This window comes from Streptomyces sp. NPDC002793, from assembly GCF_040295485.1.
Lineage (GTDB): Bacteria > Actinomycetota > Actinomycetes > Streptomycetales > Streptomycetaceae > Streptomyces.
In genome coordinates, this window is record NZ_JBEOVL010000038.1 from 1 (window position 1) to 57,671 (window position 57,671).

Genomic DNA, 57,671 nt, shown 5'->3' on the forward strand with positions numbered 1-57,671 from the left:
CGCGAGCTACAGACCATCCTCGCGACATGGGCCGGCGCCTGCCCCACCTGTCACCGCGACATACCCGCGCCAACATCGACCTGACCAAGCCCTACCGGGACCTCGACGCCGCGCTCGCGAGCGGTGGGACGCGGACGCTGGAGCTGCGGAATCTCGCGACCACATGGGTGGGCGGCAAGAGCGTCGACTGGCGCGTGGCCACGCGCGGGCCGCGCACCCCCCGGAGGGTCTCCCTCCCCGCCTACCCCTTCGAGCGGGTGCGCTGCTGGGTCGCCCAGGAGGAAGGCGCGCCGTCCGTGATCGCGCCGCTCGCACTGCGCGAGAAGCTCCACCCGTTCCTCGGCAGGAACGAGTCGGACGTCAACGGACTTCGGTACGGGCTCGACGTGCACCTGGACGATCTCCTGGACTACGGCTGCACCTCCGGGGAGCGGCAGGACAGGACACGCGGCATCGTTCCCACCTTCGCCGTCGACCTGGCGATCGCGGCGGCGAAGGTCTCCGGATTCTCGGGCGGGTCGGTCGTGCGCGGCCTCCGCCTCCTGGCCCCGGTCACCTGGACGACCGCCGCACGCCTGGTGACGGTCCTCCACACCGACGGAGGGCGGACGGCGGCAGGGGTCGTGTCCACGGAGGACTCCTCGGGGAAGCGCACGGCCGTGGCCGCGTTCGACGTACGAGCGGACGAGGACGGCCGGACGCCGCCGTCCGGCCACCCACGGGCGAAGCCGTTCGTGGGCCTGCTTCCAGGGGCGCTCGCACCGGACCGGGCGGACCCGCTCTCCCCGGCCGGCTTCCTCGCGGAACTCGCCGGGGGAGGCGTGGGATACGCGCCCGGACTCACCGGTGTCGAGGGCGCGTACCGCCTGCGGGACGGGCGACTGGTGATCGAGGTCGGCACCCCCGAGCTCCAGCGTGACCATGTGAAGCCGCACGTCACGCTCGCTCCCCACGTACTCGCCGCCGTCGCGCAGGGCCTCCTCTTCGAGGCGAAGCGGCAGGGCGTCCCGCAGTGGGAACGGACGGCCCCGCACCGGATCGACGAGGTCAGGCTCTTCACGGAGGGGAGCGACACCTGTGTGCCCGTGGCCTACGCCGTCTTCGACGTGACGGCCGACGGAGCGGGGATCGGGGGGTCGGTCGGACTGCTCGGCCCCGACGGAGAGGTGGTCGGCGTGCTCGCCGACCTGTGGTGCGGTGACGACGAAGGACCGCGGGAGGACCTGGACGTGAGCGCACGCGAAGTGGACGGTGCCGGAGGCAGCGGTGGGATGGCGCCCGGCGAGAACGGCGAGAACGGCGAAGCGCTCCTCTCCTTCGCGGTGGACGAGCTGCGGGGCCTGGCGTCCGGCATCCTCAAGTTCGAGCGTGACGAACTCGACCCGGGCACCGGCTTCGACGCCTTCGGATTCGACTCGATCTCGCTCGTCGCCCTGTCCGAGCAGGCGAGTGAGCGGCTCGGTATCGCTCTGACCCCTGCCGTCTTCTTCGACCGCAGTACCTTCGCATCGCTGGGCCGGTACCTCGTCACCGAGCACGAGACCCCCCTGCGCGCGGCGTACGAGAGGTCCCTCCCGTCGGACCGTGCCGAGACCGCCACCGAGCAGCCCGCTCCGGACAGCGGCAACCGGGTCCACGGGGAGACGGCCGAGGAGCCCGAGCCCGCATCGCCCGCCCCCCGGCGCCCGGTGCCGGAGCACCCCGCCTCGCCGATCGCCGTCATCGGAGCCGCGGGCCGATTCCCCGGCGCACCCGATCTGGACACCTACTGGGCGAATCTGGCCGACGGGACCGACCACGTCACGGCGTTCCCCCTCGACCGGTACGACACGGCTTACGCGCGCATCGTGGAGGCGTCGGAGTTCCCGCGCCACGCGGGTCTCATCGACGACGTGGACGCCTTCGACGCGGCCTTCTTCCGCATCCTGCCGCGCGAGGCCGAACTGATGGACCCACAGCACCGGTTGGCGCTCCAGACGGTCTGGAACGCGGTGGAGCACAGCGGGTACGCCCCCTCCGGCCTGCCGGGGAGCACCGGGCTGTTCTTCGGTGTCTCGGGGACCGACTACGCGACCCTCCTCGCGGCCCACGGCACCCCGCCGGACGCCTTCACCGCCACGGGCAACGCCCACTCCGTGCTCGCCAACCGCATCTCGTACGTACTCGACATCCACGGCCCGAGCGAGCCGGTCGACACGGCCTGCTCCAGCTCGCTCGTCGCCGTCCACCGGGCGGTCGAAGCCATCCGCTCCGGGGCGTGCGACGCCGCGATAGCGGGCGGGGTGAACCTCCTCCTCAGCGTCGACACGTTCGTCAGCGCCGACCGGGCAGGCATGCTGAGCCCGGACGGACGGTGCAAGACCTTCGCGAGCGACGCGAACGGATACGTACGCGGCGAGGGCGTAGGCGCCGTCGTGCTGAAGCCCCTCGCCGACGCCGAGCGCGACGGGGACGCGATTCTCGCCGTGATCGTCGGGAACGCCGAGAACCACGGCGGGCGGGCGAACTCCCTCACCGCACCGAACGGGGCCGCGCAGTCGGATCTCGTGGTGCGGGCGATGGGCGGCATCGACCCCCGCTCCATCGGTTACGTGGAGGCTCACGGCACCGGTACGGCCCTGGGCGACCCCGTCGAGGTGCGCGCTCTCCAGACCGCCTTCCGGCGGTTGGGAAGCGACGGCACCGGAACCTGCGGTCTCGGTTCGGTGAAGGCCAACATCGGACACCTGGAGGCCGCCGCCGGCATCGCGGGGCTGCTCAAGGTGATCCTGGCGATGGAACACGGCACCCTGCCGCCCACCCGGAACTGCGACGAGGTCAACCCCTACATACAGCTCGACGACAGCCCGTTCCGCATCGTGCGCGCGAGTGAACCCTGGGAGCGGCTCCGCGACCGGCAGGGAACGCCTGTTCTGCGACGGGCCGGGGTCAGCAGCTTCGGATTCGGGGGCGCGAACTGCCACGTCGTCATCGAGGAGTACGCCCGGAGGGACCCGGGGACGAGCACGGCACGGGACCGGGACGGCCAGGAGGGCCCGGTCGCCGTCCCCCTCTCGGCGCGTACGCAGCGGGAACTCCGCGAGCGGGCACGCGATCTGCTCACCCACCTGGAGAACGCCCCGAGCCCCGGATCGCTCCGTTCGATCGGATGGACGCTCCAGGCCGGACGGGAGGCCATGGCCGAACGCGTCGGCTGGGTCGTCACCTCCCGCCGTGAACTGACGGCGAGGCTGCGGGAGTTCGTCAACGGCACGGCGACCGGGCCGCTGCACGGAACCGGCCCGGATCCCGACGGTCTCGCCGACGTGGTCGCCCGTTGGAGCGACGGAGCCGAGATCGACTGGCGGCAGCTGTACGGGTCCGCCGGTTCCCGTCCGCCGAGGCGCGCGCACCTCCCCGCCTATCCGTTCGCACGCGACAGGTACTGGATCCCCGGGAGCGGAGAGAAGGCCGGCCCGGATCCCGCCCCCGGCGCTGCCGGGACCACGCTGTTCGTGCCCCGCTGGACGCCGAAGCCGGCGACATCGGGGACCGCCACCGGGGCCCCGCACACGCGCCACGCGGTGGTCCTGTACGGAACACCGGCGGCCCTGCGGGACGGCGTCGGGCGTCGGCTGCCGGACACGCGCTGCTTCGCCGTCACCACCGCCAAGCAGCGTCCGGAGGCCCGCTTCACCGACCTGTCACGGCAGGTCTTCGAGATCGTCCGACTTCTCGCCGGGGAGGCGCACGACGGAGCCACCCTCGTGCAGGTGGTGACAGCGACCGCCGACGAGGAAGAGGCCGGGCAGGCACTCGCGGGACTCCTGCGCACCATGACGCTGGAGAAGCCGCGCATCGCCGGTCAGGTTCTCGCCTTCGACGGCGAGTACGACGTCGACAGCATCGCCACCGCCGTCCTGGAGAGCGCGCCGCACACCGAGGACGGACTCGTCCTGCACCGGACCGGCGGACGCCACGTGCGGACCTGGACGACCGCGACGGCCGTCGGCACGGGCAAGCCGTGGCGCTCGGGAGGCGTGTACCTGATCACTGGAGGCGCCGGCGGCATCGGCGCGATCGTCGCCCGGCGGATCGCACGCGACACCGACCGTCCGACGCTCGTCCTCGTCGGACGGTCGGCGCCGGACGCCCGGATCGAACAGCTCCTCACCGACCTGCGGGAGGCGGGGGCGGTCGCCCGGTACGCCGTCGCGGACGTGTCCCGCTGGGAGGAGGTACGCCATCTCGTCTCAGGGGTGCGCGAGGAGACGGGAACGATCCATGGGATCATCCACGCCGCGGGCGTGATCCATGACGCGTACGTCTCCGCCAAGACCACGGAGGAGTGGGAGCGGGTCCTCGCTCCCAAGGTGGACGGCGTGGTGCACCTGGACCGGGCCACGGCGGACATGCCACTCGAATCCTTCCTTGTCTTCTCGTCCGGCGCGGCCGTCACGGGAAACCCCGGCCAGTCCGACTACGCCACGGCCAACGCGTATCTCGCGGCGTACGCTGCCCGCCGCAACGCGCACGTCGTGGCGGGCGAGCGGTCGGGGCGTACCATCTCGATCGCCTGGCCGCTCTGGGAGGACGGCGGGATGACCGTGGACGACACGACCCGTGCCTACCTCCGGCGCCACCGAGGCCTCGTGCCGATGGGGTCGGAAGAAGGGATCGACGCCCTCCTGGGAGCCTGGCGGCTCGGCGAGGCCGGCGAGGACCGGATATGGGTGCACCACGGCGACACGGCGGAGACCGTGCCGCCCGCGGCCTCACCCACACCGAGCGCGGTGGGCGCGGCCCCGGACCGGGAGACGCTCAGGTCGGTCCTGGAGCTCTTCTCCCGCGTCACGAAGCTTCCGCTCCACGACGTCGACCCCGACCGGCCGCTCGACGAGCTGGCACTCGACTCGGTCATGGTCATCCAGCTCAACAGGGAACTGTCCTCCGCGTACGGGGAGACCTCGACGACGCTCTTCTACGAATGCCCCACCCTGCGCGCTGTGGCCGCACACCTCGTGCCGCGGAAACAGAGCCCGCCTGCTCCCGGCACGCGGACCGGCGGACCGACGGGCGTGCTCCGCTCACCCGCGGAGCGGCCCACCCCCGGGACGTCCGCAGCCTCCGGCCCGCTCGCCCCGGAGGACGGCATCGCGATCATCGGGATGAGCGGACGCTATCCGGGGGCCCGTGACATCGGTGAGTTCTGGCGGAACCTCACCGCGGGACGCGACTCCGTCACCGAGATCCCCCCGGACCGCTGGCCGCTGGACGGCTTCTACGAGCCGGACCGCGCCACCGCCGTCGCCACGGGGCGCAGCTACAGCAAGTGGGGCGGATTCCTTGAGGACTTCGACGCCTTCGATCCGCACTTCTTCCGGATCGCACCACGCGACGCCTACGCCATGGATCCGCAGGAGCGCCTCTTCCTCCAGGCCGCCTGGGAGGTGATCGAGGACGCGGGCTACACCCGCGAGGAGCTGGCCCGTCGCCATCAGCGGCGCGTCGGTGTCTTCGCCGGTGTGACCAAGTCCGGCCACGCACGGCACGGTGAGGCCCTGCTGCCGTCCGGCGAGCGCGTCGTGCCCTCGCTCTCCTTCGCGTCGCTCAGCGCACGTACCTCGTACGTCCTCGACCTCCACGGCCCCAGCCTGACGATCGACACGATGTGCTCGTCCTCGCTCACAGCGATCCACGAAGCCTGCGAACACCTGCGCCAGGGCTCCTGCGACCTCGCCGTCGCCGGCGGGGTGAACCTCTATCTGCATCCCTCCGACTACGTCGAACTCTGCCGTTCCACGATGCTGTCCTCGCAGGACCGCGTACGGAGCTTCGGCAGCGGCGCCGACGGGTTCGTACCCGGGGAGGGCGTCGGCGCGGTGCTGCTGAAGCCCCTTGCACGCGCCCTCGCGGACGGCGACCGGATTCTCGCCGTGGTCCGTGGGACGAGCATCAATCACGGTGGGCGGTCCAACGGCTATACCGTCCCCAACCCGACAGCCCAGGCCGACCTGATCGGCGACGCGCTGCGGCGGGCCGGAGTCTCGGCACGGGAGGTGGGCTACGTCGAGGCGCACGGCACAGGCACGGAGCTGGGCGATCCGATCGAGGTGAAGGGGCTGTCGCTGGCCTTCGAGAAGTCCACGCAGGACAAGCAGTTCTGCGCGATCGGGTCCGTGAAGTCGGCGATAGGGCATCTGGAGGCCGCCGCGGGCATCGCCGGAGTCACCAAGGCGGTGCTCCAGCTCCGGCACCGCACGCTCGTCCCGAGCCTCCACGCCGAGGAGCTGAACCCCGGCATCAGGTTCGAGGAGACGCCGTTCCACGTCCAGCGGACTCTCGCGCACTGGGAGTCCGCACAACCGCGGATCACGGCCGTCTCGTCGTTCGGGGCGGGTGGGTCGAACGCGCATGTGATCCTCCAGGAGTACGTGGAGGACGCCGTTCCGGAGCGGACCCCGGCCGACGAGGGCGAGCAGGTCGTCGTGGTCTCGGCGCGGACGCCGGAGCGGCTGCGGCACTCCGCCGCGCGTCTGGTCGCGTTCCTCGACCAGGAGGAGGCGGAGGGACGAACGGTCCGCCTGGCGGACCTCGCCTTCACCCTGCGGTCCGGACGTGAGGCGATGAAGGAACGCCTGGCTGTGACCGCGGTCTCGCTGCCCGAGGTCCTGCGGGTGCTGCGGGCGTATGCGGAGGCCGGTGACGGGACGCCGATCCCGGGCCTGCACCGGGGCAGGACCGGGCAGACGCCGGGACCCGTCGCCGAGATCTCGGCCGACGACGACCTCCGGGAGCTCCTGGTCGAACGGTGGGGCCGAGCGGGCAAGCGCGACAAGCTGGCCGCGCTGTGGGCCGACGGGACGGACCTGGACTGGCGAGGGCTTCCCGGAGCGGTGCCGGCCCGCCGGATATCCCTGCCGACCTACCCGTTCGCGCGGGACCGGTTCTGGATCGGAGACCTGGAGCCGGCCGGAGGCGCCCTTCCCACCGGTGCGCACCCCGCCGCGGAGCCGGTGCCCGGCGCGGGCGCGGCGCACGCCACACCCGAGCCGGTCCCGGAGGACACGTCCGGCACCGCGCGCGGCGAACGCGTCGCGCACGTCGTGCGCGCGAAGATCGCGGAAGTGATGGTCATGTCGCCGGACGAGGTCGAGGGCGGGCTCGCGTTCGCCGACTACGGACTCGACTCGATCCTCGCTGTCCGCCTCGTCCACGTGCTCAACGAGACACTGGGACTCGACCTGTCGACCGGCGTCGTCTTCGACCACAGCTCCGCCGACCGCCTCGCCGCGCATCTGCTCGCGGAGTACGAGAGCGTCGACGCACCGGCGCCCGTCCCGGCCCGGGCGCCGGCCGCCGGTGCGCGGACGCGTCCGCGGAACGCTCCCACCTCTCCGCCCGGTGGACCGTCCACCGCCCCCGCACCGATCGCCGTGGTGGGAATGAGCGGACGGTTCGCCGGCTCCGAGAACCTCGAGGAGCTGTGGACCCATCTCGTGAACGGTGACGACCTCGTCACCGAAGCGAGCCGCTGGGATCTCCCGGACACCGGGCCCGACGGATCGGCGCGCTGCACGAAGGGGGGATTCCTCCACGACATCGATCGATTCGATCCGCTGTTCTTCGGCATCTCGGGCGTCGAGGCCGCCGCCATGGATCCTCAGCAGCGCCTGCTCCTCGAAGAGGCGTGGAAAGCACTGGAAAACGCGGGATACGCGGGACGTCAACTGAGCGAAACCCGCTGCGGCGTGTACGTGGGCTGCTGGAACGGCGACTACCAGGAGCTCGTGGGGGAGGGCGGCCCGGCCCAGGCCTTCTGGGGAAACATGGCCTCGCTCATCCCGGCACGCATCTCCTACGTCCTCGATCTGAAGGGCCCCGCGCTGGCGGTCGACACCGCGTGCTCCAGTTCGCTCATCGCGATCGACCTCGCCTGCCAGGGGCTCCGGTCGGGCGAGACGGACACGGCGCTGGCCGGCGGTGTCTTCGTCCAGTCGACACCGCGCCTCTACGAGCTGGCCGGACGGGCCGGAATGCTGTCGGCGACGGGCCACTGCCACAGCTTCGACCACCGTGCCGACGGCTTCGTTCCCGGGGAGGGCGTCGGAGTCCTCGTGCTCAAGCGGCTGGACGACGCCATCGCCGCCGGGGACCACATCCACGGCGTGATCCGCGCCACGGGCAGCAACCACGACGGTGCGACCAACGGCATCACCGCGCCCAGCTCGGTGTCGCAGGAGGCCCTGCTCCGCGAGGTCCACGAATCCTCCGGCATCGACGCCGCGTCCATCCAGCTCGTCGAGGCGCACGGAACAGGCACCCCGCTCGGTGATCCCATCGAGTTCTCGGCGCTCAGCCGGGTGTTCCGGGCCGGCACGGCGACACCCGCTTCCTGCGCCCTGGGCTCGATCAAGTCGAACCTCGGCCACACCCAGTTCGCCGCGGGCATCGCGGGTGTGTTCAAGATCCTCCTCGCGATGAGGCACGAACAGATCCCGGCCTCACTCCATTTCGAGAAGCCCAACAGCGCCATCGACCTCGACGACAGCCCCTTCTACCTGAGCACCCGCAGCCACCGCTGGGAGGCACCGGACGACGGCGGGCCGCGCCGCGGCGCCGTCAGCTCCTTCGGCGCGAGCGGCACCAACGCCCATCTCGTCATCGAGGAGGCACCGTCCACGGCGCGTGCCCGAGTCCGGGTGCCGAGGCCCGCGTATCTCGTGGTCCTCTCGGCGCACTCACGTGAACAACTGGCCCTGCAGACAGCCCGGCTGGCCGAGCACACGCGCCGCGAGGACTCCACGGACCTGGGCGACCTCGCGTACACGCTCACCGTCGGAAGGGACCGGTTCGCCCACCGGTTCGCCTGTGTGGCGGCGGACCGCGCCGAGCTGCTCAGGATCCTCGACGGAGGGCTCGACGGAGCGGAGGCGTACACCGGCGTGCCGGCGCCCGAGGGCAAGGGAGCGCCGGGTGCCCGGAAGGAGCTCGGCGAGGCGTGCCTGGGCCGCTGCTCGGAGTTCACGGGCTCCGACGCTGACGGCGAGGCGTACCGCGCGGACCTCACCGCCCTCGCCGGGTACTTCGCGCAGGGGGTCGACCTCGACTACGGTGCCCTCTACCCTGCGGGAACCCACCTCAGGATCCCCCTGCCCACCTACCCGTTCGCCGAGGAGAGCCACTGGACGGGTCCGCCGCCCGTCCCGCCGCGCCCCCTGGCCCCGTCTCCCGGGGCGGACACCGGGGTGACACAGCGGCAGAGGGCGAGCCACCCGCTGATCCACCGGTTCTCGGCGGTGACGGACGCTCCCGGCGCACTGTGCGCCTCGACGGTGTTCACCGGCGACGAACCCCTCCTCCGGGACCACACGGTGCGCGGACGGCGCGTCCTGCCCGGCGTCGCGCACCTCGAGATGGCACGGGAGACCGCGGCCCTGGCGTGGGGCGCGGACGCGACGAGTCCCCTGCTGATGCGCGACATCACCTGGGTACGGCCGGCCGCCGTCGACGGCGCGCCTCTGAGCGTCGACGTCCTGGTGAAGCCGGGCAACGGTGACGAGCTCACCTTCGAGATCGCGTCGGGGAACGACGGGGGCGGCGAACCGGTCGTCCTCTCCACCGGGCGCGTGTCCCGCTCCGGCACGCTCCGTCCCGACCGGGTCGACCTCGCGTCGCTCCGTGCGAGGTGCGCGACGACCGTGTCCGCCGACCGTGTCCGTGCAGGGCTCGCGTCGATGGGCATCGTCCACGGGCCGTCGCTCCGAGCCATCCGCGAGGCACACGTCGACACCGCCACCGGGACCGTCCTGGCGGAGCTCGCCCTGCCGGCCGAGGCGGACCCCGCCGACGGCGCGTACACCCTGCCCCCCGCGTTGCTGGACTCGGCCATCCAGTCCTCGATGGCCCTGCACCTCACCGACGGCCCGGCCGCCGCGGAGACCGCGGTGCCGTTCGCGCTCGACCGATTCGAACTCCTCGCCCCGTGCCGGGCCTCGATGTTCGCTGTGGTCCGTGTGGCGGGAGAGGCGGGGGAGGCGACCGAGCTGAGCCGTCTCGATGTCGACATCACCGACGCCGACGGCCAGGTCTGTGTCCGGATGACCGGCTACACCTCACGCCGTCCGAAGGAGCCGGCCCCCTCCCTGTTCGCACCCGTCTGGGAACCCGTGTCCGCGTACACGCCGGGCGAACGCGCCCCGCATCACACGGACCGCGTACTCGTGGTGGGGGGAACAGCCGAACAGCGGGCCGCGCTCACCCGCCGGTACCCGGGTGCCGCGACCTGGGACCTCGCCCCGGGCGCGTCGATCGACGAAGCCGTTTCCGGACTCCGGTCCACGGGGCCCGTCGACCACCTCGTCTGGATCGCACCCGACATGGAGCGGCAGGACCGGACGGCGCTCCCGCCGACGGACGTCGCCGGCTTCGCAGCGGCCCGGGACGACGGCGTGGTCGCGGCCTTCCGCTTCGTCAAGGCACTCATCCGCACCGGACACGACGCGCGTCAGCTCGGCATCACCCTGGTCACACGACGCACTCTGGCCACGCACGACATCGAGCTGACAGCACCTGCCCACGCCGGGCTGCACGGCCTCTTCGGGTCGCTCGGTCAGGAGTACGCGAACTGGTCCGTCCGCCGGGCGGACCTCGACACCGCCGAACTGCCCGACGACCTCCTGGCGCTTCCCGGCCACTCCGGGAGCGATCCCCTGGTGCGCCGCGCCGGCCAGTGGATGGTCCGCCGCTGGGCGCCGAACGAGCCCGGTGACGCACTGCGGGCGGCGTACCGCCAGGGCGGCGTCTACGTCGTGATCGGAGGCGCCGGAGGGCTCGGCACCGAATGGACCCGGCACGTCGTGCGGCACTACGGCGCCCACGTGATCTGGATCGGACGGCGACCGCGGGACGCCTCGATCGAGGCGAAGCTGGAGGACGTCGGCGGCGATGTGCGCTACGTGTCCGCCGACGCCGCCGACCCGGCGGCGCTGCGCAGGGCGCACGAGGAGGTCAAACGGCATCACCCGCGGATCCACGGCGTCATCCAGGCGGCGCTCGTCCTTCGGGACCAGACCCTGGCGCGGATGGACGAGGCGTCGCTCCGAGCGAGCCTCGCCGCAAAGGCCGACACCGGCGTGGCCATGGCAGAGGTCTTCGCCGACGAAGCACTGGACTTCGCCCTGTTCTTCTCGTCGGTCCAGTCGTTCACGACGGCCGCCGGTCAGAGCAACTACGCGGCGGGGTGCACCTTCAGCGACGCCTACGCCCACTTCCTCGGCCGCCATCTGGAATGCCCGGTGAAGGTGATGAACTGGGGGTGGTGGGGGAGCGTCGGCAGCGTCGCCACCGAACGGCACAGGGAGCACATGGCGCGTTGGGGGCTCCTCTCGATCGAACCGCCGGAGGCGATGGAGGCGCTCGACACGCTTCTCGGCGGCCCGCAGCGCCAGCTGAGCTTCATCAAGGTGAAGGACCTCGAATCCGTCGAGGCGCTCGACCCGGCGACACGGCTCACGGTCCACGCCAGGGCACGGTCCCGCGTCGCCCCGGCCCTCGTCGGGTCCGCCGCCACCGCCCCCGCCGAGTGGAAGGAGTTGCGCGCGATCGCCGCGTGGCGCAGGGACGAACGCGATCCGCTCCTCGCGAGGATGGTCCGCGGACACCTCGAAGCGCTCGGCGGTCTGCGTGACCCCGGCACCCCCTCGTCCCCCGGCGCCGTATCCCAGCTCCGCCGACGCGCCGGAATCCTGGACAGGTACGACACGTGGCTGGAGCACGCGCTCCGCATCGTGCCCGAGTCCGCGCCGTCGCTGGACGTACTCGTCCACGAGTGGGACAAGCTACGCGCCCAGTGGTCCACCGACCCCGACAAGGCGGCCGAGCTCACCCTGCTCGACGCCACGCTCCGGGCGCTGCCCGACATCCTCACCGGCAGGACCAGGCCGACCGACATCCTGTTCCCGCGGGGCTCCGTCGAGCTCGTCGAGGGCACGTACCGCGACAACCGCGTGGCCGACATGTACAACCGGGCCATGGCCGACGCCGCGGTCGCCGTCGTCGGGGAACGGCTGCGCCTGGACCCGTCGGCACGCCTTCGCATCCTGGAGATCGGCGCCGGAACGGGCGGCACCAGCGTCGGCATGTTCGCCGCGCTGCGCCCCTTCCAGGAACACATCGAGACCTACACGTACACCGATCTCTCGAAGGCGTTCCTCAACCACGCCCGGACCGAGTACGGACCGGAGGTGCCGTATCTCACGTACGAGCGCTTCGACGCCGAGCGGCCGCTGGCCGGGCAGGGCGTGGAGAGCGGGAGCTACGACCTGGTCGTCGCCGCCAACGTGCTGCACGCGACGCGGGACACCCGGAACACGATCCGCAACGCGAAGGCGGCCCTGCGCGACGGCGGGTGGCTCCTGCTGAACGAACTGGCGACCTTCGACCTCTCCAGCCACCTCACCTTCGGACTGCTGGAGGGATGGTGGCTCTTCGAGGACGACTCGCTGCGCGTGCCGGGTTCGCCCGCGCTGTCTCCCGCCGGCTGGCGGACGGTGCTGGAGAGCGAGGGCTTCCCGGCGGTCGTCCCCGTACTGCCCGAGGCACTTGAACTCGGGCAGCAGATCATCGCCGCCGAGAGCGACGGGATCGCACGGCAGGCGGTGTCCCCGTCGGCACGCAGGAAACCACGGGCCCCGCGAACACCCGCGAAGCCCCCGCAGGTGGGCGCCGCCGTCCAGGCGCTCCCTGTGCCCGCCCCCGTACGTGTCCCGGCACAGACCCCGGAGGACGGGGATACGGCAACCGAGCCGGGAGGCCGGGCCCGGATCCTGGCCGGGTACCTCCGTGACCGGGCCGCGCGGACTCTCGGCGTTCCGGCGGACAGGATCGCCCTCTCCGCACCGCTCAGCGACTACGGCATGGACTCCATCCTCGTGCTCCAGCTCACGAACGCGCTGCGTGAGGACCTCGGTGAGGTCTCGTCCACCCTGCTCTTCGACGCCGAGTCCATCGAGGAACTCGCGGACCATTTCGTGGAGACCGGCGGCTCCCATGTGGACGCCCTCGTGGCGCGCCTGGACCCCGCGCCGGAGGAGCGGTCCGTCTCCGGGCCCGCGCCGCGGTCGTCGGCACGCTCCACGAGCTCCGTCGCCGCCCTGTTCCGCACGGTGGTGGAGACCGGTACCCCCCAGCAGGCCGGTGACCTGCTGTCGATCGCCGCCCGGTCGCGGCCGACCTTCGCGACCGGAGGTGGATCCGAACCGGAGACCTTCCGGCTGTCGGAGGGGGAGGAGGAGACGGACCTCGTCTGCCTGCCCTCACTCATCGCCCCCACCGGAGCGCACCAGTACGTGCAGTTCGCCGCCGCGCTCCGTGGCCGTCGCCGGGTCTGGGCGGTCTCCCTCCCCGGATACGGGGAGGGAGAGCCGTTGCCGGCCGACCTGGAGGCGGCCGCGGACCGACTGGCCGTGACACTGCTCCGACGGTTCGAGGGCGGGACGCTCGCGCTCGCGGGCTACTCCTCCGGTGGCTGGCTGGCCCACGAGGTGGTGCGCCGGCTGGAGGCGGCCGGCGCTCCGCCCGCCGGGCTCGTGCTGCTCGACACGCCGCGGTCGACCGGCGCGGCGATGGTGCGGGGCATGTCCGTGATCACGCGACGGCTGCTCGACCGTTTCCCGCGACTGCCCGTCACCGACGAGCAGTTCACGGCGATGGCCTGGTACGCGGAGTTGCTCGACGGCTGGCGTCCACTGCCGGTGAGCACCCCGACGCTGCTGGCAGGGGCCGCGGACGACGGGGCCCTGCTCGACCTGCTCGGTGAGGAGACACGGGCCGGATGGCCGCTGGAGCATCTCCGGACGGAGGTGGCGGGAGACCACTTCTCGCTGCTGGAGGAACATGCCGAGTCGACGGCGCTCGCGGTCGACCGGTGGCTCTCCGAACACGGTCCCGCATCCCCGGGGGCGAGCGATGAGTGATGCCCTGGGATTCAGCCTCGCACAGCTGCGGTACTTCGTCGTGTCCGCCGAGCTGGGCAACATATCGGAGGCAGCGGAGAGGCTGTGCGCCTCCCAGTCGACGGTCTCGTCGGCTGTGATGAGGCTGGAACGCCAACTCGGCGTACAACTGCTTCTCAGGCATCATGCCCGGGGAGTCACCCTCACTCCGAGTGGCCGGCACCTGCTGCGGGACGCGCGGGCCCTGTTGGGGCAGGCCCGGAACCTCAAGGCGCAGGGTGACGCCCTGGCGGGTGACGCCGCTGGTCACCTCGACGTCGGATTCCTCTCCTCGATCGCCCCGTTCCTGCTGCCCTCGGTCCACGGGTTGGCCGAAGAGCGTTATGCGGCACTGCGGCTGAACGTCCACGAGGACTCCGCCGACCGCCTTTCGGAGTCCCTGAGGGAAGGCCGGTGCGAACTGGTGGTCACCTACGACTTCCTCGCGGCAGATCACCGATTCCGTCCGCTGGCCGACCTGCCCGTCCACGCCGTGCTGGCCGACGGCGATCCGATGGGCGGGACCGGCTCGATCGGACTGGACGAGCTGGCCACCCGACCGCTGGTCACCCTGAACTCTCCCGACATCATCCGTCATGAGGAGAAGCTGTTCGCCGAGGCGGGCTTCCCCCTGTCGCGCGTGATCAAGGCGGCGAGTCTGGAGACGGTCCGTGGTCTCGTGGCCGCCGGCCACGGGTTCGCCCTGATGTATCAGCGCGCTTCGCCCACGACGACTCTCGACGGGGGAAGGGTCAGAGCGGTCGAGATCGCCGGAGACCTGCCTCGTTCGTCCCTCGGCGTGGCCACGATGCCCGGCCTGACCATGAGCAGCCGCGGTATGGCGTTCCTGGAGGTGCTCAGATCGGCGGTAGCGGTCCGGAGCCGGAACACCGAACGGCTCGGCCCCACCGTGACCCGGACCGGCCCGTGACCGTCGAGGAGAGTGCCGTGCAGCCCGCCCACCGAGAGACGGACGGTGCCGAGCAGATCGTCGTCCTCTCGGCGATGACGCCCCGGCAGCTCACCGAGTCCGCCGGCACGCTGGCCGGGTTCCTCGACCGCGATCCGGACGTCGACCTCGCCGACCTGGCCTTCACCCTGCAGGTCGGACGGGAGGCGATGCCCGTGCGGTACGCCGTGGTGGTGACGTCGGTCCCGGAGCTCGGGACCAGACTGCGGGCCGACCGGGGACGCCAGGACACCGTCCTGGCATCCGGTCCGCTCGCGGAGGTCACCGGAGACCTGGAACTGAGGGAACTGCTGGTACGACGGTGGATCGCCGCCGGCAAGCTGTCCCGGCTCGCGACCCTGTGGGCGGCGGGCGTCGACGTGCCCTGGGAAGGACTGCACCGAGGGGCGCCGCGCCGGGTGGTGCCGCTGCCGGGCGTCGCCACCGCTCCGGCCGTCGGACCCGTCGGCGGGCCGGTCCCCCGCTCCGAGGGCACGGCGGGTCGACGCTGGAACCTCTCGTGCGGTCAGCTCGCCATGTACCGGGACGAGCGGCGATGGTCGGAGTCGGGGGCCTACAACCTGCCGCTCCTCTTCGAGATCCACGGCGACCTGGACGAGCCGGCCCTGGAACGGGCTGTCCGTGCGCAGACGGAGATACACCCGGTACTGAGCGCGGTCGTGCGGGAGCGGGGCACCGTGCCGTACATGGACATCGATCCGGCCAGGGCCCCGTCGTTCCATCGGATCGACATCGTGGCCACCTCGCGCGAGGCGCGACTGGCCGCGCTGCGGGAACTGGTCGACACCCCCTTCGACCTGACGAGGGGCCCTCTGGTCCGGGTGCACCTGGTCCACCTCGCCGGACGATGTCTGCTGCTGATCACCGCGCACCACATCCTGCTGGACGGCACGTCGACCGCGGTCCTGATCCGCACGCTCAAGGAGGCCTATCGCGGCGTCCACGGGGGTCCGCGGCCGGCCGCCTACGGTGACTTCGTGGCATGGGAGGAGGCGCTTCTCTCAGGTCCGCAGGCACGACGCCACCGGGATCACTGGCTCCAGGAGCTGGAAGGACCGCGCGCCGCGCTCGCGCTGCCCTACGACCGACGGCCCGACCCGGAGCGGATGCCCCGTGTCGAGGCGGTGAGGCTGATGCTGTCACCGGCACAGGCCACCGCTCTGGTCGGCACGGCGAAGGAGCACCGGGTCAGTGTCGCCGCTGTGTTCTTCGCGACGTACGCGCAGTTCCTGCGGCGGCTGACCGGACAGGACGACCTGATCCTCGGAATGACCACGGCCGCCCGCTACGAACAGCGGTTCCACGACGTGGTCGGCCAGTTCGCGAACTGTCTGCCGCTCCGCTGCGGGCCTGCCGGTGACTTCCCCGAATTGCTCAGGTCGGTACGGCGCGGAATGGTCGCGGGAATCGAGCACGGCGCGTATCCCCTGCTGGAGATCGGCCGGGCGCTGGGAACGGGTGGTGAACCGCTTGTGCGGACGAATTTCCTGTTCCAGAACTTCGAAGGTTCCGAACTGCTCACCTATGACGCACCGGCCGGTCGGGGTGAGTTGGACCTGCGGCCGTTCGACGACCTGCCGTACGCCGGGGAGTTCGTGCTCTCCGGGGAGATCTATCGCGAGGGTGAAGGATACAAGGTATTTCTCAAGTACGACACGAATGTATTCGAAAGGGCCACGGCGTTGCACATGATGGACGCGTGGAAGACGGTCATCCGGAACGTGGCCCGAGGGAACCCCGAGGGACGTGTCCGGTAGCGCTCTCCCGCTCGGTGTGCGGTGACGGCGGTCCCGGTGGACCCGTTCCACCGGGACGTCGCCGAGGGGGCGGTCAGACCAGGGCCCGCAGGACGGAAGGGTCGTAGGGGACAGCCCGGTCGAGCTCACCGCGGAGGGCCAACGTCGCCCAGTCCGGGTTGGCCAGCAGCGACCGGCCCACGGCGACCAGGTCGAACTCGTCGCGCTTCAGGCGGTCCACCAGCTCGTCGATACCGGTCACGCCGGACGGACCGGTGAAGCCCTGGGTGAAGTCGCCCTCCCCGTACTGCTGGTCCATGCCGACCGAGCCGACCGTCATGGTGGGCTTTCCGGTGAGCTTGCGTATCCAGCCGGCCAGATTGAGAGCACCGTCCTCGAACTCCGGCAGCCAGTAGCGTCGGGTCGAGGCGTGGAACACGTCGACACCGGCTTCGGCCAGGGGTGTCAGCAACTGGCCCAGTTCGTCCGGGCTCTCCGCCGTGCGCGCCCCGTACTCGCCGAGCTTCCACTGGGAGAACCGGAAGAAGACCGGGAACCCCGGGCTGACGGCCGAGCGGACCGCTTGCACGACCTCGACGCCGAAGCGGGCGCGGGAGGCCGGGGCGCCGCCGTAGCGGTCGGTGCGCCGGTTGGTGCCGGTCCACAGGAAGTTGTCGATCAGATAGCCGTGCGCGCCGTGCAACTCGACTCCGTCGAACCCGAGCCGCTCGGCTGTCGCGGCGGCTTCCGCGAAGGCGGCCACCGCGCCGTCGATGCTCGCCGGGGACATGGCTCTTCCGGCCGGGGCGCCGTCCAGCCCGATCCCGGACGGGCCGTCGGCGGGCGGGTCGGTCGCGGTGCGCGCGGCCCCGGTGTGCCACAACTGAGGAATGATCCGGCCGTCCTCCTCGTGCACCCGGCGTACCACACGGGCCCAGCCGGTGAGGGCCTCCTCGCCGTGGAATTCCGGCACGCCGTCGTACGCGCCGGCGGTCGGGTGACCGATGTAGGTGCCCTCGGTGATGATCAGTCCGACGTCGTGGGCCGCCCGACGGGCGTAGTACTCCGCCACATCGGGGCCGGGCACCCCGAGAGGGGACGCCGTTCTGGTCATCGGGGCCATCACGATCCGGTTCGGGACCGTGAGGTCGCCCACGGTGAACGGTTCGTCCAGACTGGCCATTTTTCCTCCCGAGTTCTGTTCTGCGGAGAACGCGAAGGCGATTCCGAAAATGGTGCGGTCGCCTTTCGATTGTGCACGATCATCGGCCTTCTTGACCATGCTGACGGTGCATCGAAAAGGGCGATCCAATGCATCGGAACATTGAGATTGACCATGTCGGACGGAGCATGGATATTTGGGCCGACAAGTTCCGCATCGTAGGGGCGGACCGGATGCGTCAGCAGTTCTCACCGCACGTCGGACGGCGGCCTGAAAGGGAAAGAGGTGGATCCCCGTGGGAATGCAGAGCAGCCTCATGGCAGCAGCTTCCGAAGAGTTGGCGGGGCGGCGGGCCGTGGTCACCGGCGGCAGTCGCGGGATCGGCGCCGCGATCACGCGGAACCTGCTCGACGCCGGTGCGACCGTCGTCACCTCCGCCCGCAGCGAGACCGCGGACACGCCGTCCGGCGCCACGTTCGTCAAGGCGGACCTCAGTACGCCCGAGGGTGTGCGCGGCCTCGCGGACGCGGCGCTGGAGGTGCTGGGGGGTGTGGACATCATCGTCAACAACGCCGGCGGATGCCGCTCGTTCCAGAGCGTGCTGGACCTCGAGAACGACTGGCAGTACACGATGGACATCAACTTCCTCGCCGCCGTCCGGCTCAACGCGGCCCTCGTGCCCGCCATGCCGGAGAGCGGCGGCTCCATCGTCCACGTGTCGTCCATCGCGACCATCGCCGCGTACCCGAACCTCATCCACTACGCCGCCGCCAAGTCCGCCCTGGAGACCTACAGCAAAGGTCTGTCCGCGGAGTTGGCGTCCGACGGGATCCGGGTCGTCTCCGTCTGCCTGGGCAACGTGGAGACACCGGCCTCGGGCGTCGCACGCGCCCAGATCGTCGAACACCTCGGCGGCGACCCCGACGACCTCACGGAGCAGTGGGCCGCCGAGATCCCGCTCGGACGCCTCGGCGCGTCGCAGGACGTCGCCGACGCGGTGAGCTTCCTGGTCTCCCCCCGTGCGTCGTGGATCACCGGGAGCAACATCGTCATCGACGGCGGGAAGACCGCGAGCCTGTGCTGAGACACGGCCGCGCTCCCACCCGCGGAGAACACCTGAGACCGGAAGACGAGTCACCGAACATCCCTGGCCAACCGCTCGGCAGCACGGGAAGGACTGACACGATGACCGCGGCAGGAGAAGAGGTGCGGGCCTACCCGTTCGGTCCGGTCGACCGACTGGACCTGGACCCCACGCTGGTCCAGGTCTGCGGCGAACGGCCCGTGCTCCGGGTGCGCCTGCCCTTCGGAGGCGACGGCTGGCTGGTCACACGGCACGCCGACGTCAAAACCGTACTGTCGGACCCCCGGTTCAGCCGCGCCGCCGCCGCGGGCGCCCATGTACCCCGCACCGTCGCGGTCCCCCCGCCGCTGACCTCCATCATGGGCATGGACCCGCCGGACCACAGCCGGCTGCGGCGCCGGGTGATGCGCTCGTTCACCGTGCGCAGCATCGACGCGCTGCGCCCCCGCATCCGGGAGACGGTCAACGGCCTGGTCGACACCATGACGGCGGCGGGCGGCCCCGTCGACCTGGCGGCGGTCCTGACGTGGCCGCTGCCGATCACGGTGATCTGCGAAATGCTCGGCGTGCCTCCGGCCGACCAGGACCGGTTCACCGAGTGGGTGGACGGCCTGCTGATCCTCGACGACCCGGAGCAGTCGGCGTGGGCCCGCGAACAGCTCGGCGACTACCTCGAGGACCTGATCGCGCAGCGCCGCGCCGCTCCCACCGACGACCTCCTGGGAGAACTGGCCTCCGACAACGAGAAGGACCCGCTCAGCGACGAGGAACTCGTCAGCCTGGGCGTCAGCCTGTTGTCCGCCGGCCAGGAGGCGACCGCCAACCAGATCGGCAACTTCGTCTACACACTGCTGACCCAGCCGGGACTCTGGCAGCAGCTCGTCGACGAGCCCTCCCTCATCCCCGACGCGGTCGAGGAACTCTCCCGGTTCATTCCGATCAGCGCCACCGCGGGCTTCACCCGCATCGCCACGGAGGACCTGGAACTGAATGGGCAGCTCATCCGCGCCGGTGACGCGGTGGTGGCCGAACTGGGGATGGCCAACCGCGACTCCGAAGTGTTCGAACGGCCCGAGGAGATCGACTTCCACCGCGGGCAGATCCCGCACCTCACCTTCGGGCACGGCATCCACCACTGCCTCGGCGCACAGCTGGCCAGGGTCGAGCTGTGCGTCGTCCTCGAAACCCTCGTAGCCCGCCTGCCCGGTCTGCGGCTCGCCGTTCCGGCCGACCAGTTGTCCTGGCGGACCGAGCGACTCATCCGCGGAGTGGCCGCGCTGCCGGTCACCTGGTGACGCCCGCGTCGGCAGGCACGCCGTCGGGGCCGCCGCACGCGCGCGGCGCCGACGCGACCACCCACCCCCCATCACCGAACGCCACGGGAGGACCCACCATGGCCGAACCGCTGGATCCGACCACCCCGTCGGCGCACGATCCGGGCAAGGGGCTGGCCGAGGTGCTGGCGTCCGTCGATCCGGGTGAGGCGCTCGCCGAGGTCATGGCGTCCATCATGGAGAGCCATGGGGACCGGCCGGCCCTCGGCGAACGGGCCAGGGATCCCGCGACGGCACGCCTCCTCCAACGCTTCGACACCATCAGCTACCGCGAACTGTGGGCACGCGTCCGCGCGGTGGCCGGCGTGTGGCACCACGACCCGGCGTACCCGCTGAGCCCCGGTGACCGGCTCTGCACCCTGGGCTTCACCAGCATCGACTACGCGACGCTCGATCTGGCGTGCATCCACCAGGGGGTCGTACCCGTGCCCCTGCAGTCCGGCGCCCCGCTGTCCCGGCTGAGGCCGATCGTGGCGGAGACCGAGCCCCGCGTCCTCGCCGCGAGCGTCGAGCACCTGGACACCGCCGTCGACGTGATCGCGGGGTCGGACTCGATCCAGCGCCTGATCGTGTTCGACTACGACCCGGAGATCACCGGCAGGCGCGACGCCCTGGAATCGGCCCGTCGGCGCCTGGAAGGTGCCGGGTGCCAGGTGGCCGTCGACACGCTGGCCGCGCTGATCGACAGGGGAGGCGAACTGCCGCCCGCCCCGCTGTTCACCGCAGCCCCGGGTGAGGATCCGCTGTCGCTGCTCATCTACACCTCCGGCAGCACCGGCGCCCCCAAGGGCGCCATGTACACACAGCGGCTCCTCGGCACCGCGTGGTACGGGTTCAGTTACGGAGCGGCGGACGTACCCGCGGTCAGCGTCCTCTACATGCCGCAGAGCCACCTCGCCGGCCGGTACGCGGTGATGGGTTCGCTCGTGAAGGGGGGCGTCGGCTACTTCACGGCCGGGAGCGACCTGTCCACCCTGTTCGAGGACATCGCACTGGTCCGCCCTACGGAGCTGACCATGGTCCCGCGCCTGTGCGACATGCTCCTCCAGCAGTACCGGAGCGAACTGGACCGCCGCGCCGACGAGCCGGGCGACATCTCGGAGGCGGTCAAGAAGGACCTGCGGGAGAACTTCCTGGGCGGACGTGTCGCCAAGGCGTTCGTCGGCACCGCCCCGCTCTCCGCCGAGCTCGCGGCCTTCGTCGAGTCCTGCCTCGGGTTCCACCTGTACACCGGGTACGGCTCCACCGAAGCCGGCGGGGTGACGCTGGACACGGTGGTCCAGCGCCCGCCGGTCATCGACTACAAGCTGGTCGACGTCCCGGAACTGGGCTACTACGGAACCGACATGCCCCACCCGCGCGGGGAGCTCCTGCTGAAGTCGCAGACGCTCATCCCCGGTTACTACGGGCGTCCCGAGCTGAACGTAACGCTGCTCGACCCGGACGGCTACTACCGGACCGGTGACGTGTTCGCCGAGACCGGGCCCGACCGGCTGGTCTACGTCGACCGCACCAAGGACACCCTGAAGCTTTCGCAGGGTGAGTTCGTGGCCGTATCCCGCCTGGAGACCGTCTTCCTCGCCAGCCCCCTCATCCGGGACATCTACGTGTACGGCAACAGCGAGCGCGCCTATCCGCTCGCGGTGCTGGTGCCCACACCGGCCGCGCAGGCCGGATGCGGAGGGGACATCGAGTCGCTGAGGCCGCTGCTCATGGAGTCGCTCCAGCGGGTCGCCAAGGAGGCCGAACTCAACTCGTACGAGATCCCGCGCGACTTCCTGATCGAGACGGAGCCCTTCAGCACCGAGAACGGCCTCTACACCGAGAGCCACAAACTGCTGCGCCCCCGGCTCAAGCAGCGGTACGGCGATGCGCTGGAACGCCTTTACGACGAGCTCGCCGACGGGCAGGCCCGGCAGCTGCGCGAGCTGCGGCAGGAGGGAGCGGATCGGCCGGTGGTGGAGACGGTCACCCGGGCCGCCCAGGCACTGCTGGGGTGCTCGAACGCCGATCTGAGCGTCGAGGCGCACTTCACCGACCTCGGTGGGGACTCCCTGTCCGCACTGTCCTTCGTCCAGCTGATGAAGGAGGTCTTCCGCATCGACGTCCCGGTCGGGGTGGTCATCAGCCCGGCCAACGACCTGGCCCAGGTGGCGCGGCACATCGAGTCGGAACGCCGGCGGTCCGGGTCACCTCGGCCCACGTTCGCCTCCGTGCACGGCGAGCACAGCACCGACGTCCACGCCGTCGACCTCACTCTCGACACGTTCTTCGACCCTCCGACGCGGGCCGCCGCTCCCGCGCCGCCCCGCTCCGACGGCGTCGTACGGACCGTCCTGCTGACCGGGGCCAACGGTTATCTCGGCCGGTTCCTCTGCCTGGAGTGGCTGGAGCGGCTGGCGTCCTCGGGCGGCCGGCTGATCTGCGTCGTCCGAGGCGCCGACGAGGCCGCCGCGGCGCAGCGGCTGGAACAGGCCTTCGACAGCGGTGACGCCACCCTGCTCCAGCGGTACCGGGACGCGGCCGACGGGGTCCTGGAGGTGCTCGCGGGGGACATCGGCGAAGTGCGGCTGGGACTGGAGGAGGACACCTGGCAGAGGCTGGCCGACACGGTGGACCTGATAGTCCACCCGGCCGCCCTCGTCAACCACATGCTGCCCTACAGCCAGTTGTTCGGCCCGAACGTCATCGGCACCGCCGAACTGATCAGGCTGGCGCTCACCGCACGGATGAAGCCCTTCACCTTCGTCTCGTCCGTCGCCGTGGGCATCGGAACCGCCGGTGCGGCGGTCGACGAGGACGCCGACATCCGCGTCACCTGCCCGGTGCGCCGCATCGGTGAGGGCTACGCCGACGGGTACGCGACGAGCAAGTGGGCCGGGGAGGTCCTGCTCCGTGATGCGCACGAGCGGTTCGGTCTGCCGGTCACCACCCTCCGGTCCAACATCATCCTGGCGCACAGCGGGTTCTCCGGACAGGTCAACGTGCCCGACGTGTTCACCCGGCTGCTGCTCAGCCTGGTCGCCACCGGACTCGCGCCCGGCTCGTTCTACCGGCCCGGCGCCCGTGCGCACTACGACGGGCTGCCGGTCGACTTCACCGCGGAGGCCATCGCCGCCCTGGGCGCACGGGCCGCCGACGGCCATCGGACCTACAACGTGCTGAACCCGCACGACGACGGCATCTCGCTGGACACCTTCGTCGACTGGCTCATCGAGGCCGGTCACCCGATCCGACGGATCGACGACTACGGTGCCTGGCTCACCCGCTTCACCGCGGCGCTCCGTGCCCTGCCGGACAAGCAGCGTCAGCGCTCGCTGCTCCCGCTGCTGCACGCCTTCGGGCGACCGGCGGAGGGCACCGCGGGATCCACGCTCCCCGCCCGGCGATTCCACGCCGCCGTACGGGCGGCGGAGGCCGGCCCGGAGAAGGACATTCCCCATGTGTCGCCGACCCTCATCCGGAAGTACGTCACCGACCTGCGCCGACTCGGTCTCCTTCCCTGACCTGCGGCACCCGCGCGGCGGCGTGGAACACGCGCGGGGAGGCCACGAGCCGGGCGGGACGGGGCGCCGACAGCTCCGCACGCACGTATCCAGCGAAGAATAAGGAGTCGACATGGAACAGGGTCGCAGTGATCAGGTGAATCTCTTTCTGCGGAAGCTGGAGGCGTTCGACTTCTCCGGCGCCCGGACCGCGTGCACCGGGTCCGCCACCGTCCGGCAGAACGACGGCAAGGGCGAACTGGCCATCGGAGAGAGCCTGGAGCGGTTGAAGGCCTTTGTCGCGGACGTCGAATCGATGCGTTACGACGTGATCCGGCAGTTCCAGAACACGGACGAGGTGCTCCAGCAGCACGTACTTCACCTGGTCCTGCGGGACGGGACCCACAGTGATGTCCACGCTGCGGTGTACTTCCGGTTCGAAGACGGTCTCATCGACCGGATCGAGGAGTACAACTACGCCGAACCGGCGGCCTCGACGCCGTGACGCCAGTCCTGCGTGGTGCGGGAATCGCCGCGGTGTGCCTCGAAGCCGGTGTGCCTCGAAGTCGGGGGTAGGAGGAGGGAGAGCCGACCGAGGGAGTCCCGATGGCGAAGGACATGTCGCTGCGCGCGATGGGCTGGGCGCAGTCGTTTCCGGTGGCGCAGGGTGTGCGGGCCGGCCGTCGGTGGACGCGTGAGCACCTGGCGTCGCTGGAGTGGACCGAGGAGGCCCCCGAGACGGTGGACGCGATACTGCTCAGCGTCAGCGAGCTGATCACCAACGCACACGTTCACGCTCACAGCGACGCTCAGCTGGTCCTCACCTGGGACAGCCACTGCCTGCACGTGAGCGTCCACGACTCCGACCCTCTGCCCCCGGCCAAGCAGCCCGAAGACCACACGACGACAGGCGGGCGCGGAATGGCCATCGTCGACGCGCTCGCCGACGGATGGTCCACCCGCCCACAGGCGTCGGGCAAGACCGTCACCGCCTGCTTCGTGCCACCGGGTGCCGCCGAGCCACGGCACGGCGGGGACATCGGCTGACGTCGCCGCCGGGTGGTCAGACGCGGTCCGCCGCGATGAGGAGGTACTGGAAGGACCCGTCCTTGTAGGAGTTGATGAACGCGTCCTCGATCCCGGTGACCAGCGACGACGTGGCCCGCAGTTCCCAGTACGGCAGGGTGTCGGGGGTGAGGTCGATGACGGCCTGGGGCACGAGGCGATGGTCGGCCATGGCGCGCAGGTACTCCCGGCGCGAGTGGATGTTGCACTCGAAGTGCGCGTTGATCTGCGAGACCCACTTCGAGGGCTGGCCGTACCGAGGGTTCCAGCAGCCCGTGATGGTCACGTAGCGACCGCCGACCCGCAGCATGCGGGAGTGTTCGGCGAAGAGGTCGTCGAGGTCGACGTACATGCTCGACTCGTTGTTCCACGAGGCCGCGGCCGAACCGGTCTCGAAAGGTGTGGCGAGCATGTTGCAGACGTGGGCTCGGACATGGTCCTCGCAGTGGAGTTCGCGGGCACGACCGTTGGCGAAGTCGGCCTGCTTGGCCGACAGCGTGACACCTTCGACCTTGCAACCGAAGCGCTGGTGCGCCATCACCATCGAGCCGCCCCGGCCACAGCCGGCGTCCACCAGGGTGTCGTCACGCCCGATGTCGCCGAGGTGACCGAGGAGGAAATCGGCCTGCGCCGACTCCAGTCGGTGGAGCTCGGCGATCAGCCTCTTCTCGCTCGCGCTGTCCTCGGTGTCACCGAGTGCCGCATGGTCCACTTCGCCGATGCCGTAGTGGTGGTGGTAGAGGCCGTCGACATCGCCGAGACGCAGATTCACCGGCCGGGCCTCCCCGTCCCAGTAGCGGGCGATGTCCCCCTGGTACGGCGTCGCGGGGCGGGGGATGCGCAGGGGAGTGGAGGTGGCCATGAGTTCGGTGTCGGTCACAGAAGAGTCCATTCTTACCAGAAATCGGGCAGGCTGTAGCGGTAGGTGTTGGAGCGGTGCCAGTAGTGGTTGCCGTCGACCCATGCGGCCACGCCCCGCAGGAAGCGCAGCACGTCAGGGGCGGGGCATTCCGCGGCCAGCGCCGCGGCTTCGTTCTCGAAGGCGTGCATGAGGTCGTTGTGAACCTCGACCGACTTCAGATACGCCTCCCGGTCGGAGAGGCCCTCATGTTCGGCGATCACGACGGGCAGGTTCAGGTGCCGGCCGGGAGCGTCGAGTTCCTTGGTGTACGAGTACAGGTCGTTCACGATGGTCGTCGCGTTCCCCGCGAGAGCGATGACCTTCTGCATGGCGGCCCGGGCGTGCAGGTCCGCCGGAAGTTCGTAGCCGCCGACGGTGTCGGTGATGGTGGGGCAGGGGCGGAAGTTGTTGAACTGGCGCATCGCCAGGTACTCCCAGACCTCCGGGACGTGTTCCAGCTGTGCCCAGGCGGCTTCGGCGAGGTACCCCATGTGCAGCCGGGCCATGTCGTGCCGGAGCCGGTCCGCCTGGGAGGGGCTCGCCGCACGGACGAAGTACTCCATGGCGGAGCGGTACGCGCGTCGGGGCGCGTCCGCGTGGAGCGACTTCGCCCAACGAGGTTGGTACTCCTCGGTCGTGTGCAGGGGATCGAGGGCGGTGTGCGCCAGCAGGAGGCGCCCGCCGAGGCCCACGGGCGATCCGCCGTGGTCCTCGCAGTAGCAGTCGTCCACCGCGTTCTCGGCGACCATCAAGCGTGTGGCGAGCATCAGGTGGTCGACGCTGGGCGCGTCCGGATGGCATCCGACCATGTAGCTGCCCACGGAGAAGCCGTCGAACTCCTCCTCCCAGTCCTCGGGATACAGGTTGACCTCGTCCAGTGCCCAGGACTTGATCCGTCGGCCTACCTCTTCGACCCGCACCGGGTCGGGTTCGGGTACCGGGTGGTGGTAGAGGCCCGGGACCGGCCTGCCCTGTGCCGTGCCGGCCGACGGGTCGGGAGACGCCGGCGGCTCCTCCCGCAGGACCAGGCGGAGGTCCGCCGTGCCCAGGCCGCTCGGGCCGCGCAGGATCCGCTCCAGGCCGGTGTCCGGTGCCGGGGCCCCGAGGGGAGCGGGGACGGGTGCGGAGATCGTGGGTGTGGTGGGCGAACAGGGTGGACAGCCGGTGGCCGTCCTGATGTCGCGGGCGCGGGCCGCCGCGGAAGCGAGTACGTGCGCCCCGAAGGGGGAATCGGCCGCCGGCCGGCTCGGCTGTGGCGGTGGCAGCTCAGGCGCGGGCATCCATGGCTCCTCGGTGGGGTGGGTGGCTGTCCCGAAAGCCCCTCAGGGCCCGGTGCGGCGCCCCGGCGAGCTTTGGGCGCCGCACCGGGCCCTCGGGCAGGTGTCCGGCTACTTGGGCCAGTGGGCGATCTGCACGTTCTCCAGGACACCGACCGCGTCCGGCACGAGGATGGCGGCGGAGTAGTAGGTGGTGACCAGGTAGGAGATGATCGCCTTCTCGTCGAGACCCATGAAGCGCACCGACAGCCCCGGTTCGTACTCGTCCGGCAGTCCGGTCTGGCGCAGGCCGATGACGCCTTGGTTCTCCTCGCCGGTACGCATGGCGAGGATCGAGCTGGTCTTCTCGGGCGTGATGGGGATCTTGTTGCAGGGGAGGATGGGGACGCCGCGCCAGGCCGGGACCTGCTGGCCGCCGAGGTCGACGTGGTCCGGATAGAGCCCGCGCGCGTTGAATCCACGCCCGACCGCCGCGATCGTCCGGGGGTGGGCCAGGAAGAACTTGGTGCCGCGGCGTCGGCTGAGCAGCTCGTCCAGGTCGTCCGGGGTCGGCGGGCCGGAGTGCGTCTGGATGCGCTGCTTGAAGTCGGCGTTGTGCAGCAGGCCGAACTCCCGGTTGTTGACCAGCTCGTGCTCCTGGCGCTCGCGCAGAGCCTCGATGGTGAGCCTGAGCTGTTCCTCGGTCTGGTTCATCGGCCCGTTGTAGAGGTCGGCGACCCTCGTGTGGATCCGCAGAACGGTCTGGGCGACCGAGAGTTCGTACTCGCGCGGGTGAAGTTCGTAGTCGACGAACGCGCCGGGCAGTTCGTGCTCGCCGAGGTGGCCGGCCGACATCGCGATCTCCGCCTCACCGCGATGGTTCTGACGCTGCTGGGCGAGGGACGAGAACGTGTCCAGGTGGGCGCGGAGGCTCGGCGCGGTGGCCAGTACGGCCGCGAAGTCGGAGCGCGAGAGGGTGAGCAGCGTGCCCGAGGTCTCGGCGGTGGCGGTCTGCTCCCACCGGGCGTCCTCGTCCAGGAGGGCGTTCTCTCCGAACCGGTCGCCGTCGGCGAGCACGTCAAGAGTCACCTCGTCGCCGTAACTGCCGGCCGCGGTCTGGCTGATGCGGCCGTGGGCGATCAGGTGCAGCTGGTCCGCGGGCGCCCCACGCTCGACCAGCGTCTCGCCGGCGCGGAAGTCGCGCTGGACGCACCGGTCGGCGACGGCGGTCAGCACCTCCACGTCTTCGAAGCCGCGCAGCAGGGCCAGTTCGCCGAGCTCACGGGGGATCACCCGGACGTCGGCGCCGTCCTGGACGAACTCCACGCTCCCGTCCCCGACGGTGTAAGCGAGGCGACGGTTCACCCGGTAGGTCCCGCCCTTGGTCTCCACCCAGGGGAGCATGCGCAGCAGCCAGCGGGAGCTGATCTCCTGCATCTGCGGGGCGGACTTGGTCGTGCTGGCGAGATTACGGGCAGCCGCCGTGCTCAGACTGGACTGCTGGGGCAGCTCCAGTCGCACTTCCGGGTTCGAGTCAACAGTCATCGGACGAACTCTCCTTGGGCAGGGCGCTGACACGCGTACAGCAGTGCCATAGGGCAATAAAGAGGGGGAATCAGGGGTGAATGAACGGGAACCCGTCCAGATCAAGGAAAACCCTAAGGGGCGCTCAGCCGTCCGGACCAAGGGAAGCCGCCGACATTAACTCGATACGATGATCATGCCCGCAGGATGTTTGTCCATGTACCGGTGTGATTCAGCCGTGCCGACGGCGTGTGCCGATGGGCGTCCGGGCGGACGGTGAGCCTCGGGGGCGACGGTTCGCGGGCCGCGAAGTGCCCTGTGATCAGCGGCTCTTGGGCTGATGCCCGACGTCGGGTGGCTGGATGGCCCGCCGCCGTCGCCGTAGATCTCATGGCGCGACGTCCGGATCGCGCCACGGCCCGATCAGATGTCGGTGCGACGTGGGTCATGCTCCGGCGGGCTCCGTCCGGCCTGCGGGCCATCGGTCGTTGACGTTCCTCCCTCGCCCTGTGGTGCCGCATGGCCGGACGACTGACTCGTTGACATGTCCAAGGCGAAACCGGATGCTGGAGGAGTGCCTTCCATCGATGCGAATCCCCCGTCGGCGGATGCCGCGGCGGCGGCCGACCACGGAACGGGAACATGAGACTCTCTCGCCTTCTCTCCGGCGTCGCGGCAGCCGCGCTGTCCGGTGTCCTCGCCGCAGTCATGTCACTGACGTCCGACGGGCACGCTCGGGCGGAACAGACCATCAGGGCCGCGGACCCGAGCGTGATCCGGGTCGGCGGCACCTACGTATCGGTGCAGTCGACCGGCGGGGGCATCGCCGTACGCCAGGCCTCCTCGACGGTCGCGCTGGCGTCGGCGCCCGCCCGGCAGGTGTGGTCGGACGCGGCCGGACGCGGTGAGGTCTGGGCCCCCGAGATCGTGCGGGACGGCGGCCGCTACCACATCTACTTCACGGCCGGCCGCGGGTCGGCCCACCGGATGTACGTCATCAGCTCGGCCGAACCCGACCGCGGGTACACGGGCGAGATCCGACTGGCGTTGCCGGACGACAAGTGGGCCATCGACGGGACCCTGTTCACCTTCAACGGCCAGCGCTGGTTCGTCTGGTCCGGCTGGGCCGGCGACACGAACGTGGAGCAGAACCTCTACATCGCGCGGATGAGCAGTCCCACCACGCCGACAGGTGCGCGGTACGTCATCTCGCAGCCGCGGGAGAGATGGGAACGGGTGGTCGGCAACCCGTTCATCAACGAGAGCCCCGAGGCCGTCAAGGACCCGAACGGCCAACTCCACATCGTGTACTCCGCCAACGGAAGCTGGAGCGATCAGTACTGCCTGGCCGACCTGCGACTGCGGGCCGGAGGCGACCCGACGTACGTCTGGGACTGGTACAAGTCGAACGGCTGTCTGTTCGGCTCCGACCGCGCGACGATGATGTCCGGCTGGGACCCGACGCTGCACGTCAACGGGCCCGGCCACCACAGCTTCGTCCTGCTCGACGGCGACATCGGCACCAGTCCGCCCGCCGGCCCCAGGTTCCCCCTGATGTTCCACGCGGTGCCGAAGGGGACGCCGTACGCGTGGGAGAACCGGTACTGGTACACCGGAACGTTCGCCTGGTGGGGCAACACCACCTACAGTCGCGCCGATGTCCCCGGCCCGACCGCCGACACGGGCTGGAGCCTCAAGTTCTTCGAGTAGGGCGGCGGGCGGGGTCGTACGGAACGGCCGGCTCCGCTCCGGTCGGCGGATATTCGGCTGCGGCGGTCAGCGGGTCCTCCCATACTGAGCGGGCCCGATCTCCCGCGTCCTGAAGGAATCCCTCCGCGTGCAGGCTGCCGTCACCGTCACCCCCGCCCAGATCCCCGACCTGCTGCTCGGGCTCGCCACCGTGCGGCCCGTCTTCCTCTGGGGCGCGCCGGGCATCGGTAAGTCGTCGCTCGTGCGCGGCTTCGCCGAGTCGCTGGGCCTGGAGTGCGTCAGTCTCCTCGGGACGCAGCTCGCGCCGGAGGACCTGATCGGAGTGCCGCAGATCCGTGACGGGCGGTCCGTGTTCTGCCCGCCCGAGAGCATCGCGCGTGACGAACCGTACTGTCTCTTCCTCGACGAGCTGAACGCGGCCACCCCTGACGTCCAGAAGGCCTTCTACTCGTTGATCCTGGACCGTCGCATCGGGTCGTACGAGCTCCCGGCCGGCTCGATCGTCATCGGGGCCGGCAATCGCGCCACGGACAACGCCCTGGCCAGACCCATCGCCTCCGCCCTGGTCAACCGGCTCACCCACGTCCATCTGCGCGCCTCGGCCGCGGACTGGCTGGTGTGGGCGGGGGAGAACGGCATCCACCCCTGGGTGACGGACTACGTCACCGACCGCCCCGACCACCTCTGGTCACAGCCGCCCAAGACCGAGGAACCGTTCTCCACGCCCCGTTCCTGGCACATGCTCTCCGACGCCCTGCACTCCTTCGGGCCCGGCATCGGCGAGGACACACTGAAGGTGATCGTGCACGGCACCCTGACGCCCGCGCACGCCGTCTCCTTCTGCGGCTACGCGAAGATCGTGCGCCACACGTTCGGCATCGAGGCGATCCTCAGGGGCGACGCCACATGGCCGGCCCGGCTGGAGGACCGCGACCTCCTCTACTACCTGGCCGAGGCGTTCCGGGGACGGCTGGTGAAGGAACTCCCCCGGCAGAAGGAGCACGTCTCCGCGTCGGTGCGGCAGACCTCCTACCGGGCCAAGTCGCTGCTCGTGCGGCTCGCCGAGATCTCGGTCGAGGTCGCGCAGACCGTCATCGCGGACGACGCCGACGGTCAGCCCGTGCTGCCCGCCTGGTTCCTCGTCGAGGCCGCCCGTGACATGCCCCGACTGGTCGAGGCCCGGCGGTGAGGGCCCCGGCACACGGCGCCGGGAAGAAGAAGGGCGACACACCCGACCCGGCGGCCGAGGCTTTCGCGGCGGGCCTCGCGCTGCTCAACCGCAACCCTGCCTTCCGCGCGGTCGAGTTCTCCGTCTGCCGGCAGACCACGTGCTCCCTGACCCCGGCGGCGGGGCCGGCCGTCGTCACCTCCGACGGCGTCGTCCACATCCGTACCACGACGCGGGTGGAGCCCGCCGAGTGGGCCTGGATCCTCGCCCACTGCGCGCTGCACCTCGGCTTCGGCCATGTCCCGGCGTCCACGGACGATCCTCGTGCACAGCCCGACCGGTACGAGCTGGCGGCCCGCTGTACGGTCGTCAACCGCTTCCTGCTCACCTTCCCGGTGGGCCGTCCCCCCGACCACCTGCCCGCCGTCTACCCGGGCGGCGACGAGGGCCGGCTGGCCGCCCGCTGGCGCCGCGACGGCATCCCCGAAGCCTACGAGCAGTGCGGCACCGCCGGCGGGCATCCGGACCAGGTCCTCACGACCTGGAACGCGTGGAACACCGCCGCACCCGACTGGGAGGCCGCCTTCGCCCGGGCGCTCACCCGCAGCGTCTCCACCGCCATGGACGCGGCCGGCGGGCGCCTCGACCGGGAGACCGGGGAGCGCGTCCGGCAGCAGCCCTGGGACCGCGCGCTGAACTGGTTCGTCTCCTCGTACCCGCTGCTCGGCGGACTCGCCGCAGGACTCTCCGTGGTGGCCGATGTTGAACTGGCCCGTGCGCAGGGCATCACGACAGCGGCGGTGAGCTCCGCCGCCGGCGAGATCTACGTCAACCCGCTGCGCACGCTCACCGACGGGGATTGGCGGTTCGTCCTCGCCCACGAGATGCTGCACGCCGCGCTGCGGCACGGAGAGCGCCGCGGTGGCCGCGACCCGTTCCTCTTCAACGTCGCGGCCGACTACGTCGTCAACGACTGGCTCGTGCGCATGCGCGTCGGAGACATGCCCGACGGCGCGCTGTACGACCCGGAGCTGCGGGACCTGTCCGCGGAGGAGGTGTACGACCGTATCGCGGGCGACCTGCGCCGCGGGCGGAGGCTCGCGACGCTGCGGGGCAAGGGGCTCGGTGACATCCTGGGCGAGCCGCTGCCGCACGCCACCGCCCGCCCGTACACGGACCTGGACGACTTCTACCGGCGCGGCCTCGTCCAGGGGCTCGACCTGCACAGGTACGGCGAGCGTGGACTGCTCCCCGCCGGGCTGATCCAGGAGATCCGGGCACTGGCCCACCCGCCCGTGCCGTGGGACGCGCGACTCGCCCGCTGGTTCGACGAGTTCGTGCCCCGGCCGGAGCCCGTGCGCACGTACGCCCGGCCTGCCCGGCGGCAGGCGTCGACCCCGGACATCCCGCGCGCCGGCCGGTACTTCCCTCCCGAGGAGACGGCCCGCTGCACGTTCGGTGTCGTGCTCGACACCTCCGGCTCGATGAGCGGCCCCCTGCTCGGCAAGGCCCTCGGGGCGATCGCCTCGTACGCCGAGGCCCGGGACGTACCGGCGGCGCGTGTGGTGTTCTGCGACGCGGCGGCGTACGACGCGGGGTACCTCCCTCCTGCCGAGATCGCCGGCAGGGTGCGCGTGCGTGGCCGTGGCGGTACCGAACTGCAGCCGGGCATCGACCTGTTGCACAAGGCGGACGGCTTCCCGCCGACGGCGCCGGTGCTGGTCATCACCGACGGCCGGTGCGACACGCTGCGGATCCGGCGCGAGCACGCCTTCCTGCTCCCGCAGGGCGCCACCCTGCCGTTCACGCCCCGCGGCCCGGTGTTCCGGCTCAGCTGAGGCGCGGCCGGGACCACGCCGGGATCCGGCTGCTCCCCTAACGGATGAATCGCGGCCGGATCCCCGTATGCCGAGGTCAACGACTCCTCACGCTGCTGCTGTGCACAAGACGAGCAATGATCAGGACGGACGACGGCGGTCCGGGGCCGCCCGTGTGGGGAAGCAACGGCGGGGGCAGGGCGAGGCCACGGCCCCGGCGGTCCCTACGGCGGTCCCTCCTGCGCGAGCGCCTCGCCGGGCAGCGCTGAGCACGCGGGCACGTTACCGGTTCGACAACACGTTGGCGGGCGGTGCCGCCGCCCTCATCGGCTGGCTCGCCGTCGCGTGCCTGGCCGTCGTCGTCCCGGCGAGCGCCGTCCTGGTGTGGACGGACGACCGGACCCCCGACGACCCGTGGGCGAAGGCCGCGGCGGTGTGGCGGAGTGTCGGCCAGACACTCAGGCTGGGAGGAGAGGCCGGCTCGCCCCTGCGGGTCGCTCTGTCGGTCCTCCTCGCCCTGGTCGCCCTCTTCTACGTGTCCACCCTCGTCAGCCTGATCACCGCCGCCATCACCGAGAAGCTCCTCGCACTCCGGCGCGGCCACTCCACCGTCCTGGAGGACGGCCACACCCTGGTCCTCGGCTGGTCCGATCAGATCTTCACGGTGGTGGCCGAGATCGTGGAGGCCGACACCGACCAGGGGCGGCGGGCCGTCGTCGTCCTGGCGGACCGGGACAAGACGGATATGGAGGAGGAGCTGCGTTCCGAAGTCGGCGACACCGGGGGCACTCGTATCATCTGCCGCAACGGATGCCCCACGGACCCGGCCGCACTCGAACGGGTCAGCCCGGACACGGCGGACACCGTCCTGGTGCTGCCGCGCGACGAACCCGACGAGGACGCCGAGATCGTCAAGAACCTGCTGTCCCTCCGGGCGGCGATCGACGACGCCTGCCGCCCCCGGATCCTGGCGGTGGTCAGGGACGGGCGCTACCGGCTCGCCGCCACGCTCGCCGCGGGCCCGGGCGCGGTCGTCCTGGAGATCGACGACATCACCGCGCGGCTCGTGGCGCAGTGCGCTCGGCAGCCCGGACTGTCGCTCGTGTACCAGGAGTTGCTCGACTTCGCCGGTGACGAGTTCTACGTCGTCGACGCGCCGGCACAGGCCGGCCGTGCGTTCGGCGAGGTCCTGAGGGCCTGCCGGACGTCGTGCGTGGTCGGCATCGTGGGGGCGGACGGTGTGCTGCGGCTCGCCCCGCCCCACGACTCGCCCGTACGCGCGGGCGACCGGGTCGTCGTGATCGCCGAGGACGACGGCACCACGGTGGAGGACCTCGAGCCCGCCGCCGTCGACGCGTCGGTGATCGTGTCCCGGCCGCCGGCGGAGGGGCGGCCCGAAACGCTTCTCCTGCTGGGGTGGAACCGCCGCGCACACCGGATCGTCGGCCATCTGGCCGACCACGTCCCTCCCGGCTCCACCCTTCATGTCGTGGCGGCAGAAGGGGAGTTCACCGGAGCGGAGGTGGAGGTCGCCGCCCGCCTCACGGTTGTCCTCCACACCGGAGACCCCACCCTGCCGGAGACGGTGAACGGCCTGGATCTCGCCGCGTACGACGGCGTCGTCGTCCTCGGCCCCGACCGCGCTCCCTGTGGCGGAGCGCCGGACGACCGTGCTCTGGTCACCCTGCTGCTCCTGCGCGATCTGGAACGTACATCGGGGAGCAGGACCGCCGTGGTCACCGAGATGACCGATGACCGCAACAGGGCGATCGCTCCGGTCGGACCCGGTGCCGATTTCGTCGTCAGCGGCAAGCTGGTCGGCCTCCTGATGTCTCAGATCTCGCAGAACTGGCACCTCGCCGAGCTGTTCGAGGAACTCCTCGCCCCCGGCGGCAGCACGATCCAGCTCGAGCCGGCCGGTCACTACGTGAGAGCGGGGTGCCGCACCTCCTTCGCCACCGTCGTCGAATCGGCTTCGCGCCGAGGGGAGTGCGCCATCGGATACCGCTGCCGTGACCGTGCGACGACGGGCCCCGACCACGGGGTGCGGGTCAACCCCCGCAAGGCCGACGTCCGGCGCTGGAGCGAGGACGACGACGTCATCGTGATCACCCGGCGCAGGCTTCCGCCCTTCCCTCACGGAATGTCGGAGACCTGACACTTGATCTTTCAACATTTGGACCGCTAGCGTGACTTCGACGTCTCACGAATGGATACCCCATGCGTTTCAGGTCCATCGCCCTCGCAGCAGTACCCGCGGCCTTCCTCGGAGTCATGGTCTCCGCCCCCAGCGCTTCGGCGTGGTCCCCCGGCAACTGCCCGCAGGACACGTTCTGTGTCTGGGCCGACTACTGGTACGGGGACACCGACACACCTCCGTCGCTGGAGACCGAGGGCGAGTGGTCCGGCAGCGTTCCCGGCCACATCTTCTACAACTACACGGACCGGGACGTCACGATGACGTACTCCGTCGCTCAGGACGAGGGGCAGGGACCCACGTACACGACATGTGTCAACAAGGGCAGCGGGAGTTACTTCACCGTGCCCATGTCCGTCACGGACGTGTCCTGGCGTGAGGACGACGGCAGCCCCTGCTGGTGACGGCCGGTGCGCGTCGGTGACCGGGCCCGGGGACGGGCTCCGCAGCGGTTCCACCGGCGGCAGTAGTTCTTCCGCCCCCGCCGTCCGCCCGACGGCGGGGGCGGCTGAGCGCCGTCGACCCACTGGGTCGTCCTGTGGCTGCCACTGGAGGAAGGGATCTTGTCCTGCGGCGGGCTCGATGATTGGCTCGTGCGCACCCCCGGACACACTGCGCGGAAGGTTGATCCAGCGATGACGATCCCCTTGTCGATCGGCCTCGTCCAGACGGCCGCGCGGCATCACGCCGCCGACGATCAGGACGCGTTCGCCGCTGACGTACGGGGCGTCGTCGACGCCCACCCCGGTGTCCGGCTGCTCGCGTACCCGGAACTGCACCTGTGCGGCCACCGTCCCGACGAGGATCCGGAGACGGTCATGACGGCGGCGGCCGAGTCGCTGGACGGGCCCCGGGGCACCCGACTCGCGGCCCTCGCCCGCGAGCTGGGCATCTGGCTCGTGCCGGGCACCGTCTACGAACAGGGCGCGGACGGCCGCATCCACAACACGGCACCGGTCTACTCGCCCACGGGCGAACGGGTCGCGGCGTACCGCAAGATCTTCCCGTGGCGGCCCTACGAGACCACGGCGTCCGGCAGCACCTTCGTGGTCTTCGACATGGAGGACCACGGACGCGTGGGCCTGACGATCTGCTACGACGCCTGGTTCCCCGAGACCACCCGCCACCTGGCGTGGCAGGGCGCCGACCTCGTACTCAACCTGGTGCGCACGCCCACCGTCGACCGCGCGCAGGAGGTCGTGCTCGCACAGGCCAACGCGATCGTGAACCAGGTGTTCATGGCCAGCCTCAACGCCGCGACGCCGGACGGCATCGGGCGCAGTGTCGTCGTGGGCCCCGAGGGCGACATCCGCACGGAGGCGGGACCCGGCCCGGCGGAGGTCCTGACGGACGTGCTCGACCTCGCCGAGGCCCGCCGGGTGCGCGCGCGGGGGACGGCGGGCCTCACCCGGGTGTGGGACCCGTTCTCGGACGACCAGGAGCCGATCGAACTCCCCCTGTACGGCGGCCGGATCGACCCCGAACTCTGGCGCCTCGGCCCCAGCGGGTGAACACCCGGAAGACGCCTCCGGCCCGCCTCGCGCCGCGAGGCGGGCCGGAGGCGTCCGCGGCTCAGCTGCCGGATCCGCTCCGCAACCATGCGGTGGTCCACGGCGGGAGACGGTCACCGGTCAGCGGTCCGGAGGCGAGGACGACGTCCCCCTGCGGCAGTGCGACGGGCTCACCGGAGAGATTGCTGACGGTGTGCCAGCCTCCGGCGCGGGCGAAATGCAGCACCCCCTGCCGGGACCGCTCCCGCGAACCGACCCACTCCAGGGCCTCGTCCGTGACCAGCGCGCGGCGCAGCCGCAGGGCCTCGCGGTACAGCTCCAGGAAGGAACCCTCGTCACCGCGCTGCGCCTCTGCCGCGTACCGGCCCCAGTCGGCGGGCTGCGGCAGCCAGGAGCCGCCCGGGCCGAACCCGAAGCTCTCGCCCTCGCGGGTCCACGGCAGCGGCACCCGGCAGCCGTCGCGGCCCTTGACCCGCCCGCCGCCGCGTACCCACATCGGGTCCCGCAGATCGGCGTGCGCCAGGTCGGCGACCTCGGGCAGACCCAGCTCCTCACCCTGGTAGACGTACGCGGACCCGGGCAGCGCCAGCATCAACAGCGCCGCCGCACGTGCCTTGCGCACCCCTGTGGGCAGGTCCGGGGCGGGTTCCCGCCCGTCGGTGAGCAGCCACGCCTCGATGTCGCGCTTCGTGTGGTCGCCGGGCAGGGCGTAGCGGGAGACATGACGCACCACATCGTGGTTGGAGAGCACCCAGGTGCTGGTGGCCCCCGCTTCCTGGGCGTCGGCGAGCGCGGAGCCGATGACGGTGCGCATCTCGGCCGCGTCGAGCCGTGCGCCGAGGAAATCGAAGTTGAACGCCTGCCCGAGCCCGTCCCCGGACGCGTAGGCCGTACGGCGTGAGGCGCGCACCCATGCTTCGGCGACGGCGAAACGGGGCGGGTCGTACGCGTCGAAGACCTGCCGCCAGCCGCGGTAGATCTCGTGCACCGCGTCGCGGTCCCACAGCGGATGACTGCCGTCGGTCGGCAGCGCGCCGGGCTGGTAGCTCAACTGCTCCCCGAGGTCGCGCAGCGGCTCGCGCAGGTCCTTGGCGAGGCCGTGGGCGACGTCGACACGGAATCCGGCGACGCCCCGGTCGGACCAGAAGCGCAGGGTCTCGTGGAAGTCCTCACGGACCTCGGGGTTGTCCCAGTCGAAGTCCGGCTGCTGGGGGGCGTAGAGGTGCAGGTACCACTGCCCGTCCGGCACCCGGGTCCAGGCGGGACCGCCGAAGCTGGACGGCCAGTCGGTGGGCGGGAGTTCACCGTTGTGCCCTCGGCCCTCACGGAAGACGTACCGCTCACGCGCGGCCGATCCGGGCGCAGCCGCGAGGGCCTCCTGGAACCACACGTGCTGGTCGGAGGAGTGGTTGGGGACGATGTCGACCATGATTTTCAGCCCGAGCCGGTGGGCCGTGCCGACCATCTCGTCGAAGTCGTCCAGGGTGCCGAGCCGGGGATCGACGTCGCGGTGGTCGGCGACGTCGTAGCCGCCGTCGGCGAGCTGAGAGGGATAGAACGGGCTCAGCCAGACGGCATCCACCCCCAGGTCGGCGAGGTAGGGCAGGCGGGAGGTGACGCCGGGGAGGTCACCGATGCCGTCGCCGTCGGAGTCGGCGAAACTGCGCGGGTAGATCTGGTAGATGACGGCCTGCCGCCACCAGTCCGCATCGTGCGCGGAAGGGGCGGGGGAGTGGTGGTGCATGTGAACCTCTCGGGCAGGTGCCCAGACGGGGTACTGGCGGACGGAGGGCAAGGGCTGGGCCTGCGGGCCCGGGGCTCGGTGCGAGCGGCTCAGCCCTTCACGGCGCCGGTGGTCATACCGGAGACGACCGAGCGGCGGAAGATCAGGACCAGGAGCGCGATCGGCACGGTGGCCACCATCGCGCCGGCGAAGATCACACCGTAGGGGACCTGGTACTGACTGGTGAACAGCGCGATACCGACGGAGACGGTGCGGCGGTCGTCGGATCCGTTGAACGTGAGCGCGAGCAGGAACTCCGACCAGGTCGCGGTGAAGGCGAACACGCCGGCCGTGAACAGCCCGGGCCGGGCCAGCGGCAGGATCACCGTGAGGGCGGTGCGCAGCGGGCCGGCACCGTCGACCACGGCGGCCTCCTCCAACTCGCCGGGAATGCCGCTGAGGTAGTTGCGCATGATCCAGATCGCGAACGGCAGGTTCAGCGCCACGTACGGGATGATCAGGCCCGGGTAGCTGTTGAGCAGACCGGCCTGCCGCTCCATCAGGAACAGCGGTACGAGCAGGGCGATCGGCGGGAAGACGGACAGCATCAGCAGCACGGTCATGACGGCCCCGCGCCCGCGCAGCGGCAGCCGGGCGAGCGCGTAACCGGCGAAGAACGCCAGGGACAGGATCAGCACGGTCGAAACGCAGGCCACGATCACGCTGTTGAGGAAGTAGTGGCCGATCCCGTTGCGCACGAAGGCGGTCTCGTAGTTGCCGAGGGTGGGGTCCGCGGGCAGCAGCGAGGGCGGCGTCGCGCTGATCTCACCGGGTCCCTTCAGGGAGGCGGAGGCCATCCAGATCAGGGGCAGCAGGGCACACGCGGCGATCAGCAGCCCGCCGAGGTTGACGACATTGACGTAGCGGCGCAGGCCTGTGCGCGGGACGTGGCGGCTCATGACCGGCCCTCCTCGTCGACGTGGGTGCGGAAGACGCGCAGGAACAACAGGCAGCAGCCCAGGACCATCGCCGCGGTGGTGACGGCGACGGCGGCTCCGCCTCCGAAGTCGAGGTTCTGGAAGAGGATCCGGTAGCCGAGCATGGCGACCGACTGGGTGGCCGTGCCCGGGCCGCCCTGGGTGAGCACGAACGGCAGGTCGAAGATTCCGAACGCCTGGAGGATGCGGAAGAGGACCGCGATGGCGACGACGGGCCGCAGCTGCGGCAGTGTGACCTTCCAGAAGGTGGTCCACGCGTCGGCACCGTCGATCTCCGCGGCCTCGTAGACGTCGGCCGGGATGAGCATCAGGCCGGCGAGTACGACGATGGCGACGAACGGCGTGGTCTTCCACACGTCGACCGCCACCATCGCCGCCATCGCGGGCACCGGCTCCCCGAGGATGTCCGGCCGGGTCCCGAGCACCTGCTCGCAGAGCCAGCTCACCGCGCCGTAGGTGCCGTTGAACAGGTACGACCACAGCTGCGCGGCGACCACGTTGATCAGCGCCCAGGGCAGCAGGAGCAGCGCGAGGATCCAGCCGCGGGCGGCTCCGAGCCGTTCCAGGACGAGCGCCACGAGCGTGCCGAGCACCAGCTCGACGAAGACCGAGACGATCGTGAAGCCCAGGGTGAACAGGAGTGCCCGGTACCACTCGGAGTGCGTCAGCAGCGCCTCGTAGTGGGCGAGAGTGGGAGAGCCGAGCCGCAGGCCGCCGTACTCGAGCCGGACCTCGAAGAACGACAGCACCAGCGAGAAGACGACGGGGAAGACCGTCACCGCGGCGACGACGAGGAGCGCGGGGGATGCGAAGAACCAACCGGTGCGGGCCCGGTGGCGGGTGGTGAAGCCCGGGGGCGCCTTCCGAGGGGACCGCCGCGGTGCCTCGGCGGCACGTGCCGGATCCTTCTCGCCCTCCTGAGGTGTCCACGCCTGCCTCATCCGGTGAAGGGAACTCACAGCGCACTTCCTTCCAGGGCCGTGCGCAGCCCGTCGCGTGCGGCACGGACGCCGGCCGCGGGGGAGAGGCTGCCGCGCACGACCGCGTTCGCCGGGGTGTACAGCGCCTTGCTGACCTGCGGGTAGAACGGTGTCTGCGTGGGCCGGGCGACGAGTCGCAGATCGGCGGCGCGCAGGACCGTCGGGTCGCCGGCGGTACGTGCCTCCCGGCCGCCGAGCACGGAGGTCATCGCGGGGATGACGCCGGCCTCCCTGGCGAGGAGGCGCTGCACCTCGGCCCCGGCGCAGAACCGGGCGAACTCCATGGCGGCGCCCAGCTCCTGGGAGCTCGGGTTGACGAGGTTGCTCCAGCCGCCGGCACAGGAGACGCCGGAGCGGCCGGTGCCCTCGAAGCCCGGACGCGGTGTCGCTCCGACCTTCCCGGCGACGCGGGAGAGCGCGGGTGTGCCCGCGTTGACCCAGGCGTACGACCAGTTCCGAAGGAACAGTCCGCGCCCGGAGACGAAGGCGTCCTGCGCGTCCGACTCCTCGTACGTCGCCACGGTGCGGGGCGTGACCCCACGGGCGGTGAACTCGGCCATCAGGGAGAACGCCCGCTCCGCCTCCGGGCCGCCCAGCGTGGCCCTGCCCCGCTCGTCCAGCACGGTGGCGCCCGCGTCGGCGAGGAACTCGGTGACGTTGGCGGTGAGTGACTCGGTCACCGCCGCCTGCCACAGGAACCCCGCCTCCACGTCCCCGGCGGTCTGCACCGTGCGGGAGGTGTGCAGCAACTCCTCCCAGCTGCGGGGAACACGCAGCCCGTGCTTGGTGAGCAGGTCCTTGCGGTAGAAGAGGTAGGTGCTGTCGATGAAGAACGGCACCGCGTAGACCTTGCCCCGATAGGTGGAGCTGCTGCGCAGGGCCGCGGGATAGGCGTCCCAGAAGCCGTTCGGCAGCAGCTTCTCCACCGGAAGCGCCAGCGAGGAGTGACCGAACTGCGCGGGCCACGTCGTGTCGCCCAGGTACACGTCGGGCTGGGGGGAGCCTCCGGCGAGCTGGGTGGCGATGGCACTGCGGTTGCCGTCCGAGGTGGACAGCGCGTTGATCTTCGAGACGCGGATCCGGGGATGCCGCCGCTCGAAGGCACGGATGATCAGATCGGCGACGACGGCGCCCCGTCGTGAGGGGATCTCGGAGACCCACCAGGTGATCCGGGCGGGCCCCTCGGGGACGGCCGCGGCCCGTGCGAGCAGGTCGTCGAGGTCTTTTCCTCCGCATCCGGACAGCAGACCCGCCGCGGCGGTGCTCACGGCGCCCGTCAGCAGTGCTCGGCGGTGCAGGGACATGGCGTACTCCTCCCCTCTCGGGCTGTCCGATGACAGCGCTAGCAAAGTACGGACGCCCGCGCAGCAGTGTCAACGGTCACGACAGAACCTTCATGTGGGGGCATCTGAATGACAGCGCTGTCACCCGTGGTGTCCTGGAGCCGCGACACGTGTGTTAGCGTCCCGCGCATGGCCGCTGAAACCGCTGACACCGCTGGAAAGGGCGCCACGTTGGCGGACGTGGCCCGGAGGGCCGGAGTGTCGCCCTCGACGGTCTCCCGCACGCTGCGCGGTCTGTCGACGGTGTCCCCCGAGACCCGGGTCCGCGTGGAGAAGGCGGCGCGCGAGCTGTCGTTCGCGATCTCGCGCAGCGCGTCCAGTCTGGTCACGGGGCGCACGGGCCGGGTCGCCGTGCTCGTACCCAACCTCGACTCGTGGTTCCTGGGCGCGGCCCTCGCCGGTATGGCGCCGGCGCTCACCGCGGTCGGTCTGGACATGCTGGTCTACAGCGTCATCGACGCCGAGCAGCGCGCACGGTTCTTCGACCACCTGCCTGCCCGGCGCAACGCCGACGCCCTGCTCGTCGTCAGCTTCGCGCTCTCCCCGGAGGAGCGGTCGCGTCTCGACGACCTGGGCATGCCCCTGGTCTTCGTCAGCCAGCACGAGGAGGGCCGGGCGAGCGTCTACGTGGACGACGTGGAGGCGGCCCGGCGCGGTACCCGCTACCTGCTCAACCTCGGCCATCGGCGCATCGCCTATCTCGAGCCCGCGGACTCCTCCGGTTTCGCCTGGAGCAGCAGGGCGCGCCTCGACGGGTACCGCTCGGCCCTCGCGGAGGCGGGCGTAGCCCAGGACGACGAACTCGTCCGCCAGGTCGCCCACTGGCAGGGACCGAGTCTGGAAGCGGCGGTCGGGCGGCTGCTGAGTCTCGCGGAACCGCCCACGGCGGTCTTCGCCGAGACCGACGACATAGCCTTCAGGCTGCTCACGGTGTTGCGCGGAGTCAACGTCCCGGTGCCGCAGCGGATGTCGGTCCTCGGCTTCGACGGTCACTCGATGGCGGAGCCGTGGGACCTGTCCACCCTGACGCAGCCTGCCCGCCTCCTCGGTGAGACGGCGGCGGACCTGGCCCATCGCGTGATCCACGATCCCGGAGCGCACCGGGAGCGCCATGTGGTCCTGCCGGTGGAGTTCGTGCCCCGTGGCAGCACGGGGCCGGCGCCCCTGCCGCGAGGCTGTGACGGGGACGGCGTGCCCGAACCCCTGGTGTGACTCGGGACCGGACCGCGGCGGCGGGACGGGGTACGACACCGCGGCACCACGGTTCGGAGCCGAATCGTAAAAGTGTTGTGAATGTGGTCGAAGATCGCTCTATATTCATGCAGCCCCGAGGCTGATGGTGAGCATGACAGCCGCTGGTCTCCGCGTGGCACCTGCGCGAGCCGACCCCGGCGATCCACCCCGCGCAGAACCGGACAACCCGAGTCGGGGGGACCCAACCGAATGACCACGCATGCAGGCAGACGTTCCGCCATCGCCTCCGCGGCCACAGGGCTGGCGGTCGTGCTGCTCGCCGCCACCCCGGGCGTCGCCACGGCGGCCGGAGAGAACCTGCCTCCGCTCCAGCCGCGCACCGACACCCTCACCGTGGACTCGACCAAGGACTGCTCCGACGAGCCCGTGTACGTGGCCCGCGCGCCCGAACTCCGAGCTGTCGTCGAGGACCCGACGGAGGACAACGAGGAGTGGGAGGCCAATCCGGCCGGTGCCGAGTTCGAGGCCTGGTGGACCGACGCCGACGGAGTCGAGCAGCGCCGGACCCACACCTCGGGCGTGGTGCACGCCCCTACCACCCAGCTGTGGCGGACCCCCACCGACCTCCCCGCGGACACGGCCGTCTCCTGGCACGTCAGGGCCGTCGACGACGAGGGTGCCACCTCCGCCTGGAGCGACGAAACCCCGGGCATCACCTGCCGGTTCATCATCGACACGGTCAGCCCCGAACCGGCGACGGTCGTCTCCGAGCAGTACCCGGACGACGACGGCGGATGGCACGACGGCGTCGGCGTCTACGGCAGCTTCACGTTCGACTCCCCGTCCGAGGACTCCGCACCCACGCGGGTCCGGCCCGAGGAGCCGGGTGGAGCGGTCACCGTCCGGTGGATGCCGGAGAGCAGCGGTCCCTATTACATCCAGGTCCGCGCCGTCGACCGGGCCGGGCGGTCCAGCTCCCGGACGACCCACTACATGCGGGTCGCCGAAGGCCGCACCCCCGTGGCCCACTGGACACTCGCCGATCCGGCCGGATCGGGCAGCGCGGCCGCCTAGGCCGGCCCCGTGGCCCGCGCCGAGGACGGTGTCGTCTTCGGCGCACCCGCCCCCTCCCGCACCGGTCTCACCTCCACGGTCACGCTGGACGGCGGGGGCAACAGCTATCTGAGTCCGGACGCCCCGGCGACGGACACCACCAAGACCTTCGCCCTCTCCGCCTGGGTCCGTCCCGCCGCCACCGGCGCACCCATGACGGTGGTCGGCCAGGACGCCGCCGACGGCACCTCCGCCGTCACGCTCGGTCTGCGCCCGTCCGACGAGACCTCTGCCACCTGGGCCTTTCGCTACGGCGCCACCACGTTGACCGGCGGCAGCGCCTCCGTCAGAGGCTGGGCCCATCTGACCGGCCAGTACGACGCCGAGGACGGCACCCTGCGCCTCTACGTCAACGGCAAGGAGGTCGCCTCCCAGAGGGACGCCGCCCCGGTGGAGGCCCCCGGTGCCTTCCGGATCGGCCGCGACCGCGGTGATTCCGGCGCGGGCTGGAAGGGCGAGGTCGGTGACGTCCGTGTCTGGGACCGGGTGGTGCCCCGTGAAGAGATCGAGACGCTGGGCTCCCGTCCCGCAGAACTGGCAGCGGCCTGGGACATCGAGCGGACCGACGACGGTGTCGTACCGGGCCGGGACGGAGGTGAGCCGCTCACCCTGCACAACGGTGCGGGCTTCTACACCCCGGACATCGAGGGCTGCCTCCTGGACCCGGAGTGCGTCGAGTTCCCGGCGGACGCCCTCGACGGCAACGACCACCTCGCACTCGACGGCACGGACGACCACGCCGCCACCGGCGGCCCCGTGGTCGACACCGCCGAGAGCTTCAGTGCCGGCCTGCGGGTCCGATTCGCCGACACCACGCCCGACCGGCCGATGACCGTGCTGTCCCAGGGCGACGCCGACAGCGACGCCTTCGCGGTCCGCTACGACCCGGCCGTGTCCCAGTGGCAGCTGGCCGTCACCCACGGCAGCGGACCGGGGGCGGCGGAGACCGTCGTCGCCGCTTCCGGCGCTCCCACGTCCCACACCGACGCGGTGGTCGTCGTGTACGACGACTCGGAAGGGCGCATCAGCCTGTACGTCAACGGCGAAGCAGCGGCCACCGCGGAGTTCAACGCCTCCTGGAGCGCCTCCGGCCCGCTTCAGATCGGCCGCGGCCACACCGACGGCGGCGGCTGGGGCGAGTACTTCCACGGAGGTGCGGACACCGTCCGTGTCTTCGACGGAGCCCTCACCCCCTCCCAGGTGAGATCGTTCGCGTACCTCTACTGACGCACGACTCTCCTTGACGAGGCCGCACGGTGGCACCGGACCCGGTGCCACCGTGCGGCCTGTGGCAGCGAACACATTTCGGTGGGTACTGCCCATGAGATCCGTCTCGCCATGTGGCACAGCCGTTTGACATTAGATGGGCTTATGGACAATAAAGGTGGTGCTTTGGCCATTTATTCACGTCCTGCTACCCAGGGGCTGTGAGGGCTGCTCCGCCTAGACGAATGAGTAACGCCGTGTCCCACTCCGCCCCCACCCGTCCTTCCGTCGATCCGGCGGAGGAGTGGAAAGCCTGGTGCGCCGAGCGCCGTCGGGCGCTCACGTCCCCCACGGGCAATCTCGCCCTGGTGGAGACCCGCTGGGCCCCGGCGGGCGAGGTCCCGGACGTGGCGGAGGCCCGCGAGCAGGCGCCGGACACCGTGACCGTCACCACACTCCGGCGCACCGACCGGGTCACCGGCGAGCCCGAGCACGGCCTGCGCTTCTGGGACGCGGATGCACCCGCCGTCCGCCACTTCGACGGCGTCGACGCCTTTGCCTACGACCCCGCCTGGGTCCTTGAGGCCTCCTACACGCCCGTCGCCGGCGCCCGGAGCATCGCCTTCGAGCACATCCGGGACAACGGAGGCAGTCGCGACCTGGTCGTCCCCGGCGACATCACGCTCACCGTCGACGGCCGCGCGTACACGCTCAGCGCCTTCGACGACGACGGCACCCTGCTGCTCGTCTTCGGCGACCCGACCAACGGTGACACCACCTACGGGGCGGGACGGTTCCTCTTCGTGCGGCGCACGGACGACGAGAGCCGGGTGGTCCTGGACTTCAACCGGGCCTTCGTGCCGCCCTGCGGATTCTCCGACCAGTACAACTGTCCGATGCCGCCGCGGCAGAACCGCTTCCACCTGCCCGTCGAGGCAGGCGAGAAGCTCCCCGTCTTCCGCGACGGCTTCGACGCCCAGCACTGATCACCCCGCAGCTTCCGGCACCGAAAGAGCCCCCACCCCATGAGCACGAAGAAGAACACCCTCTACGGCACCGCCTCCGTCGCCGCCCTCGCCCTGGCCCTGACCGCCTGCGGCGGATCCGGCGGCTCCAGCGCCTCGGGCGGTACCTGGGACAAGGACGCGGTCGTCAACATAGGTTCCCTCTACGAGCCGCAGAACCTCGACAACACCGCCGGCGGCGGTCAGGGGGTCACCGAGGCGCTCAACGGCAACGTCTACGAGGGCCTGTTCAGGCTCACCGACGACGGCGAGGTCGACGAGCTCCTCGCCCAGGACCACAAGACGAGCGCCGACGGCCTCACCCACACCTTCACCCTGCGGGACGGCGTGACGTTCCACAGCGGCAAGGAACTCACCAGCCAGGACGTCAAGTACAGCCTGGAGAAGGTGATCGCGGACGATTCCCAGTCCGCACGCAAGAGCAACCTCGAAGTCATCAAGGACATCGCCACCCCCGACGCGCGGACCGTGAGGATCACGCTGTCCAAGAAGTCGATCTCCTTCGTCTACAACCTCTCCTACGTCTGGATCATCAACTCCCAGGCGAAGGACCTGAAGACGGCCGAGGACGGCACGGGCCCGTACACGCTGAACAAGTGGACCCGCGGTTCCGCGCTGAGCCTGAACCGCTTCGCCGGGTACTGGGGTGACGCGCCCGCCAACAAGCAGGTCGTCTTCCACTACTACAAGGACGCCACGGCGCTGAACAACGCGCTGCTGACCGACGCCGTCGACGTGGTCACCAGCGAGCAGTCCCCCGACGCCTTGGAGCAGTTCAAGAACAACGGCACCTACACGGTCAACGACGGCGACTCCACCACCAAGCTGCTGCTGGCCTTCAACGACAAGGCCAAGCCCTTCACCGACGTCAAGGTGCGCCAGGCCGTGTCCGCCGCCATCGACGACAAGAAGCTCCTGGAGTCCGTATGGGGCGGCTACGGCAAGCCGATCGGCTCGATGGTGCCGCCCACGGACCCGTGGTACGAGGACCTCACCGACATCGACGCCCACGACGTGACGAAGGCCAGGAAGCTGCTCGCCGAGGCCGGTTACGCCAAGGGCTTCAGCTTCACCCTCGACACCCCCAACTACGACCCGCACCCGACGGCCGCGACCTTCATCAAGTCCCAGCTCGCCGAGGTCGGCATCACCGTCGAGATCAACACGATCACACCTGACGAGTGGTACACGAAGGTCTACAGGAACCACGACTTCACGGCCACGCTCCAGGAGCACGTCAACGACCGTGACCTGGTCTGGTACGGCAACCCCGACTTCTACTGGGGTTACGACGACCCGCAGGTCACCGAGTGGGTGGAGCAGGCCGAGGCGGCCTCCAGCACCGCCGAGCAGACCGAGCTGCTGAAGAAGGTCAACCGGAAGACCGCGGAGGACGCCGCGAGCGACTGGCTGTACCTCTATCCGCAGATCGTCGTCGCGAACAACAAGCTCTCCGGTTACCCGCTCAACGGCCTGAACTCCCAGTTCTTCGCCTACGACATCAAGAAGAAGGGCTGATGGCGCGCTACCTGCTGCGCAGGCTCGCCTTCCTCGCGGTCTCGCTCGCCCTGGCGAGCGTGGTGCTGTTCGTGCTGCTGCGCATGCTTCCCGGAGACCCGGCCAACGCGCTCACAGCGGTCGGCGCCGGCCCCGAGCAGATAGCCGCGGCCCGCCACTCCATCGGATCGGACCGGCCGCTGCCCGAACAGTTCACCCACTGGATCGGGCAGCTGGCCGGCGGCGACCTCGGCACCTCGTTCGTCAGCTCGCTGCCCGTGGGCCCCGAGGTCACCGCCCGGCTGGACGTCACCGTGCCGCTCACCCTGGCCGCGTTCGTCCTCGCCGTCCTGGTCGCCGTACCCGCCGGGTTCGTGGCCGCGCACAAGCGGCACACCTGGTACGGCGCGCTGCTCAGCGGTGTGTCCCAACTGGGCATCGCGATACCCGTGTTCTGGCTCGGCATGATCCTCATCGCGGTCTTCGCGCTGAACGCGGGCTGGCTGCCCTCCGGCGGGTTCCCGCAGGACGGCTGGGCCGCCCCCGCAGAGGCGATCCGCTCCCTCGCCCTGCCGGTCGTGACCATCGCGCTGGTGATGAGCGCGTCCCTGATCCGGTACGTCCGCTCCGCCACCCTCGACGTCCTCGGCAGCGACTACCTGCGCACGGCCCGCGCCCTCGGCTCGTCCTTCGGCCGGGCCATGTGGCGGCACGGTCTGCGCAACGCCTCCGTGCCGGTGATCTCCATCCTCGGCATCGAACTGGCCTCGACGCTGCTCGGCGCCGTCGTCGTGGAGTCCGTCTACGCCCTGCCGGGCCTCGGCTCCCTGCTCGCCACCGGCATCGCGCAGCACGACTACCCGGTCATCCAGGGCGTGCTGTTCGCCTCCACCCTCGCGGTGCTGCTGATCGGCTTCGTCGCCGACCTGGTCCAGCGGATCATCGACCCGCGGCTGCGCGGACGGCTCTCGGGAGGCGCCCGATGACCGGGACGGACCTGCTCACCCCCACGAAGCCCTCCACGGGGCCGCCCACGAAGCGGCGCACCCGGCGCTCCGTCACCCTCGTCATCGGCTGCGTGCTCGCCGGTCTGATCGCGCTGCTCGCCCTGGTGTCCCTCTTCTGGCTCCCCTACGACACCGAGGACACCTCCGGCGGGCGGCTCGCCGGACCCGGTGACGGCCATCCGCTCGGAACCGACAAGCTCGGGCGGGACCTGTTCACCCAGGTGATGACCGGCTCCCGCATCGCCGTCGAGGCGGGGCTCGGGTCGGTGACCATCGCCGCCGCGATCGGCGTCACCCTGGGGGTGCTCGCGGCGTTCGCACAGGGCTGGATCGACGACACGCTCTCCGCGTTCCTGGACATCCTCATCGCGTTCCCGACGCTCCTCCTGGCGATGCTCATCGTCGCCGCACGCTCGGCGACGCTCGGCTCGGCGGTCCTGGCGATCGGTCTCGCGCAGAGCGCGGTCGTGGCGCGGCTGGTGCGCATCCTGGTCAAGAGGGTGCTGGCACAGGACTACATCACCGCGGCCCGTACCTCCGGCACTACCTGGCCGCGTACGGTCCTCTCCCACGTCCTGCCGAACATCTGGCCCACGCTGGTGGTCAACCTCGCCCTGCAGTTCGGGCTCGCCGTGCTCGCCGAGGCCGGGCTGTCCTACCTGGGGCTAGGGGCGCCGCCGCCCAACGCGTCCTGGGGACGCATGCTCCAGGAGGCGCAGGCCACCTTCACCACGGCACCGGCCGGAGCGCTCGCCCCCGGCATCCTCCTCGTCCTCCTCGTCATCGGAGTGAACCTCGTCGCCGACGGCCTGCGGGACACCCTCGACCCGGCCACCCGGCGGAGGCGCGCATGACTCTCCTCGACGTACGCGGACTGACCGTCCGCGCCCCCGACGGACGGACCCTGGTCGACGACCTGTCGTTCTCGGTGGCCGGGGGTGAACGGCTCGGCCTCATCGGCGAATCCGGCTCCGGCAAGTCCCTGACGACGCTCGCGGTCCTCGGGCTGCTGCCCGACGGCATGACCGCCACGGGCAGCGTGGAGCTGGCCGGGACCCAGACGGTGGGGGCCGCAGAGAAGCGGCTCGTCGCCGTACGCGGACGGGACGCGGCCGTCGTCTTCCAGGAGCCGCTGACCGCGCTGGACCCGTTGATGCGGTTGGGCCGCCAGATCGCCGAGCCGCTCGCCCGCCGCACCGGCCTCAGGGGAAAACCCCTGCGTGAGGCCGTGCGCGACGCCCTCGAACAGGTACGGCTGCCCGAACCCGACCGTATCTCCCGTGCCTTCGCGCACGAGATCTCCGGCGGCCAGCGCCAGCGCGTCGCCCTCGCGATGGCGCTGGCCTGTGAGCCGAAGCTGCTCATCGCCGACGAGCCCACCACGGCCCTGGACGTGTCCGTGCAGGCGGAGATGCTGGAACTGATCGACGGTCTGGTCCAGGAACGGCGGATGGCCGTGCTGTTCGTCAGCCACGACCTCGCCGTCGTGTCCCGGGTCACCGACCGGGTGCTGGTCATGAAGGACGGGCGTGCCGTGGAGGAAGGCGTGGTCCACGACATCGTGCGCGCGCCCCGCGAGGAGTACGCCAGGGCCCTGGTCGCCAGCGCCCGGAGACTGGAATCCGCCCTGGACCTGAGGAGCCCGCGATGACACCCGTGCTGGAGCTGAAGGACGCCGCGGTGCGCTACCGGGGCACGGCGGCCGACGTCGTGCGGGACGTCTCCCTCGCCGTCGAGGAGGGCGAGAGCCTCGCGCTGGTCGGCGAGTCCGGCGCGGGCAAGACCACGCTGCTGCGCCTCATGCTGGGCCTGGCCCGCCCCACGGCCGGTACCGTCCGGTTCGACGGGGCCGGTCTGAACACGCGTGACCGCGCGCAGATGCGCCGGTTCCGGCGCAGCGTGCAGTGCGTCTTCCAGGACCCCTACTCCTCGCTCGACCCCAGCCGGAAGGTCGGCGCGATCGTCGCTGAACCGCTGCGTTCCCTCGGTCTCGCCACCCGCTCCACGGCGGCGCCCCAGGTGGCCGCGGCGCTGGAGCGCGTCGGCCTCCAGACGGACGCAGTCGACCGCTACCCGCACGAATTCTCCGGCGGGCAGCGCCAGCGCATCGCCATCGCCCGCGCCACGGTCTGCGACCCACGCGTCCTGCTGGCCGACGAGCCGGTCAGCGCGCTGGACGTCACCACCCGGGTGAAGGTCGTCGACCTGCTGGCCGAACTGAAGGAGGAGCGGGGCCTGACACTGGTGATGGTCTCCCACGACCTGTCGGTCGTGGCCTCCCTGTGCGAGCGCACCGCCGTGCTGGAGCGCGGCCTGGTCGTCGAGCAGGGAGCCACCTCCCAGGTGCTCGGCGCACCGGAGCACCGGTACACCCGCCGGCTGATCGAGAGCGTGCCGAGGCTGCCCGTCTGACCCAGGGCCGCCACACCGGCGAGGAGTGCGGCGGCCCTGGCGGCGGTCAGTAGATGTTGGCCTCCACCGCCGGGCCGTCGCCCCGGGTGCTGTTGATCTGGGCCCGCAGAGAGATCTCGTCGTAGACGCGGACCTCCTTGACGATCCGCCCCTCCTGGATCAGGAACTGCGACACCCCGAGGACGGTCACGGGCTTGTCGGTCAGCCGGCCGAACACCGGTGTGCCCCGGTAGGTGCCGTGCATGGTCCAGGTGACGGCCACGCGCAGTCCGGCGTACCGGGGCGCGTAGTTGGTCTGGACGTCCCGCACCGCGAACCTGGCGTCGGGGAAGGCCCCGACCATGGCCAGGAGGTCGCTCTGGTAGCGCTCGGGACGGATGACGGTCCGGTCGCCGACCGTGTGCAGGAACAGGTCGCGCACCATGAAGTCGTTGACCCTGTTCAGCCTTCGCTGCGACCACACGTCCTCGATGAACTCCAGCACCATCTCGCACTCGGGCCGGAACTCGTCAGGACGTGGTCCGCTGACGCCCTCCAGCAGCACGTTCTTCGGCGGCTCCTCGGTCATCGATCCGGAGTAGCCCTGGAACCGCAGCGCCCGTGCCGCCTCGTCCGGGTCCTCGCCGCGCTGCAGACAGTCCGCCAGCTCGTCGCGGACCACCCACTCCTCGACCATCCGGCCCCGGCGGTAGAGGCAGTTGGCGACGGTGCGCTTGCGGATGCGGATGTTCCGGCCGTCCACCAGGTGTTCGTCGGCGGAGAAGACGAGGTGTGAGCTGAGGAAGGCGTCGTCCCCGCGCGCCTCCCACACCACGTCCTCGGCCTGGCCGATGTGACCGGGCGCGCTGCCCATGCGCATCGTGCTGCCTTCGATGACTCCGTCGCGGCCCACCACGGTGCCCAGACTGGTGTGGACGATCGAGTCCGGCTCGTAGTTCTCGACGATGTGGGCGATGTCGCGGTCCACCCAGATGCGGTCGGTGACCTCACGGATGAAATCGTCCGGGTCCTTGTAGGGAAGGTAGGCGGCGGGGTCCAGCGGCATGAGTCCGACCTTTCTCGAAGTGCTGTGTATGCGTATGTACAGGGGAGTGAAGGGGGTCCGTCGTACCAGGGGGTGGGCGGGGGGTCGGTGCTGCGGTCCGGGTGCGGGTCACCTGGCGAACTTGTCCGCCCCCAGCTCACTCCGGTACGTCTCTGTCATGAAGGCGCTCACGACGACGAGCGCCATGACCGCGGCTGTCGCGAGGTAGACCCACACGGCGTAGATCGTGTCGAAGCTGCTGACGAGGAGCGTCGCCACGAACGGTGTGATCCCCATGAAGATGGAGAACGAACTGTTGTACGCGATGGCGCTCGCGCTGAACCGGGTCCGCGTGGCGAAGAGTTCGGCGGTGCAGACCGTCACGATGCCGGTCAGGAAGAACTCGGGGATGATGTAGATCAGCTGGCTCGCGACCGCTGTGCCGAAGGTGCCGCCCTCACCGACCCGGAAGGCCAGCGGCACCAGGACGATGCAGGCGACGGCGCCGGCGACCAGCATGGGCTTGCGGCCGATCCGGTCCGAGAGGATACCCGCCAGGGGGAGCAGCGGGATGAGCACGGCGACCGAGATCGCATTGGACGTGAGGGCCATCCAACGTGGCAGGCCCAGTGTGCCGGTCAGGTACTCGGGATAGAACGTGACCCAGCTGTAGGACAGGATCGCCAGCATGATGGAGACGCCGCAGAGCACGAGTATCGGCCGCCACTGCGTGCGCAGCGCTTCCCGGATCGGTGACGTGACGACCTCCTTGCCGCCGTCCGTGGCCCGGACGAACTCGGGGGACTCGTCGATGTGCCTGCGCAGCCAGATCCCGACCGCGCTCAGCGGCAGTGCGAGGAGGAACGGGATGCGCCAGCCCCACGAGTCCAGTGCGGGCCCCTCGAACACCCAGCTGGTGAGCGCGGCGGTACCTGCCCCGGCGAGGATGCCGACGAAGCAGCTGTTGGAGGCGTACGAGGCGTAGTAGCCGCGTCGGTCGGGCTCCGCCCACTCCACGATGAAGGCCACGGCCCCGACGTACTCACCGCCCGAGACCATGCCCTGGACGACGCGGAGCAGCAGGAGCAGCAGGGGGGCGAGGATCCCGATCTGGTGGTAGGTCGGGAGGGCGCCGATCAGGGCGGTGGTGACGCCCATGAACATGATGGTCCACAGCAGAGTCTTCTTGCGGCCCACCCGGTCGCCCCAGCGGCCGACGAGCGTCCCGCCCAGAGGGCGGAACAGGCAGGCGATGGCGATGATCGCGTAGGTGCTCAGCACCGCCACCGTCGGATCGCTCTCCGGGAAGAAGGCGGGGGCCAGGACCGGCGCCATGTACCCGTAGAGGCCGTAGTCGAACTGTTCGACGAAGTTTCCGATGCTTCCCGCGCCGATGGCTCGGCGTATCGCCTTCCGCTTCTCGACGTCGACCCCTGAGGTGCCGGCGGTGGCGGTGGGCGGCGCTACAGCGGACATAGCTTCTCCGATCGCGCATTGGCCTGGTCGTGCATACGTATGAATGCCTGCTGAACACTAAGGAGCCCGTCAGGGGCCGTCAAGAGGTCTCGCGGTGTCACGGGGGCCCGCCGTCCCGTCGCCGGGCCCGGGTCCGGCGAGGGACCGGAAGGTGTCCATCAGGACGTGGGCCATGTTGTAGAGCACCAGTTGCGCTCCCGCGCGCTCGGCAGCCCTGGCGCCCTCGGCGCCGGGGACGATCGTCATGACCGCCCGGCCCGCCTCACGGGTGGCCCGGTGGGCCGTGGCGACCAGGGCGTCGATCACTTCCTGACCGGGGAAGGAGCAGTCCGCCGCGAGGTCGGCCGGGCCCACCAGGACCGCGTCCACGCCTCGTGTGCCGGCGATGTCCCCGGCGGCGGCACAGGCCCGCTCCGTCTCGATCATGGCCACCACCAGGGTCTCCCGGGAGGCGGACAGATGGTCGGCCGCCGAGACCGTGCCGAAGCGGCCGGCTCTGCTGTACGTCGCGAATCCCCGCGTCCCCAGAGGGGGATAGTGGGCCGAGGCCACCGCCCGTCGCGCGTCCTGCGCGGAGTCGACGTGCGGATGGACGAGTCCCGCCGCGCCCAGGTCCAGGCACCTCAGCGCGAGAGCCGGTTCGGACGTGCCCACACGGACGAGGACGTCGATGCCCCGTGCCGCCGCGGCCGTCAGATGGTGCTGGAGCATGGCCGTGTCGGCCGGCCCGTGCTCGCAGTCGATGACCACGTAGTCCAGCCCGGCCACCCCCGCCATCTCCACGAGGGTCTCCGACGGCAGCCGCAGCAGGGCGCCGTACAGCCGTTCACCGGCCGCCAGCCGCGCCTTGAGCGAGCGGCGGCCCGCGTGCGCCGCCGTCACCGTGCCACCATCCCCGCGGAGAGGTCGATGTCGGCGCCGCAGAGGCCGGGCATCCGCAGCATCGCACTCACGGCGGCCCCGACCTCCTCCTCGCGGACCATCCGGCCGAGGGCCGACCGCGACACGAACTCCTGCTCGGCCTCGGCGTAACTGCTGCCGGTGCGCTCCGCCTCCAGACGGAAGTTCCGCTCCATCCGGGGGCCCGAGACGGGACCCGGGGAAAGGGAGTTCACCGTGACCCCCAGCGGGCCCACCTCGCCCGCCAGGGTGGCGGTCAGGCCGATGACCGCCATCTTCGACGCGCAGTAGGGCGTGCGGCGGAGCAGCGGGCGCTTCCCCGAGACGGAGGCGATGTTCACGACGTCCCCGGCGCCGCGCGCCGTCATGGCGGGGAGGAAGGCCCGGCACATCAGGAACACCCCGCGCACGTTCACGTCGAAGACCTCGTCCCAGTCCTCGGCCGAGATCTCGGTCAGCGGCGCCACCGGCCCCGCGATCCCGGCGTTGTTGACGAGCACCGAGATCTCCTCGTCGGCGAGGCTCTCGGCGAGCCTCGCGACGTCCTCCGGCCGGGACACGTCGCAGACGCGGTGGACGACGTCCGGGCCCAGGCGCGAGGCCGTCTCCACCAGGGTGCGTTCGCTGCGGCCGGTGATCACCACGCGGGCTCCGTCGGACACCAGCGAGCGTGCGACGGCCGCCCCGAGACCGCTGCCGCCCCCGCTGACGAGTGCGGTGCGCCCGGCCAGCGGCCGCGTGCCGCCGCTCATGCGCCCGCCTCGACGTTCCACGGCAGCGTGCCGTTGCCGTACTTGGCGGCCCGCACGTCACCGGAGCGGGCGTGCCCCTCGAACAGTTCGACACGCGCGGCCCGTCCGCACACCTCGCCGAGCAGCGCCGACGAGGCGGTGTCCGTGACCTCCTGATAGGTCACCGTCTTCAGGTACTTCCCCACCCACAGACCGCCGGTGTAGCGCGCGGCTCCCCGGGTGGGCAGGACGTGGTTGGTGCCGATGACCTTGTCGCCGTACGAGACGCAGGTGCCTTCCCCGAGGAAGAGGGCGCCGTAGTCGGTCATCCGGTCGAGCGCCTGACGCGGGTTCTCGGTCAGGACCTCCACGTGCTCACTGGCGTAGGAGTCCGCGATCCGGAAGGCCTCGTCCAGGGAGCCGGCCACGACGATCTCGCCGTGGTCGCGCCAGGCCGGTCCGGCGAAGTCCTTCGTCGGCATGCCGGGCAGCAGCCGCTCGATGTGGAGTTCGACCTCACGGCCCAGTTCCTCGGACGTGGTGACGAGCACGGCGGGGGAGTCCGGGCCGTGCTCTGCCTGCGAGAGGAGATCGACTGCCACCACGAACGGGTCGGCGTGTTCGTCGGCGATCACCAGGATCTCCGTCGGGCCCGCGAACAGGTCGATGCCGACCTCGCCGAACAGCTGGCGCTTGGCCTCGGCCACGTAGGCGTTGCCGGGGCCCGCGATCAGCGGCACCCGGTTCACCGTCTCCGTGCCGATGGCGAGTGCCGCCACGGCCTGGACCCCGCCCAGCAGGTAGATCTCGTCAGCACCCGCCAGGTGCATGGCCGCGACCGTCGCGGCGGGGATCTCGCCCCGGATCGGCGGGGTGCAGGCGGCGACCCTCGGGACCCCGGCCACCTTGGCGGTCACGATCGTCATGTGCGCCGACGCGGTCAGCGGATAGCGCCCGCCGGGCACGTAGGCGCCCGCTCCGGCCACGGGGACGTGCCGGTGCCCGAGGTGGACACCGGGCAGGGTCTCGATCTCGACGTCGTGCAGCGAGTCACGCTGCGCCTGGGCGAAGGTGCGCACCTGGCGCTGGACGAATCGGATGTCCTCCTGGACCGTCTCCGGCACACCGGCGACGATCTTCTCGATCTCCTCCGGGCCGAGACGGAAGGACTCGGGGCTCCAGTCGTCGAACTTCTCGGAGTACCGGCGGACCGCCTCGTCCCCCCGTTCGCGGATGTCGTCGAGGATGGTGCGGACGCGCTCGGCGACATCCGCGCGGGCGGCGCGCACCTGACCTGCGGGCACGGGGGACTTGAGGAAACGGGGCATGACGGCCTTCTTCAGGGTTGGGTGGGGTACGGGGAAGGGGGTTCAGGAAATCGGGAGCTCGGGACGTGTGTGCGTCGGGATCGCCGGTCGTGGTGTCTCGCGGGCCCGGGCCAGCAGGTCCAGGAGCGCTGTGGAGACGGCGGAGGGGCTCTGCCACGGCAGGAGGTGGCCGGCGCCGGGCACCTCGCGGAGTTCCGCGCCCGCCACGGCGCCCGCGATGGTCCGGTGGAACTCCGGCGGGCACAGCGCGTCCCGCTCCCCGGACAGGACCACGGCGGGGCATCGCGCGGTGCGCAGCGCGTCGGTCGCGTCCTGGCGGGTGGCCTGGGCGGCGAGCTGGGCGCGGGCGGCCCGGGGACCCACGGCGTACGCCATGCGCCGGTAGCGCTCCGCCGCCGCGTCCGCCGGCCGGGGCACGGGGAACATGCCCGGCAGCGTCTGTTCGACGACGTCCGCGAACCGGTCGTCGGCGATCAGCCCGTCCAGCGCGCGCCAGGCGGCGTACTGCTCGGACCGGGGCGCGCCCGCGTTCGTCGACATGACGCACAGCCCGCGGAACCGCCCCGGCGACCTGCGCAGGGCCTCGAAGGCGACGATGGCCCCGAGGCTCAGGCCGACCGCGACGAACGGGCCGGACACCGAGGACAGGAGATCGTCGGCCATGGCCCCGATGTCCGGCTCCGTCAGCTCGACGTGCCGGACGGGGTGGCCCTCGGGGAACACCACCTCGGACCAGAGATCCGCGTCGCACAGCATTCCGGGGACGACCACCAGGGGCAGCGGACCGGCCGGGTCGCCGCCGGGTTCGGCGGTCACCAGCG

38 protein-coding genes (1 of these 38 running past the window's edge) are annotated in these 57,671 nt (G+C 70.9%); 23 read left to right on the forward strand and 15 right to left on the reverse strand.

Features of this window, described 5'->3' with window-relative positions; all coding sequences use genetic code 11:
• Positions 1-26 precede the first annotated feature (26 nt).
• The 3 genes from ABT001_RS28310 to ABT001_RS28320 are packed head-to-tail and all read left to right on the forward strand — an operon-like array spanning position 27 to position 16,700.
• Entirely contained in the window at positions 27-13,955 is a 13,929-nt protein-coding gene (locus tag ABT001_RS28310) for an SDR family NAD(P)-dependent oxidoreductase (protein ID WP_351283107.1), read from the forward strand.
• Complete coding sequence (locus ABT001_RS28315) at positions 13,948-14,904, forward strand: LysR family transcriptional regulator (protein WP_351283109.1); 957 nt, start codon at positions 13,948-13,950, stop codon at positions 14,902-14,904. The genes ABT001_RS28310 and ABT001_RS28315 overlap by 8 nt, the downstream gene beginning before the upstream one ends.
• A gap of 17 nt (positions 14,905-14,921) precedes the next feature.
• On the forward strand, positions 14,922-16,700 hold the full coding sequence (locus ABT001_RS28320; protein ID WP_351283112.1) for a condensation domain-containing protein: 1,779 nt from the start codon (positions 14,922-14,924) through the stop codon (positions 16,698-16,700).
• Between the two features lie 73 nt (positions 16,701-16,773).
• On the opposite strand, the gene ABT001_RS28325 is transcribed toward ABT001_RS28320, so the two are convergent.
• Positions 16,774-17,862, reverse strand: a complete 1,089-nt coding sequence (locus ABT001_RS28325) for an NADH:flavin oxidoreductase (RefSeq protein ID WP_351283115.1) — start codon at positions 17,860-17,862, stop codon at positions 16,774-16,776.
• 295 nt (positions 17,863-18,157) lie between these two features.
• Between ABT001_RS28325 and ABT001_RS28330 the strand changes: the two genes are divergently transcribed.
• The 5 genes from ABT001_RS28330 (at position 18,158) to ABT001_RS28350 (ending at position 24,791) form a co-directional block, all read left to right on the forward strand.
• Positions 18,158-18,925: an oxidoreductase gene (locus tag ABT001_RS28330; protein WP_351283118.1), complete on the forward strand. Its 768-nt coding sequence runs from the start codon at positions 18,158-18,160 to the stop codon at positions 18,923-18,925.
• A 101-nt stretch (positions 18,926-19,026) separates the two neighbouring features.
• Entirely contained in the window at positions 19,027-20,220 is a 1,194-nt protein-coding gene (locus ABT001_RS28335; protein WP_351283120.1) for a cytochrome P450, read from the forward strand.
• A 98-nt stretch (positions 20,221-20,318) separates the two neighbouring features.
• The gene (gene car / locus ABT001_RS28340; RefSeq protein WP_351283123.1) at positions 20,319-23,765 is read left to right on the forward strand and encodes a carboxylic acid reductase; all 3,447 of its coding nucleotides are present in this window, start codon (positions 20,319-20,321) and stop codon (positions 23,763-23,765) included.
• 112 nt (positions 23,766-23,877) lie between these two features.
• The gene (locus ABT001_RS28345) at positions 23,878-24,249 is read left to right on the forward strand and encodes a nuclear transport factor 2-like protein (protein WP_351283126.1); all 372 of its coding nucleotides are present in this window, start codon (positions 23,878-23,880) and stop codon (positions 24,247-24,249) included.
• A gap of 101 nt (positions 24,250-24,350) precedes the next feature.
• A complete protein-coding gene (locus tag ABT001_RS28350; RefSeq protein ID WP_351283129.1) occupies positions 24,351-24,791 on the forward strand; it encodes an ATP-binding protein in 441 nt (146 codons plus the stop codon).
• A 16-nt stretch (positions 24,792-24,807) separates the two neighbouring features.
• On the opposite strand, the gene ABT001_RS28355 is transcribed toward ABT001_RS28350, so the two are convergent.
• The 3 genes from ABT001_RS28355 to ABT001_RS28365 all read right to left on the reverse strand — a co-directional run bounded on the left by ABT001_RS28355 (position 24,808) and on the right by ABT001_RS28365 (position 28,511).
• On the reverse strand, positions 24,808-25,689 hold the full coding sequence (locus tag ABT001_RS28355) for a geranyl diphosphate 2-C-methyltransferase (protein WP_502967541.1): 882 nt from the start codon (positions 25,687-25,689) through the stop codon (positions 24,808-24,810).
• 14 nt (positions 25,690-25,703) lie between these two features.
• Positions 25,704-26,990, reverse strand: coding sequence for a family 2 encapsulin nanocompartment cargo protein terpene cyclase (locus ABT001_RS28360; protein ID WP_351283134.1), 1,287 nt, complete (start codon positions 26,988-26,990; stop codon positions 25,704-25,706).
• Between the two features lie 108 nt (positions 26,991-27,098).
• Positions 27,099-28,511, reverse strand: a complete 1,413-nt coding sequence (locus tag ABT001_RS28365) for a family 2B encapsulin nanocompartment shell protein (protein WP_351283137.1) — start codon at positions 28,509-28,511, stop codon at positions 27,099-27,101.
• A gap of 621 nt (positions 28,512-29,132) precedes the next feature.
• On the opposite strand from ABT001_RS28365, the gene ABT001_RS28370 reads away from it, so the two are divergent.
• The 6 genes from ABT001_RS28370 (at position 29,133) to ABT001_RS28395 (ending at position 36,893) form a co-directional block, all read left to right on the forward strand.
• Complete coding sequence (locus ABT001_RS28370; RefSeq protein ID WP_351283140.1) at positions 29,133-30,200, forward strand: glycoside hydrolase family 43 protein; 1,068 nt, start codon at positions 29,133-29,135, stop codon at positions 30,198-30,200.
• 127 nt (positions 30,201-30,327) lie between these two features.
• Positions 30,328-31,389 carry an ATP-binding protein gene (locus ABT001_RS28375; RefSeq protein WP_351283143.1) on the forward strand — a complete coding sequence of 354 codons (1,062 nt, stop codon included), beginning with the start codon at positions 30,328-30,330 and terminating at the stop codon, positions 31,387-31,389.
• Complete coding sequence (locus ABT001_RS28380; protein WP_351283146.1) at positions 31,386-33,206, forward strand: vWA domain-containing protein; 1,821 nt, start codon at positions 31,386-31,388, stop codon at positions 33,204-33,206. The genes ABT001_RS28375 and ABT001_RS28380 overlap by 4 nt, the downstream gene beginning before the upstream one ends.
• 280 nt (positions 33,207-33,486) lie before the next feature.
• Positions 33,487-35,343, forward strand: a complete 1,857-nt coding sequence (locus tag ABT001_RS28385; protein ID WP_351283148.1) for a CASTOR/POLLUX-related putative ion channel — start codon at positions 33,487-33,489, stop codon at positions 35,341-35,343.
• A 62-nt stretch (positions 35,344-35,405) separates the two neighbouring features.
• Entirely contained in the window at positions 35,406-35,786 is a 381-nt protein-coding gene (locus ABT001_RS28390) for a hypothetical protein (RefSeq protein WP_351283151.1), read from the forward strand.
• A gap of 231 nt (positions 35,787-36,017) precedes the next feature.
• Positions 36,018-36,893 (forward strand): carbon-nitrogen hydrolase family protein, encoded by an 876-nt coding sequence (locus ABT001_RS28395; RefSeq protein WP_351283154.1) that lies wholly within the window; start codon positions 36,018-36,020, stop codon positions 36,891-36,893.
• A 61-nt stretch (positions 36,894-36,954) separates the two neighbouring features.
• On the opposite strand, the gene ABT001_RS28400 is transcribed toward ABT001_RS28395, so the two are convergent.
• From ABT001_RS28400 to ABT001_RS28415, 4 genes are all read right to left on the reverse strand, one after another.
• The gene (locus ABT001_RS28400) at positions 36,955-38,637 is read right to left on the reverse strand and encodes a glycoside hydrolase family 13 protein (RefSeq protein WP_351283156.1); all 1,683 of its coding nucleotides are present in this window, start codon (positions 38,635-38,637) and stop codon (positions 36,955-36,957) included.
• A gap of 89 nt (positions 38,638-38,726) precedes the next feature.
• Positions 38,727-39,575, reverse strand: coding sequence for a carbohydrate ABC transporter permease (locus ABT001_RS28405; RefSeq protein WP_351283158.1), 849 nt, complete (start codon positions 39,573-39,575; stop codon positions 38,727-38,729).
• Positions 39,572-40,573, reverse strand: coding sequence for a carbohydrate ABC transporter permease (locus ABT001_RS28410; RefSeq protein WP_351283161.1), 1,002 nt, complete (start codon positions 40,571-40,573; stop codon positions 39,572-39,574). The genes ABT001_RS28405 and ABT001_RS28410 overlap by 4 nt, the downstream gene beginning before the upstream one ends.
• Positions 40,570-41,898, reverse strand: a complete 1,329-nt coding sequence (locus ABT001_RS28415; RefSeq protein ID WP_351283164.1) for an extracellular solute-binding protein — start codon at positions 41,896-41,898, stop codon at positions 40,570-40,572. Before ABT001_RS28415 ends, ABT001_RS28410 begins: the two co-directional genes overlap by 4 nt.
• Positions 41,899-42,066: 168 nt before the next feature.
• Here ABT001_RS28415 and ABT001_RS28420 point away from each other — a divergent pair, with 168 nt between their 5' ends.
• The 9 genes from ABT001_RS28420 to ABT001_RS28460 all read left to right on the forward strand — a co-directional run bounded on the left by ABT001_RS28420 (position 42,067) and on the right by ABT001_RS28460 (position 51,391).
• Positions 42,067-43,149: a LacI family DNA-binding transcriptional regulator gene (locus tag ABT001_RS28420; protein WP_351283167.1), complete on the forward strand. Its 1,083-nt coding sequence runs from the start codon at positions 42,067-42,069 to the stop codon at positions 43,147-43,149.
• A gap of 231 nt (positions 43,150-43,380) precedes the next feature.
• Positions 43,381-44,205 (forward strand): hypothetical protein, encoded by an 825-nt coding sequence (locus tag ABT001_RS28425; protein ID WP_351283170.1) that lies wholly within the window; start codon positions 43,381-43,383, stop codon positions 44,203-44,205.
• A 9-nt stretch (positions 44,206-44,214) separates the two neighbouring features.
• Complete coding sequence (locus tag ABT001_RS28430) at positions 44,215-45,471, forward strand: LamG domain-containing protein (RefSeq protein WP_351283173.1); 1,257 nt, start codon at positions 44,215-44,217, stop codon at positions 45,469-45,471.
• A 224-nt stretch (positions 45,472-45,695) separates the two neighbouring features.
• Positions 45,696-46,436 carry a DUF1684 domain-containing protein gene (locus tag ABT001_RS28435; RefSeq protein ID WP_351283176.1) on the forward strand — a complete coding sequence of 247 codons (741 nt, stop codon included), beginning with the start codon at positions 45,696-45,698 and terminating at the stop codon, positions 46,434-46,436.
• 39 nt (positions 46,437-46,475) lie between these two features.
• A complete protein-coding gene (locus ABT001_RS28440) occupies positions 46,476-47,993 on the forward strand; it encodes an ABC transporter substrate-binding protein (protein ID WP_351283179.1) in 1,518 nt (505 codons plus the stop codon).
• Positions 47,993-48,958, forward strand: coding sequence for an ABC transporter permease (locus tag ABT001_RS28445; RefSeq protein WP_351283181.1), 966 nt, complete (start codon positions 47,993-47,995; stop codon positions 48,956-48,958). The genes ABT001_RS28440 and ABT001_RS28445 overlap by 1 nt, the downstream gene beginning before the upstream one ends.
• Positions 48,955-49,833, forward strand: coding sequence for an ABC transporter permease (locus ABT001_RS28450; RefSeq protein ID WP_351283184.1), 879 nt, complete (start codon positions 48,955-48,957; stop codon positions 49,831-49,833). Before ABT001_RS28445 ends, ABT001_RS28450 begins: the two co-directional genes overlap by 4 nt.
• Positions 49,830-50,630, forward strand: a complete 801-nt coding sequence (locus tag ABT001_RS28455; RefSeq protein WP_351283187.1) for an ATP-binding cassette domain-containing protein — start codon at positions 49,830-49,832, stop codon at positions 50,628-50,630. The genes ABT001_RS28450 and ABT001_RS28455 overlap by 4 nt, the downstream gene beginning before the upstream one ends.
• Entirely contained in the window at positions 50,627-51,391 is a 765-nt protein-coding gene (locus tag ABT001_RS28460) for an ABC transporter ATP-binding protein (protein WP_351283189.1), read from the forward strand. The genes ABT001_RS28455 and ABT001_RS28460 overlap by 4 nt, the downstream gene beginning before the upstream one ends.
• A gap of 46 nt (positions 51,392-51,437) precedes the next feature.
• Here ABT001_RS28460 and ABT001_RS28465 read toward each other — a convergent pair whose 3' ends face one another.
• The 7 genes from ABT001_RS28465 to ABT001_RS28495 all read right to left on the reverse strand — a co-directional run.
• Positions 51,438-52,436: a nuclear transport factor 2 family protein gene (locus tag ABT001_RS28465; protein WP_351283192.1), complete on the reverse strand. Its 999-nt coding sequence runs from the start codon at positions 52,434-52,436 to the stop codon at positions 51,438-51,440.
• Positions 52,437-52,544: 108 nt separating this feature from the next.
• The gene (locus ABT001_RS28470) at positions 52,545-53,891 is read right to left on the reverse strand and encodes an MFS transporter (RefSeq protein ID WP_351283195.1); all 1,347 of its coding nucleotides are present in this window, start codon (positions 53,889-53,891) and stop codon (positions 52,545-52,547) included.
• A gap of 69 nt (positions 53,892-53,960) precedes the next feature.
• The gene (locus tag ABT001_RS28475; RefSeq protein ID WP_351283198.1) at positions 53,961-54,773 is read right to left on the reverse strand and encodes an HpcH/HpaI aldolase family protein; all 813 of its coding nucleotides are present in this window, start codon (positions 54,771-54,773) and stop codon (positions 53,961-53,963) included.
• Positions 54,770-55,543, reverse strand: coding sequence for an SDR family NAD(P)-dependent oxidoreductase (locus ABT001_RS28480; protein WP_351283201.1), 774 nt, complete (start codon positions 55,541-55,543; stop codon positions 54,770-54,772). Before ABT001_RS28480 ends, ABT001_RS28475 begins: the two co-directional genes overlap by 4 nt.
• Positions 55,540-56,850: a histidinol dehydrogenase gene (hisD, locus tag ABT001_RS28485; RefSeq protein ID WP_351283204.1), complete on the reverse strand. Its 1,311-nt coding sequence runs from the start codon at positions 56,848-56,850 to the stop codon at positions 55,540-55,542. Before hisD ends, ABT001_RS28480 begins: the two co-directional genes overlap by 4 nt.
• Positions 56,851-56,892: 42 nt before the next feature.
• Positions 56,893-57,666, reverse strand: a complete 774-nt coding sequence (locus ABT001_RS28490) for an alpha/beta fold hydrolase (protein ID WP_351283207.1) — start codon at positions 57,664-57,666, stop codon at positions 56,893-56,895.
• Positions 57,663-57,671, reverse strand: the 3' end of a protein-coding gene (locus tag ABT001_RS28495) for a cupin domain-containing protein (RefSeq protein ID WP_351283209.1). 1,131 nt of this gene lie beyond the right edge of the window; only the last 9 of its 1,140 coding nucleotides appear in the window; its start codon lies off the right edge, out of view; it ends in the stop codon at positions 57,663-57,665. The genes ABT001_RS28490 and ABT001_RS28495 overlap by 4 nt, the downstream gene beginning before the upstream one ends.

What these genes read in the sequence shown, in the direction of transcription:
- ABT001_RS28365 (WP_351283137.1), bottom strand. Translation starts at nt 28,511, where the DNA reads ATGACTGTTGACTCGAACCCGGAAGTGCGACTGGAGCTGCCCCAGCAG.
- ABT001_RS28390 (WP_351283151.1), top strand. Translation starts at nt 35,406, where the DNA reads ATGCGTTTCAGGTCCATCGCCCTCGCAGCAGTACCCGCGGCCTTCCTC.
- ABT001_RS28445 (WP_351283181.1), top strand. Translation starts at nt 47,993, where the DNA reads ATGGCGCGCTACCTGCTGCGCAGGCTCGCCTTCCTCGCGGTCTCGCTC.
- ABT001_RS28310 (WP_351283107.1), top strand. Translation starts at nt 27, where the DNA reads ATGGGCCGGCGCCTGCCCCACCTGTCACCGCGACATACCCGCGCCAAC.
- ABT001_RS28415 (WP_351283164.1), bottom strand. Translation starts at nt 41,898, where the DNA reads ATGTCCCTGCACCGCCGAGCACTGCTGACGGGCGCCGTGAGCACCGCC.
- ABT001_RS28360 (WP_351283134.1), bottom strand. Translation starts at nt 26,990, where the DNA reads ATGCCCGCGCCTGAGCTGCCACCGCCACAGCCGAGCCGGCCGGCGGCC.
- ABT001_RS28325 (WP_351283115.1), bottom strand. Translation starts at nt 17,862, where the DNA reads ATGGCCAGTCTGGACGAACCGTTCACCGTGGGCGACCTCACGGTCCCG.
- ABT001_RS28400 (WP_351283156.1), bottom strand. Translation starts at nt 38,637, where the DNA reads ATGCACCACCACTCCCCCGCCCCTTCCGCGCACGATGCGGACTGGTGG.
- ABT001_RS28315 (WP_351283109.1), top strand. Translation starts at nt 13,948, where the DNA reads ATGAGTGATGCCCTGGGATTCAGCCTCGCACAGCTGCGGTACTTCGTC.
- ABT001_RS28435 (WP_351283176.1), top strand. Translation starts at nt 45,696, where the DNA reads ATGAGTAACGCCGTGTCCCACTCCGCCCCCACCCGTCCTTCCGTCGAT.
- ABT001_RS28330 (WP_351283118.1), top strand. Translation starts at nt 18,158, where the DNA reads ATGGCAGCAGCTTCCGAAGAGTTGGCGGGGCGGCGGGCCGTGGTCACC.
- ABT001_RS28465 (WP_351283192.1), bottom strand. Translation starts at nt 52,436, where the DNA reads ATGCCGCTGGACCCCGCCGCCTACCTTCCCTACAAGGACCCGGACGAT.
- ABT001_RS28425 (WP_351283170.1), top strand. Translation starts at nt 43,381, where the DNA reads ATGACCACGCATGCAGGCAGACGTTCCGCCATCGCCTCCGCGGCCACA.
- ABT001_RS28440 (WP_351283179.1), top strand. Translation starts at nt 46,476, where the DNA reads ATGAGCACGAAGAAGAACACCCTCTACGGCACCGCCTCCGTCGCCGCC.
- ABT001_RS28460 (WP_351283189.1), top strand. Translation starts at nt 50,627, where the DNA reads ATGACACCCGTGCTGGAGCTGAAGGACGCCGCGGTGCGCTACCGGGGC.
- hisD (WP_351283204.1), bottom strand. Translation starts at nt 56,850, where the DNA reads ATGCCCCGTTTCCTCAAGTCCCCCGTGCCCGCAGGTCAGGTGCGCGCC.
- ABT001_RS28455 (WP_351283187.1), top strand. Translation starts at nt 49,830, where the DNA reads ATGACTCTCCTCGACGTACGCGGACTGACCGTCCGCGCCCCCGACGGA.
- ABT001_RS28395 (WP_351283154.1), top strand. Translation starts at nt 36,018, where the DNA reads ATGACGATCCCCTTGTCGATCGGCCTCGTCCAGACGGCCGCGCGGCAT.
- ABT001_RS28370 (WP_351283140.1), top strand. Translation starts at nt 29,133, where the DNA reads ATGAGACTCTCTCGCCTTCTCTCCGGCGTCGCGGCAGCCGCGCTGTCC.
- ABT001_RS28450 (WP_351283184.1), top strand. Translation starts at nt 48,955, where the DNA reads ATGACCGGGACGGACCTGCTCACCCCCACGAAGCCCTCCACGGGGCCG.
- ABT001_RS28335 (WP_351283120.1), top strand. Translation starts at nt 19,027, where the DNA reads ATGACCGCGGCAGGAGAAGAGGTGCGGGCCTACCCGTTCGGTCCGGTC.
- ABT001_RS28405 (WP_351283158.1), bottom strand. Translation starts at nt 39,575, where the DNA reads ATGAGCCGCCACGTCCCGCGCACAGGCCTGCGCCGCTACGTCAATGTC.
- ABT001_RS28480 (WP_351283201.1), bottom strand. Translation starts at nt 55,543, where the DNA reads ATGAGCGGCGGCACGCGGCCGCTGGCCGGGCGCACCGCACTCGTCAGC.
- ABT001_RS28350 (WP_351283129.1), top strand. Translation starts at nt 24,351, where the DNA reads ATGGCGAAGGACATGTCGCTGCGCGCGATGGGCTGGGCGCAGTCGTTT.
- ABT001_RS28345 (WP_351283126.1), top strand. Translation starts at nt 23,878, where the DNA reads ATGGAACAGGGTCGCAGTGATCAGGTGAATCTCTTTCTGCGGAAGCTG.
- ABT001_RS28420 (WP_351283167.1), top strand. Translation starts at nt 42,067, where the DNA reads ATGGCCGCTGAAACCGCTGACACCGCTGGAAAGGGCGCCACGTTGGCG.
- ABT001_RS28470 (WP_351283195.1), bottom strand. Translation starts at nt 53,891, where the DNA reads ATGTCCGCTGTAGCGCCGCCCACCGCCACCGCCGGCACCTCAGGGGTC.
- car (WP_351283123.1), top strand. Translation starts at nt 20,319, where the DNA reads ATGGCCGAACCGCTGGATCCGACCACCCCGTCGGCGCACGATCCGGGC.